Genomic DNA, 57,671 nt, shown 5'->3' on the forward strand with positions numbered 1-57,671 from the left:
CCGTCATCGAAGGGACAAGCAGGAGATCCAGGTCGAGCTTCGCCAGCAAGCTGCTAAGCGCCGGCATTTCCACATCCAGACAGATCAGGATCGCCATTTTCAGGCCATCGAGGTTGAAGGTCTTCAACTCGGCTCCCGGCACCAGATGCCAGATCTCCGGGTCCTGCTCAAACGGCGTGAGGCACAATTTGTCCTGCCGGATTTCACGTCCGTCGGCTGTCAGCAGCACGGCCGTGTTGGTGAAGCCTGCCGAGGTCTGGACAGGCATGGACCCCGCCAGCAGCGAAACGCCATACCTGGCTGGCAAGGGAGCAAGCATAGGCAGCAGTTGGGTGGCAACATCCGCCAGGAATGCCATCTCCCGGTCAGGTGGCAATCCTTCCGGTTTGAAAGCCAGGCAACATTCCACCAGATATTCAGGAAGCATCAGCAGCTTTGCGCCCTCGTCGGCCGCACGTTGCATTCCTTCTTCGATCTGCGAAGCGAAAGCGGAAACCGACGCCGGAGCCCGGCTCAGGTTGAAGGACCAAAGTGCAAGGGGATAGTTTTTCATGGCGCCTGACGTCTCATCAAATAGGACGCCAGACTTAAGAGCAGCCAGCAGAGCGTTTCAAGCCCTTGTCTGCTGTTCGTTTGCCTGAAAGTGGATCGTTCTGGAAAATTCGAAGAATTCAGTCGATAAACAATCCAAGGAATGCCACCAGGACGATCAGAAATCCGGTTCCGACAAGTGCCGCTTTCGGCTCCTGCGGCAGGGCGGTGAGTTTTGCTGAACGTCTGACTTCCCGAATCCCTTTCAGGGCCCGGTCGGTGCGCCTGTCTATTTCCGCGAAATAGGGCGAAAGCTCATTCTGAGCGCGCATGCCTGATCCTCACGATTCCTTCGTGGGTTCAAACTGTAGGCCCGGAGCCTTAGCGTTTGGTTAATTGACGTTTACCGGCGCTTCTCACAAGCGGGTTTTCTGCGGATCCGCCACATCCAGTATGCGCAACTGAACCTTGGGCGTGCCCTGCCAGGTGTCGATCGAAAGCGTGCCTGCCACATGCAGCGATCGTCCCCTGCCCTGCAGCAGCATCTGGCCGTGCGGTTTGTCGTCCGACTTGAAACAGATCGCCTTCAAGGCTGTCCCGTCACCAGACGTGATCGACGCCCTGACATGCCCCTTGCCAACCACATCGGCAAAGGAAATCCGATGCGCGGGAAAGGCAAACACGGGTTCGGCATGACCAGCACCATACGGACCGGCCTTTTCCAGAAGTTCCAGAAGATCGAGATTCGCCCCTGTTGCCGTAAGCGCTGCGTCGATCTTCAGTTCCCGGTTGGCGCTCGCCGCCTCGACGTCCTCCTTCAGGACGTCGTTGAAGAACGCTTCCAGATCCGCCGTCTTTTCCCGCAAGACCGTCAGCCCCGCCGCCATGGCGTGACCGCCGCCCTTTTCCAGCAGACCTTCGTCGACCGCCCGGCGAACGGCTTTGCCGAGATCGACCCCGGGGATCGAACGACCAGATCCGGTGCCCTTGCCGCTTTCGTCGAAGGCAATTGCGAAAGACGGCCTGCGGTGGGCTTCCTTCAGGCGGGACGCGATCAGGCCGACAATTCCCGGGTGCCAGTCATCGGATCCCGTCAGGAGTACCGCCGGATCGCGCGCCTGGATCGCCATGGCAGCCTCGGCGCCGGCCTGTTCCAGCATCACCGCTTCCATGGCCTGGCGTTCGGTGTTGAGCTGGTCCAGCCGTTCGGCGATCGCCCGGGCCTCGTGCGGATCTTCCGTCGTCAGCAACCGTGCACCCAACGCTGCATCACCGATCCGGCCGCCTGCGTTGATGCGCGGGCCTATCAGAAAGCCGAGATGATATGGAGCCGGTTTTCCACTTACTCGGGCGGTATCCGCCAGTGCTGTCAGGCCGTAGTTCCGGCGCTGGTGCATGACCGAAAGGCCTCGTGTCACATAGGCACGATTCAACCCCTGCAACGGCACCACATCGCAAACGGTGCCGAGTGCCACCAGATCGAGCAGAGCCATCAGATCCGGCTCCTGCGTGCCCTGGAACACGCCGCGCCGTCGCAATTCGCGATTCAACCCGACAAGAAACAGGAAAGTGACGCCGACAGCGGCCAGATGCCCCTGCCCGGACAGGTCGTCCTGCCGGTTCGGATTGACGAGTGCCTCCACGGCCGGAAGCGTTTCACCGACCTGGTGGTGATCGATGACCACGACATCGAGATCGAGCTTATGGGCTGTTTCAAAGGCTTCGAACGAGGTGCTGCCGCAGTCGAGGGTCACCAGCAGGTCCGCACCACCCTCGCGAAGGTGTTCTATCGCCGGCCCGTTTGGTCCGTAGCCTTCGATGATCCGGTCTGGAATATGGATGACGGGATCGAGGCCGAGCCACTGCAGATACTTGGCAAAGATCGCCGAGGACGTCGCACCGTCGACGTCATAGTCGCCGAAAATCGCGATCTTGCGACCGGCCTGCACCGCATCCGCAACCCTCGCCACGGCGGCGTCCATGTCGACCAGGCCGGACGGATCGGGCATCAGCAGCTTGAGCGAGGGTTCCAGGAATCCTGTCGCCTCTTCCGCCTGTACGCCGCGTGCGGCCATGACGCGTGCCAAGACGTCCGGCAGGCCGTGTACCTGCGAAATTGCCATGGCAGTTCGCAGGTCGGCCGCGCTCAGGCGCTCGCGCCAGGCGTTGTCATTTGCGGAACGGGCGACCCCAAGTACGAGCCGCCTGTCATCTTCCCCGGATTGTCCCAGCATTCAGCCGCGCTTAGTCCAGATGGAATTTCTCAAGATCCGTATGCTGGGCCTTGATGTAGCGCACCGTCCCTGTGGAGGACCGCATGACGACGGTGTGCGTGGTGATGTGATGGCGGCCGAAGCGGACGCCTTGAAGGAAGTTGCCGTCGGTTACGCCTGTTGCTGCAAACAGAACGTCGGGGCCAGCCATTTCTTCAAGCGTATATTTTTTCTTGATGTCCTCGATGCCCATGCGATGCGCACGCTCGACCTGTTCGTCGCGCGTGATCACCAGACGGGACTGCATCTGACCGCCGATACAGCGCAGCGCGGCAGCGGCAAGCACACCTTCCGGGGCTCCGCCGATACCAGCGTAGATATCGATGCCGGTTTCATCCGGATCGGTTGTGTGAATGACCCCGGCGACGTCGCCATCGCCGATCAGGCGGATGGACGCCCCGGTGGCACGGATTTCTTCGATCAGGCGGGCGTGCCGCGGACGGTCGAGTACGCAGGCCGTCACTTCATTGACCTTGACACCCTTTTCCTTGGCGACAGCGGCGATGTTGTCTGCAATGGGAGCATCCAGATCGATCAATCCGGCTTTGTACCCCGGACCGATGGCGATCTTGTCCATATAGCTGTCAGGCGCGTTCAGAAGATCGCCTGCCGGAGCCAAGGCGATAACCGCAAGGGAGTTCGGCAGGTTCTTTGCGCAGATGGTGGTGCCTTCCAGCGGGTCGAGAGCGATGTCCACCTTCGGTCCCTGCTTCGTCCCGACGTTTTCACCAATGTAGAGCATCGGTGCTTCGTCGCGTTCACCTTCACCGATAACGACAGTGCCGTCGATGGGCAGGCGGTTCAGTTCGCGCCGCATTGCGTCCACTGCTGCCTGGTCGGCTGCCATCTCGTCGCCATGACCGCGCAACCGGGCTGCCGATACAGCCGCTCTTTCACTGACGCGGGCCAACTCGAGCGTCAGAATACGGTCCAGGCCGCTAGACGGTTGTTTATCAGTATTGGACATCAACATCTCCAGTCTCTCCCCCCGCAAAACGCCTCGGCGGGCACTTGTACGTCAATTCAGTTTTTCAATGCGGATCATCTGGGGCTGTTCGGAAACTACCCCCTTGGACATGATCACGTCCAACGCCTCTTTGATCGCCACTTCAGTGGTTTCATACGTGATCAAAATGACAGGTTGAGGCATGTCCGCATCAAATTTTACAGGAGCGTCCTTATTTGCATGACGCTTCTGGACAATAGATTCCAGCGAGATACCGGCTTCACCCATGCATCGGGCGATTTCTGCGAAGGCTCCGGGCCGGTCGAAAACGGACAGGCGAATGTAATATCCACCTTCATGGAGCCGCATGCGGGCGCGCTGGTAGCTGTTCAGCTCCGCTGCAGGCATGCCAAGGACCGGCGTTTCGTCCCCGCGGGCGATGTCTGCAAGATCGGCCACGACGGACGACGCCGTGGCATTGCCGCCGGCACCTGGACCGACGAGCACGATTTCACCGACAAAATCTCCATCTACCGCAACAGCATTCAGAACACCGTCAATCCGCGCAATTGCCGAGGACTTCGGAACCATGGTGGGATGGACGCGCTGCTCGATACCCGTATCGGTGCGTTGTGCCACACCCAGAAGCTTGATGCGGAAACCAAGTTCGTCTGCGGCCTGGATATCGGCAGTCGTGATGGAAGTTATGCCCTCGACGTAAATATCGTCGCTCGAGATTTCCGTTCCGAATGCAAGACTGGTCAGGATGGCAAGCTTGTGCGCGGTGTCATTGCCTTCGATATCGAAGGTCGGATCCGCTTCAGCATATCCGAGCCGTTGCGCATCCGACAGGCAGTCCTGAAAGCTGATGCCCTCGGCTTCCATCCGGGTCAGGATGTAGTTGCAGGTGCCGTTCAGGATACCGTAGATCCGGCTGATGTCGTTGCTGGCCATGGATTCGCGCAGCGTCTTGACGATCGGAATGCCACCGGCAACAGCCGCCTCGTAGTTGAGGCAGGCATTGTTGGTTTCAGCCAACACTGCCAGCTCCACGCCATGGCGTGCCAGCAACGCCTTGTTGGCAGTAACGACGTGAATGCCTCGCCCCAGCGCGGCACGCACACTTTCCTCTGCCGGACCGTTGTCGCCGCCGATCAATTCGACGAAAATATCAACATCTGCCGTTCGGGCCATTTCAACCGGATCGGTAAACCAGTCAAATGCCGAGACATCTATGCCCCGGTCACGGGTCCTGTCGCGTGCGCAGACCGCCGTAACGGTCACCGCTCGCCCGGTCTTCGTTGCAATCTGCCCGCCGTGTTTTGAAAGGAGCTGCACCACGGCCGCCCCCACGGTGCCAAGGCCAGCGATGCCTACCTTCAATGCGTCTGCCATACAGAAATGAGTCCAGTTCTAATCAACCTTTGGTCCCGAGCGGGATGACGTTGTGCAGCTTTTGGTCGGCTGTTTCAAGGAAGCGGCGGATATTTCTGGCGGCCTGACGAAGTCTTTGTTCGTTTTCCACCAGTCCAATGCGAACGTATTCGTCGCCATGCTCACCGAAACCGATGCCCGGCGCGACAGCCACTTCCGCCCGCTCCAGCAGGAGTTTCGAGTATTCGAGGCTTCCTAGCGACCGGAACTTTTCCGGGATCGGTGCCCAGCAGAACATGCTGGCTTCCGGCGCCGGAATGTCCCATCCGGCCCGTCCGAAACTGTCGACCACAACATCACGTCGCTTCTTGTAGATCTCGCGCGTTTCCCGGATGCAGTCATCGGATCCGTTCAAGGCAGCGGTTGCGGCAACCTGAATAGGTGTGAAGGCGCCATAGTCGAGATAGGATTTCACCCGCGAAAGCGCGGCAATCAGCCGCTCGTTACCCACAGCAAAGCCCATGCGCCATCCCGGCATTGAGAAGGTCTTGGACAGAGACGTGAATTCGACGGTGACATCCATCGCACCGGGCACCTGCAGGACCGACGGCGGCGGGGTCGCGCCGAAATAGATCTCCGAATAAGCCAGGTCGGACAGAATGAAGATGTTGTGCTTGCGGGCAAAAGCGACGACGTCCTTGTAGAAGTCAAGGTCCGCACAGTAGGACGTCGGGTTCGCCGGATAGCACAGGATGATGGCAATCGGCTTCGGTACGGAATGGATCACCGCACGCTCCAGCGCGTCGAAGAACGCCGGCCCGGGTTCAGCGGGAATGTTGCGGATCGAAGCGCCGGCCATGAGGAAGCCGAAAGTGTGAATCGGATAGCTGGGATTCGGGCTCAGAATCACGTCTCCGGGTGCGGAGATCGCCTGGGCCATGTTGGCAAAGCCTTCCTTGGAGCCGAGCGTCGCTATGACCTGGGTATCGGGATCAAGTTTGACGCCGAACCGGCGGCCGTAATAAGCGGCCTGGGCCTTGCGCAGACCACTGATGCCCTTGGATGCGGAATAGCGGTGCGTGCGCGGGTCCTGCACGACTTCGGTCAGCTTGTCGACGATGTGCTTGGGTGTCGGCAGATCCGGATTGCCCATGCCAAGATCGATAATGTCCGCCCCCGCCGCGCGCGCCTTCGCCTTCAAGCGGTTCACTTGTTCGAACACATACGGCGGAAGCCGCTTGATCTTATGGAATTCCTCCATGACGCGAATCCTTAGCGAGTTGACAGTATCAGCTGCGCTCCAATCCCGGGCGCGGCGACGGCGCAGCGGGGCTCTTTTAGCAGTCCGGAAAAAAATGCGCACCCGTCTTTGCGTCGCTAGCCGACTAAATTTGTAGCGTTTTTTAGAACATGATTGCTCTGGCAGTCGTGAGAGAGTGTCGGCGCAGGTCAATCGGCACAAATGTCCTACAAATCGAAGAGAGCGGTTACCAATCTTGAATTGGTGCAGACCTGTTTGCAAACGCCGGCGTTCGCTGCAAATCCGGGCCGATTACCGGCATTCAGATGTACGAAGGAACGAGCACGGCTCGAGGATACAAATGATCAGGCGGCCTTTTTCCGAAGGACAGAGAACCCTGCTCTTTTTGCGTCCTTGATAAGACGGCCATTCGGCGCCAGGTCCATGGTGACGATCTGGGCGCGCCCCTGTTTCTTGGCCCGATGCAGGCCGCCTTCGGCAGCTTCCATGGCCCGTTCCAGAGGAGTTGCAACACTGGCGCTGACCAGTCCGACGCTTGCGGTCACTATCAGCCGGCCGCCGGACGCTTCCTGACATTCCAGCCCGAAGCGCCTGCAGATTCTCTGGGCGGACAGATGGGCCAGTTCCTTGCTGCCTTCAGGCAGGAAGACAGCAAACTCCGCACCACCAACGCGGCCCGGAATTGCATTCTCCGACAGCGTATCCTTCAAGATACGTGCAAAGAGTTGCAGCAATGCGTCGCCCATCGCATGGCTGAAGCGCTCGTTGACGGACTTGAACTGGTCCATGTCGAAAAGGATGACGCTGTACATGCCTTTTGGCGAGGAGTTCGATGCGATCCACTCCTCCGCATCATTGAGCAATGCCCGCCGGTTCGGCAATCCGGTGAGATCGTCCTGAAGTGCCTGCTCCCTGAAACCGTGCAGGGACCGCTCGATAACCATTGAGGCTGGCAGCACGATCGTCATGATGATCGAGAACAGAACGGTGATCAGATAGACGCTCATGAACCCTTCCGCGAAAGTCGACAGGAAGGACGGGAACAGGAGAATGTTCTGGTGGAAGGTGAACCACATGAAACCGGCTGTTTCGACAAGGGTCGTGATGCCCAGCATTCGGGCGGAATAGAGTTTCTCCCGGTTCTCGAAAAACGCCATCCAGACGACCCAGAGGCCGCTGAGGATGAGGACCGATTGCACATAATTCACCCGGGTAAGAAAATCGTCCTTGAACTCGGGAAACTGGTAAAAAACAATCCAGGCGAAGGCGATTGTGGCAAACAGCCAGACATGGCCTCTGCGCCCCAGAAATACGGCAAATCCGCTTCGCCTCAGACCCGTACCGAGAATGACGAGGAAATTCGCGGCCATGATGCTGAACAGGTCCGGAATCGAACCGCGCATCGCGAGGAGAACCGTGCCGCACGCCGCCAGGAACATTCCGGCGGACCACAGGGCCAGGCTTCGCGAACATGCAACACTTCGCCCTGGCCAGAACATGTAAAAAAGGAACAGGATGACGCTACCGGCGAACTCGGCAATCATTATGCAGGTAAACAGTGTCGGTGTATCGAGCGTCATGAAAAAGCAGGCCTTGCGATCATGGCTTGCAGATTAGATCTTCAGTCGTAAAGGAATGATTTAATCGGTATTATTATCAATGCATTATCTTCTTTAGCCATCTCAACTCAGCTCCGGTTGCGTTGAAACACGGCTCCTGCGTCACTGCGACGCAAGCGTTTCCAGATAGGCCTGTGTCTCCTTCCGCTCCTTTGGATTGATGAGGCCGGAAGACTCCCCGGGATTGGCAATTGCACCATAGCCTTTTGGTGCCGGAACGTTGCCATTGCCCTGTCCGGGATTGGTTTTCAGCGCGTCAAACAAGGGCGTTCCGGGTCCGACGGCGCAGGCCGACAGTCCCAAAGCCAGAAGCAGACATCCACCTAGTGCCGATATGGTGCGCATGCGGTTCAACCGTTCCTCCACCAGTTTGGTTCCCCGTCCATCCGATTGTCACAAATTTACTCTAGCCAGAAGGACTGACCGAGGATTGAAATCCAATCGACGGAAACGTTACCTTGTGTCATAAATAGCCGATAGTTCAAAATATCGGCGAAAAAATAACAAGATAACGCGATTGAACAACAAAGGCTCAAAGGCCTTCCCTGGGCCGAATGGGGCAAAATAAACCGGAGGGAACCCCTGCCTATGGCTGATGACCGCGAGCATCCCATGTTGCAGTATATCATCAACAACCCGGAGGCCTTTGCGCAGAATCTGGCAAAGACACTCGAGCAGGCAGGCAAGGCACTCGCGGCCTATATCGAGCCTCGGGAACAAGGCAAGATCACCCACGATTCGACCGATGAGCTGACCGGTGTCGTAAAGACCCTCGCTCAGGTAGGAGAATATTGGGCCTCCGACCCCCAGCGTGCCATCGAAGCCCAGTCGCGCTTGTGGAGTGGCTATATCGATCTTTGGAATTCGTCGCTGAAACGGATGATGGGCGAACCATCGACACCGGCGATCGAAACCCCGGCCCGCGACAAGCGCTTTGCCGATCCGGACTGGGAAAAGAACCAGTTCTTCGATTTCATCAAGCAGCTTTACCTGATCACCAGCAAATGGGCGGAGGACATGGTCCACGACGCCCAGGGACTGGACGAACACACACGCCACAAAGCCGAATTCTACGTCACCCAGATCGCCAACGCCGTATCGCCCTCCAATTTTGTGCTTACCAATCCGGAGCTGTTGCGCCTGACACTGGAAAGCAACGGCGAAAACCTGGTCAAGGGCATGCGGCATCTGGTCGAAGACCTGAAAACCGGCCAGGGCGAGCTGAAGATCCGTCAGACGGATCCGACGAAATTCAAGCTTGGTGAAAACCTCGGCACCACTCCCGGCAAGGTGATCTCCCAGAACGACGTCTGCCAGGTGATCCAGTATTCACCATCGACAGAGGAGGTCCTGAAACGTCCTCTGCTGATCGTTCCGCCGTGGATCAACAAGTTCTACATTCTCGATCTCAATCCGGAAAAATCCTTCATCAAGTGGGCGGTCGACCAGGGCCACACCGTATTCGTCATTTCCTGGGTCAACCCGGATGAACGCCAGGCTCAAAAGAGCTTCGAACACTATATGAAGGAAGGCATTCTCAACACGCTCGACGTGATCAAGCGGGCGACGCGCCAGGAAGAGGTCAATGCCATCGGCTATTGTGTCGGCGGCACTTTGCTGGCTGTGACGCTCGCCTATATGGCGAAGATCGGCGACGACCGCATCAAGACCGCGACTTTCTTCACCACACAGGTGGATTTCACCTTTGCCGGTGACCTGAAGGTGTTCGTCGATGAGGAACAGATCTCGGTGCTGGAAAAGCGGATGGCCGAACACGGCTATCTGGACGGCTCGAAGATGTCGTCGGCCTTCAACATGCTTCGTTCAAACGACCTGATCTGGTCCTATGTGGTAAATAACTACCTGAAGGGCCAGGACCCCTTCCCGTTCGACCTGCTCTACTGGAACTCCGATTCCACGCGCATGCCGGCGGCGAACCACTCGTTCTATCTGCGCAACTGCTACCTGGACAACAAACTGTCCAAGGGCGAAATGGAAATCGGCGGAGAACTGCTGGATCTTTCCAAGGTCACGATCCCGATCTTCAATCTCGCCACCCGCGAGGACCACATCGCGCCGCCGAAATCCGTTTTTCTCGGATCAGGCTGTTTCGGCGGTCCGGTGGACTATGTGCTTGCCGGATCCGGACATATTGCCGGTGTCGTCAATCCGCCGGCAAAGAAGAAGTACCAGTTCTGGACCGGTCCGGAAGCCAAGGGCACGCTGGAAAACTGGCTCAAGAATGCGGAAGAACATCCAGGTTCCTGGTGGCCTTATTGGGACCAATGGATCCGTTCGAACGATGACACCACGGTGAAAGCCAGAAAGCCCGGTGCGAACCGGGTCAAGGTCCTGGAAGACGCGCCCGGTTCTTATGTAATGACCAAGGTGTAAGCTGCACTCTCAAGCCAGCACCGCCGGGTGAACCGTGCACCCGGCGCTCTAGGCGACGTTTCCGTCCTTTTCTTTTCAGCCGAAATGCGCGTCCAGGGGTGTCAGCGTCATCGCCAGCAGCTTGCCGAATTTGCGGGCTGCCATCGGGCGCCCGAAATGATAGCCCTGGACAACTTCACACCGGCAGCTGGCCAGGAACGCCTGTTGTTTTGCCGTTTCCACGCCCTCGGCCACCACGCAAAGCCCGAGCTCCCGCCCAAGGGAAATGATCGCCTTGGCGATACAACGGTCGCTTTCGTCGAAGTCCAGATCGCTGATGAAGCTTCGGTCGATCTTGAGCCGTGTCAGCGGAAAACTTTTCAGTGCGACGAGACTTGAATACCCCGTGCCGAAATCGTCTATCGCAAGCTTCACACCGAGCTGGCGGAAACCATCCATCAATTCAACGGCCTGATCCGCATTCTGGATCAAGAGGCTCTCCGTCAGTTCCAGCTCCAGATAGGTCGCCGGCAGTCCGGTTTCCTCAAGCGCTTCACGAACGTCCGAAATCAGGCTGTCGTCCCGGAACTGGCGGGCGGAGACGTTGACGCCAACCGTGATCGGCATCAGGCCGCTGTCCTGCCACTCCTTGTTCTGCCGGCAGGCCTCGCGTGTCACCCATCTGCCGAGCGGCACGATCAAACCGCTTTCCTCCGCCAGGGTGATGAAATCACCCGGCATCATGCGTCCGAGCGCTGGATGCTGCCAGCGCACCAGAGCCTCCGCACCGACGATGCGTCCGCTGACCAGATTGTATTGCGGCTGATATTCGAGGAAGAACTCACCGTTCTCGATGCCCGTGCGCATTTCCTCCAGAAGCGTCAATTTGTTGACGGACCGTTCCGGACGGGTCTGCTCATAAACCTTGTAACTGTCGCGGCCGGCAGATTTTGCTTCGAACATTGCCTTGTCGGCATTCCTCAATAGCTGTGCCGGGTTGTCCGCATCCTGCGGGTAGCACGCTGCCCCGATGCTGCAGGTGACATGGAACGACAGGTCGTCGATCTGGATCGTCTTGGTGATTTCGTCGCGCAGCCTTGCCATGAACTCGCTCAAGGCGCCTTTCTGCGCCGTGTCGCGGTCGACAATCAGGACAAACTCGTCGCCGCCAAACCGGATGGCCTGGTGGGCACCCTCATGAACGGACATGATCCGTTCCGCAACGATCATAAGCACCTGGTCGCCGATGGCGTGGCCGAAACTGTCGTTGACGAACTTGAAATTGTCGAGATCGACAAAAACGACGGCAATGGGCACGCCGGTTTTGTCGCTTTCCGATACCTTTTCTTCCAGCTTGGTCTTGAATTCCTGCCGGTTCGGCAATCCGGTCAGGACATCGTGATTGGCCAGATAGCGGATTTTGCGCTCGGCGCGGTCACGCTCCACAGCAACGGATGCAAGCCGGGCTGCTTCGAGCGCCAGTTTCAACTCGTGGTCCGTCGGGCTGCGCATGGTCTTTGTGTAAAGCCCGAATGTGCCCAGGACCTTGCTGTCCTTGCCGAAAAACGGCACCGACCAGCAGGACCGCAGGTCGAATAGTGCAACGATGTCGCGGAAATCCTCCCACAGGCCGTCTTTCTGGATGTCTTCGACGATGACGCTCTCACGTCGGAACACCGCGGTACCGCATGATCCCATTTTAGGGCCGACGGGAATACCGTCCGTCTGGTCGACATATTCCTTTGGCAGATTGGGGGCGACGGTCGCCAGAAGATGCTCGCCCGTATCGTCTACCAGCATGATAGAGCCCATTACACCTTCGAGCTGGTTTTCAATGGTCTGCACCAGTGTTGTCAGGACATCCTCCAGAGGCTTGCCTGCAGCGATTTCCTGGAGAACCTTGTTCTGCCCCTGTTGCAACAGCAAGGCCAGTTTTCGTTCGGTGATATCCCGCGACATGCCGACGATACCGACGACTTCACCTTTGCTGTTTGTCACCGGATACTTGGAGGAGGAAAACCATTTCCGCTTGCCATTCGCCAGGATTGAAGGCTCCTCGAAATCGATACGCGGAATATTCGAGGCCATGATCTCCTGTTCGATGGCGTGAAACTTCGAGCCAGTCTCCTCTGGATGAAGTTCCAGATCGGTCTTTCCGATCAACTGCGACGCGTCATTGAGGCCGACATCAAGCGCAACCTGCAGATTTGCCATGACGAAGCGCGATCTTCGATCTTTCACATAGATATAATCGGAGACCTCGTTGAGAAGGGTCTGAAGCCAGTCGCCGCTCAGCCGCAGTTCATCGCTTCTGGCAAGCGTCGCGAGGTGATTAAGCCGATCCAGCTCGGAGGCCAGGGACGAGATTATTTCGCTGTTTTCAGCGTCCCTTACATCCTGGCTTGTTTGAAAGACCATGCCCCAGCCCAGTTGATTGGAATTATCACTCTCAAGTGTTTGACTATTTATGCTGATTTCAAACTAAAAAACAATGAACTGAACAGGACGCAGGCATTTTTACTCATTAGCAATTCGTTATTCATCCAGCCAACTGGCGAACAAGACCAAGTGCATTGAAAGCTCAGCGATTTCTCTACCCGTGATCGTGTCAATTACTTAGGTATAACGAACAGTGATTTAGGTAGTTTTTACGATCCTTGCTGTTGCCTGTGACAGATTGTTGTTTGCCAAGGCGCTGTCTCCCCGGGTAAGATTACCGGATATCCGAAAGGCTGGCTTCAGCATATGCAAACCTCGCAACGTCACCCGAGCCCCCTGGCCCGACCGGCACTGAAAAATGCCAATGGCCTGAGAGCGCCTGTTCTTCTACCAAAGGCCGCCACGGGCAAGCCGGCACCTGCCCTTGCAACTTTCATGAAGATACTTGCACCAGGCATGCTGACGGCCGCATTGTGGACGCAGATCTGGCTCGGTTTCTGGAGCGCGCTTCTGGTTGCAATCGCGGTTCTGGTCTTTGTGATTGCACTGCCAAAACTCATCGGTGAAACCGGCAAGAATTCCGGTTGGGCCAAACAGGTGAGCTTCGGAGAAAAGATCTGGCTGAACAGACTGTTCCTGCCTGTTCCAGCGTCCGACAGTGCCCGCCTGACGACGCTCTATCTCGTTTTCTGGATGGGATCTCTGATTGCCCTTCTGGGCGGTTTCCTGACGTCGCCGATTCTTTCGCTGACCGGCCTGATTGTCGCCTATGCGGCCCAGTTCGTCAGCTTCGGCAAGCTGGTTCAGCTCTACCGGACGATGAAGGAGAAGACTCCACTCTATCGTTTCTGGACCGCCGTTCCGCAAAACGACAATCTTCCGAAAAGCCTCGCACGCAGCAATCGCAACTGATACGCGGTTAGCCTCGTTTTCCGCCGCGTTCCTGTAGCGATTTGCGGCTCAATCGGCCGTGCTCAGCGCCAGGCTCACGATCGCAACCAGCCCAAGCGCGGCCAACGCCGAGAGGCGCTCTTTGTTTGCGATACCGTGACCGAAATCCAGGTCCTGACTTTCGAGTACCCAGTCCCTGCCGGTCAGGAATCTTTTCAGCCCGGCCAACAAGCCGGCTTTCTTGTCCGGAGCCTGATCCCGGTGTTTGCGGGTCAACGTCCCTGCCAGGTCACCATCTTTCAACAGAACCATCGCATCTGTATCGCCGCCAAGCATGGTCCGAACCGCCTGTTTGGCAATGCTGACCGGACTGACGAGTTCGAATGTTGCACCGCCTTCCGGCATTTCCAGTTTCCAGCCCTGCTTTAAAGATCCTCTGCCGCTGATGCGCCCGACGCTCGAACCGGCATCTGTCCTCAAGTCCCAGCTTCCAGCACCGGTTTTGGCCTGACAGTCGAGCGTCCAGAGGAGCTCTCTACCGATGTGAACGCGTGTGAGGCCTCTCATGTGAACCTTGTCCAGCTCGAACACCAAACCGGGAACGTCATCCAGGCTCTCGTCTCCCGCAAACACCTTGAACTGTCTGGCGACACCGGGCGGCAACTCCATGCTGCCCGGCGTTTTCACAAATCGGAGGCTGTGAAGCTTATCCACGATGCGGCTCACCTTTTATCGTCAGCCTGCCTGTTTCCGCTTTTCCGCGAGCAGGCCGATATAGGTCAGCGCGACGCTGGCCCCGGCAATCGACGTGATGTCGGCATGGTCGTAAGCCGGTGCGACCTCGACGACATCGCCGCCCACGAAATTCAGGTCTCCGAGCCCCCTAAGGGTCGAAAGCGCTTCGCGGGACGACAAGCCACCTGCCACGGGCGTTCCGGTGCCGGGAGCAAATGCCGGGTCCAGGCAATCGATGTCGAAAGTCATGTAGGCAGGGCCGGAACCAACCCGCGCCTTGATCCTGTCGATCATGCCGCCAATCCCAAGATGGTCCATCTCATATCCGTAAATGATGTCCAGACCGCATGTTTCAGGTGCGTGGGTCCGGATGCCGATCTGGATAGACCTTTCCGGATCAATCAGGCCTTCGCGCACGGCTCGTCCTGTAAAGGTGCCGTGGTCGATCCGGTCCCCCTCATCGTTCCAGGTGTCCTGATGGGCGTCGAACTGCACCAGGGCAAGTGGTCCGTGTTTGGCCACATGCGCCTTGAGCAACGGATAGGTCACGAAATGGTCGCCCCCGATGGAAAACAGGTGGGCGCCTGAATCCAGGATCCCGGTCGCCTGGGCCTGAATGTGCCCGGGAATGTCGGCATTGCGACCATAGTCGAAGACACAATCGCCATAGTCTACGCAGGCCAACACCTCGAACGGATCCATTTCGAACGGATATTGCGGATCACCGTCGAAAATGGCGGAGGCACGGCGCACACCCTGAGGGCCGAAGCGGGCGCCGGGACGGTTGGAAACGGACGCATCGAACGGGATGCCCCAAACCGCCAGGTCAATCCCCGTCAGGTCCCGGCTGTAGCGGCGGCGCATGAAGGACAGCGCACCTGCATACGTCGGTTCGTGCGAACCGCCCTTGACCGATTTCCCCAGAAATGCGTTGTCGGTTTCCCGCGGCAATTCTGCTGACATGACAATTTCCTTGAAGTCTGGTGTGGCAGGATCTTGATGTACCGCTCCGGATCAGGCGGCACGGACTGCCGGGTGTGTCATTTACCGGACACCCGAGGACGGTAATTCAGGTTTTACCAGCGATGGATCTTCCCGCCAATCCCGTGCAGCATGACCCGTTGCAGGGCCCTGCCACTGACCTCTTCCTCGGTGCACAGGTGCTGGCCCGGCGCTGGTTCTTGTCAACCAGGAGGATATGTCGAAAGATTGCGTTGCTTCCGCTTTCTCCGACCGAAGGATCACAGCCATGAGCGACAGCGGCCATCATGACCATGCCGGCGGCGAAGCCCATGGTCATTCCCACGATCACAGCCACGGCCATGACCACGATCACACGCCGGAAGTGACCGACAGGAATGCGCGCGCCGTCGCATGGGCTGGCCTGCTGATCGCCGCCTTCATGTTTGCAGAGTTGATCGGCGGCTGGCTAGCAGGGTCTCTGGCACTGATGGCGGATGCCGTGCACATGGTCACGGATGCGGCCTCGCTGGGGCTGGCCTGGTGGGCGTTTCAGCAATCCAAAAAGCCGGCGGATGCACGCCTCACGTATGGCCGCGACCGGTTGCCTGTGCTGATTGCCTTCGCCAATTCCATATTCCTGCTGGTGGTGACAGCCTGGATCTGCGTGGAGGCTGCCGGGCGTTTCATGGAACCGGAGACTGTTCTGGCCGGTCCGATGTTCATTATCGCCGTGATCGGCCTTCTGGTGAATATCGGTGCTTTTTTCATTCTTCAGCACGGTGGAGACGGATCGCTCAACATGCGATCAGCGATCCTGCATGTGCTCGGGGATCTGCTTGGCTCTGTCGCGGCAATAGCGGCTGCAATCGTCATATATTTCACCGGCTGGTATCCCATCGACCCGATCCTGTCGGTCTTTGTCGCACTGCTGATCGTTCGTTCCGCGATCGCCGTGATGCGCCAGTCCGCGCATATCCTGCTTGAGGGCGCCCCCACTGATATCGACAGGGAGACCTTGAAACGCGATCTGCTGAATGAAGTGCCGGGGTTGGTGGATGTCTATCACATCCATTTATGGTCCCTTGCCGAGGGCAAGGTGAACGCAACGATGCATGCCATCTTGAAGCCGGATGACAGTCCGGACACTGTCCTTCAGCAAATCCGCGAGCGATTGAAATCCCGGCACGGGATCGGCCACGTGACAATCGAGATTACCGAAAGCTCCTTGATTCGCGGCTAGAATCCGACGCCGCCGTTCCCCGTATCCCCGGGTCCCAGGTTGTTTACGCCAGATTATCTCTTGCCGGTTAGCATCGTCGCAGGATGATCGGCCACGACAGAAATGCGGCGCAGGATGCGGCACCACCGGCCTGGAACGCCCGAAGCGATAAATCCGCTCCGCCAGACGGCGTGGCGGCCATCTTCACGTTCTATGTGTGTGTTGCCATCCTCGGCACGCTGGCTGCCCTGGGCAGTGCGCTTTCGGTGCTTATCGGCTTCGGTCAGTAAACGGGATTTGCCGCGCGCAACGCTTTGTCCTCAGGATTTATCCCTGCCTTTCTCTGGAACCAGCCCGATCCGCCGCGCAATTACCGGCAGGACCGTTGTCGCCTAAAGCCACCAGGACTAAAACGGGAAACCAATCCGGCGATTGCCGGTCCACCTCCATGAGGATGTCCTGCCGTGGCAGACAAGACCCAGAAGATCCTGCGCGGCAGGCTGCTCTCCTTTTCCGCCGCTCCCAAAGGCCCGGACGACACGCACGCATACACCTACGTCGAAGACGGCGCACTGCTGCTTTGCGACGGCAAGATCGCAGCTCGCGGAAACTTTCAAGACCTGGCCTCGGCCGCGGGTGAAGGTACGGTGGTCATCGATCACCGACCACATCTGATCATGCCTGGTTTCATCGACACCCATATCCATTTTCCGCAGGCTCAGGTGATCGCATCCTGGGCCGACCAACTGCTGGACTGGCTGAACGACTATACGTTTCCAGCGGAAATGAAGTTCGCCGACAAAGCCCATGGGGACCGGATCGCAGCCGCCTTTTTCGACGCACTCGCCGCCCATGGCACCACCACGGCGTCGGCCTATTGCTCCAGCCATTCAGCCTCGGTTGACGCCTATTTCGAAGAAGCCGAACAGCGCGGCATGCTGATGCTGGGCGGCAAGACGATGATGGACCGGAACGCGCCTGCCGACCTTTGCGACACAGTCCAAAGTGCCTATGACGACAGCAAGGCACTACTGGAAAAATGGCACGGTCGCGGACGAGCGCATTACGTGATCACGCCGCGCTTCGCGATCACCTCGACACCGGCCCAACTGGAAGCAGCGGGTACGCTGTTAAAGGAATATCCGGACTGCCATTTGCAGACGCATATCAATGAGAACCACAACGAAATCGCCTACACGCTGGAACTCTATCCCGAGGCCGCAGACTATCTCGGTGTTTACGAAGGGTTTGGCCTGCTCGGCCGAAAGACCTTGCTCGGTCACTGCATTCACATGAACGAACGTGAGCTAGGCGTCATGCGGGAGACCGGGTCTGTAGCCGTGTTCTGCCCGACGTCGAACCTCTTTCTCGGAAGCGGGCTGTTCAACAAGGCCGGACTGGAGCAAGCCGGTGTTCGCACGGCCATTGCGACGGATGTCGGCGGCGGCACCAATTATTCCATGCTGCGCACCCTCGACGAAGGCTACAAGGTTCTGCAACTCCAGCGCCAGCGCCTGCATCCACTTGCCTGTTTCCACTGGATAACGCTCGGCAATGCCGAAGCGCTGTCCTTGCAGGACAGGATCGGCACCCTTGAGCCCGGCACGGATGCCGACCTGGTCGTGCTCGATGCGCGTGCGACCCAGCCGATGGCCTTGCGAATGGAAACGGCCAAAAGTCTTTCGGAAGAGCTTTTCGTGCTGCAAACGCTTGGTGATGACCGTGCCGTCGTGGAAACCTATGCGGCCGGAAAGGCTTTGAAGTCCTGACACTTTTTCCGGCACTTTTTCCGGGGCACGCCAACGTGCCCCGCAGTTCGACGGTTTCAGCCCGCCTGATTTGCCCGAAACGGACGGAACAGCAACAGGCTGAACCCGGTAACGGCAAAGAGGAACAATGCCAGAGCCGTGCCACGGTAGACGGCCGCAAAGCCGAGGTCCTGAATGGGCATGGTCAGCAGAAGCGGCGAGACGACCTGCCCCAGAAACATCGCCGTCGTCACGATACCGGAAACGCTGCCACGGCGTTGTTCCGGAGCCACCTGAAGGGCAAGCAACAGGAAGGACGGCTGGACCAGCGAATACCCCGCGCCGACCAGCGCAGCCCCCCCCAGGATGAGCGGCCAGACGGCATTGATCGAGAGAACGGCGAACCCGAAGCCCATCAGCGCAAAGCCGATACCGAAAGACGCGGACAGGCCGACAATGGTGCTGATCCGCTTGTAGGCGATTGCGACAAGGCCTCCGGTCAGTGTCAGCGCACCGAGACCCATCGCGGTTCCGGAAGCGCTGTCGATGCCGTTTTCATCAAGATAATACGGCAACTGACTGGGCATCAGGAAGAAGAGCATAACGGTAACCATGGTCAGCATGCCGACGGCCAGAGCGGGAACAAGCCACCCGGTTTTTGGTGGCGTAGCGACCGTTTCTGATGTGGCTGCCGCGCTTTCGCGACGCGTGTCTCGTTCCTGCCGGAGGATCGGCAGCAACAGCGGCACAAGCAGAACCGGCAACATGTAGACCAGGAAGGGCAATCGCGGAGACAGGCCAGCAAGCCATCCCGCAAACCCGATGAAAAGGAACCCGCTGAAATTGATCGCTGCCGTCTGCCAGCCCATGAAGGCACTTCGGCGTTGACCGGAAAACAGGTCACCAACCAACGCTACCTGGGCTGTCATCGTCATGGCGACGGCAACACCGAGCAAGAGACGGCTTACCAGGATCGACTGCAGATCCGGCAGATAGGCGCCCGCGCTGCCGGCAAAGGCAAACAGAAGGACACCGGCCAACAAGAGCGGGCCGCGGCCGAACCTGTCGGCAGCAAGGCCCGCAAACGGTGCGATCAGGACAACGGATAGCGAGGGGGCAGCGACCAGAAAGCGGGTCAGGTAGGCAGCGCCGGGTTCGTCCGGGAAACTTGCCTCCAGCGCCGGCAACGCCGGGCTGATGGTGGCGTTTGCCATTATTTTCAAAGTTGCCGTCATCAGCAGCGCGATTGCTGCCGTTTCCAGCCAGAGCGGTCGCCCTTTGGGTGAATCTTGAGCGGTCATGTTGGTTTGTCCTTGCCTTTTGAAAGCCAGGAGCACAGCCTACAAATTCAAGTCAGCTTGAGGTCAATAGATGAAATTCATGGATATTTCGGAAGTCTCGAAACAGACCGGCATCGCAGCGTCGGCCATTCGTCACTATGAAGAAAAGGGCTTGATCACGTCGGTTGGCCGCCGGGGTTTGAAGCGTCTGTTCGGGCCGGAGGTGCTTGACCAGCTTGCCCTGATCACGCTTGGCAAGACCGGCGGGTTTTCGCTGGAAGAGATCCGGGCGATGTTCGGCCCGGACGGACGCCCTGCCCTTTCCCGGCCAGGGCTTCACCAGAGAGCGGATGAACTCGACAGGCAGATCCACACATTGGAAGCCCTGCGCGACATGATCCGGCATGTCGCCGACTGTCCAGCGCCGTCACACATGGAATGTCCGAAGTTTCAGCAGTTGATCCGGATCAGCGGCAGGCGAAAGAGAGGTGAGCAATCCTCTCACAATTTAAAGCCAGCCAAATCGATTAACGGACACCGTTAGGCTTCTACCTTCTTGAAAAGAACAGGATGACCTGACGCGCCTGCCGCTGAAAGAGCCCCGGTTCCCTCGGCTTCTCGTGATGCTCTTCGACAGACCGGATGACACCGCGCACGATCAGGATGGCGGCGCCCCCGAACAAAACACCACCGGCAGCCTGACCGATCAGGACCCCGGGCGCTCCGTACAAAGCCCCGCCAACCCAGACGAAGGGAATGGTACCGACCGTGTGCCGTCCCCAGTTGAGCAGGGTCGAATAGAATGGACGGCCCAGATTGTTGAAACAGGCGTTGGCGACGAAAATCGCGCCATTAAAGAAGAAGGCCAGGGCCAAGGGACCGCAGAAAAGGAAGATCAGGGTAAGTGCAACACCTTCAGCCTCGAACAGATGAGCGATCGGTTCGCGGAGCATGTACAGAACCAGAGCGGCCAGACCGACCACGAGCGCCGTGAACAGAAGCGCTTCGCGCAAGGTGTCACGCACCCGGTCGAAACGTCCGGCCCCATAGTTCTGTCCCACGATCGGTCCCACCGCTCCTGACAGGGCAAAGATTGCGGCGAAGGCCAGGGGCGACATACGGGCGACCACGGCCATGCCCGCAACGGCCTCCTCACCGAATTCGGCCATGGAACGGGTTACCCAGGCTTGCCCGACAGGTGTCGCGAGCTGGGTCAGGATTGCGGGACAGGCAATAGCAGCGATTGGCGACATGTCCCTGAAAAGAGCCAGTGGCCGCGGCAGGCTCAAACCACCGTGAAAACGGAAGATCGGCATCAGCGCAAATATCGCTATGGCAACGCGAGATGCAGCACTGGCCATTGCGGCTCCGGTCAATTCCAGGTCAAGGCCGAAAATCAGGATCGGATCGAGAACCGCATTCACCAGCCCGCCGATGATGGTGGCCATCATTGCTCGGCGGGCATCGCCATGCGCCCTCAGGACGGCTCCACCCGCCATGCCAAGCAGCAGCAAGGGCAACGTCGGCACGATGATGGCCAGATAATGGACCGCGAGATCGTGGGTCCGGCCCGTCGCACCAATCAACGAGACGAGCGGACCAAGCAACAGCCAGACGGCCAGGGCGAAGACCGCGCTGAACAGAAACCCGGCCGTGAGGGCGTTGGATGCCTGTTGCCTTGCGTCATCCCTGTTCCCTGCGCCAAGGGCCTTGGCCACGAGCGCACCGGCAGCGATGGCAACACCAATGTTGAACGAGGTTGTGAAGAACAGGATCGCGCCAGCATAACCAACCGCGGCTGCCAGTTCCGCCTTGCCTAGCATTGAGATGAAGATCATGTCGACAAAATCGACGGCAAAGATCGCCATTAGGCCGATCGATGCGGTCAGGGACATCACTGTAACATGGCGAAACAGGCTGCCGGACAAAAACTTTGCCTGAGCTGCAGGCGTTTGCTCTTTCACATTCGAACTCAGCGGATTGCCCTCGTCATGCGCGGCCCCAATCATGGTCCAGCCCTAACAGGTTTTGATACCAACAAAAAACCCGCCGGATCGCTCCGGCGGGTTCTTCGAAATGGTAATTTCCAGGTCCGGCGATTAACGCTTGGAGAACTGGAACGACCGGCGTGCCTTGCGCTTACCGAACTTCTTACGTTCGACGACGCGGCTATCGCGGGTCAGGAAGCCGTTTTTCTTCAGAACCGCACGCAGTTCCGGCTCGTAGTGGGTCAGAGCCTTGGACAGGCCGTGACGCACTGCGCCAGCCTGACCGGACAGACCACCACCGGTAACCGTCGCGATAACGTCGTACTGGCCAGCACGGTCGGTCAGCATGATCGGCTGCTGAAGGATCATCTGAAGAACCGGGCGAGCGAAATACTCGGTGAAGTCCTTCTTGTTGATCACGATCTTGCCGGTGCCCGGCTTGATCCAGACGCGGGCAATAGCGTCTTTACGCTTGCCGGTTGCGTATGCACGGCCATTGGCGTCCAGCTTCTGGACATGGACCGGAGCTTCGGGGGCAGCGGTTTCGACCGCACCGCCCAGTTCTTCCAGGGATTGCAGCTCAGCCATCGTTAAGCCCTCTTGCCGTCATTCTTTGCGTTGAGGCCCTTGACGTCGACGAGTTCCGGCGACTGAGCTTCATGCGGGTGGGTCGGACCAGCGTAGACCTTGAGGTTCTTCAGCTGCTTGTTGGACAGAGGACCGCCCGGCATCATGCGCTGCACGGCTTTTTCCAGGACACGCTCCGGGAAACGACCTTCGAGGATCGCACGTGCGGTGCGCTCCTTGATGCCGCCCGGGTGGCCGGTGTGCCAGTAGTACTTCTTGTTGTCGTACTTGCGGCCGGTGAACACAACCTTGTCGGCATTGATGACGATGACGTTGTCACCGGTGTCAATGTGAGGCGTGAAGGTCGGCAGATGCTTGCCGCGCAGATGATTGGCAATGAATGCGGCAAGACGGCCGACAACCATGCCTTCTGCGTCGATCAAGATCCACTTTTTCTCGACCTCAGCCGGCTTGGCAGAGAAGGTCTTCATGAGATTGATCCGTACTGGTCGGTTAAAGAAAAGGCCCGCGCGGCTTGTATCAAGCCAGCGAACGGACCGAAATTTCGTTCGGGAGCGCTTATACGCTCGCTCAGAATAAGCGTCAAGCACCTAATTTTCTGCCGAGTGCTAAATTCCTGTTATTTTTCAATACGTTAAAAAAACGGTATTATAATACCGCAAAATTCAGCCCCTGTGACATGCTCAAAGCCGGCAAACAACGGTCGATACCCGGAAATTTCGCAATTGGTTTTACGTCAACTTAAACCCGGATGGCCATCATGCACATCAACGGAGCCAACCAGAGCCGATGTACATGACGTTTGCCAAATTCAGCGCAGCGCTGACGAAACCGCAGACTGCTGCGGCCTTCGCCGGTTTGATCCTGTTGGCGGGAATCGCCTCGGCCGTGCACCTAATGCTTGACTGGCAAGTCCACCGATCGATCGAGCGAAACGCCGAGATCAAGGCCAGAAACTGGTCGAAAAATTTTTTCCTTACCATTCCAAACGCGGAAAAGATGTTCAGCATGGGAACGAACGTCCCGGAGGATCTGTCTCGATTGGACGACTCCTTCGCGATGATCGACACCATTCACTTCGAGCTGTTCGATACCAGCGGTCAACGGACATACCTGTCGACCAACGGACAAATTGAGGTGGAAACGCCATTCAGTCAGACTGCGTTGGAGACTTTCGAGACCGGTGAACCACAGTTCTATTTCCTCCACGACGAAGCAGCGGAAGCTGCCGGTCAACCCGACGCCATCGTCGAGGCATACGTGCCAGCAGAAACACCTGACGGCCGAAGGGTGGGCACCATCGAGGTCTATGTCGATGTCAGCCCGCTCAAGGAAGCTCTTGAAGACACGTTTCAGCAATTAAGCTGGCTGCTGATCATGGGAACAACGGTGCTCCTTGCGATTCCGGCATCAGCCTATGTCTACCGGACGAACCAGCTCAGGAAAAAGGATCAACGGCTTCTGGATCTGACCCGATATGATCAGTTGACCGGTGTACTGAACCGGAACTCCATTGCAGACGTTCTGGCGCAGAAGTTCACTACGCCTGAAACCGCTTCCGGATTGGGCGTTCTTTTCGTCGACGTAGACTTCTTCAAACAGGTGAACGACCAATATGGACATGCCTGCGGCGACCGCCTCTTGAAACATATTGCCGATATTCTCCAGGCAAGCACTCGCAGCAGCGACGATATCGTCGGCCGGTTTGGCGGAGACGAATTTGTCATAATCGCAGCCGATATTTCACAGGAAGACTTCCGGAAACTTCAGGAACGGGTAATGGATGGCGCGAAGACACCCTGTGTTCACGAGGACAAGTTCTACGTTCCAAGTCTCAGCGTGGGCGCTTATCTGACCACTCCGCAAGACACGCAAAAATCCGCTCTCCACAGAGCCGATCTTGCGGTTTACGCCGCCAAGAGGCGCGGTCGAGGTCAGGTCGTCGAATATGTGCCCGATCTTGAAGGTCTGTTCGCTGAGGAAACTGCCCGAAAGTCAGCCTGATTCTAACGCTTCACGCGTCAGGTCACAGTCAACGCGGCGGGACTGAATATGTCGCAGTCGCATGAGCAACAAGCTCTTCCTGGCCTTCTCCCGCAATGGCACAGTCAACCACCGCAAGGCGCTTGCCGAGTTTCAGCAGGCGACACGTCGCAAGCAGATCCCCCGCCTCAGGTTTCCGCAGGAAATTAATGTTAAGGTTAGTAGTCACCGCAAGTGCAACCGGGCCGATATGCGCCAGGATCACGACATAGGCAGCAAGGTCGGCAAGAGCCATCATCGAGGGGCCGGAAACCGTTCCGCCCGGACGCAAATGCAATTCATTTGCCGACAGGCGAAGAACCGCTTCCCCGGGCGAGACGCTGTCGATCGCGTATACACGTCCACCGGCATGGATCTGCGGAAATTCCCTGTCCAGCATTTCCGTGATCTCAGCCTTTGTCATCACCGGCTTCATGCAACCTCCCCTACCACTTTATTTTTCAAACCATAAACTGATTTCATCTTACGCTTACGTCAATTCGTTTCTTGGGCAAAATCACATCCAGTCATACAAGTGCCTCACTTCGGTCCTCAGTCGGGCTGTCGTATTTCAACAAAAGGGTTTCATCCATTGACCAGTCTGATTGCAGCCCTGTCCAAGTTGTTTTTCCTTCCCAGATTTTGCTGTCTCCCCCCGCTGCTGGCGGTGGTGTCAGTCGCAATTTTCCCTCCTGCGGCATTGGCCGAGATCAAGCATTATCTCTACACCAGCACAGGCGAGTTCTCCCAGACGCAGGACCTCCTGCAGAACCCCGGGATTTCGGGGGTGCAGGTCCTTTACAACTGGCGAATGCTTGAACCGGAAGAAGGGCGATATGACTTCTCGGCAATCGAACGCGACCTCGCCGTTGCCGGAAAGTTCGACAAGGCGTTCTTTCTACAGCTTCAGGACCGGTTCTTCTGGGAGGGCGCCCGCTTCGTGCCGGACTATTTGCTGGACGACCCGATCTATGCTGGTGGCCTTGCCCGGCAGGTTGACGACAGCGAAGCTCAGACCCCGAAACCTGAAGGCTGGGTAACGGTTCAGTGGAACAAGGATGTCCGCAACCGGTTTCAAGCCCTTCTGACAACTCTTGCCAATCAGTTCGATGGACGCATCGAAGGCTTCAACCTGCCGGAAAGCTCAATGGATATCGACCGGCGCAAGGACGAGACGGGCTTTACCTGCGATGCCTATTTCAATGCCACCCTGGAAAACATGGCCTTTGCCCGCAAGGCCTTCCGAAAAACCCACGTCGTGCAATACGTCAATTTCTGGCCATGCGAATGGGACAACAGTGAAGGCTATATGGAGCGCAGCTTCGAAAAGGCGGCTGAACTTGGCATCGGTCTGGGCGGTCCGGATATTGTTCCATTCCGCAAGGCGCAGATGAAAAACTCCTATCCGTTCTTCCACGCCTTCCAGGACAAGCTGCCGGTGATCGCCATGGCAATCCAGGAACCAACGCTGGAATACATCAATCCGGAAACGGGCAAGACCTTCACCCGGTCAGAATTCATCGAATTTGCCACCGGCTATCTGGGGGTCGACATCATCTTCTGGAGCGCGTCGGCACCCTGGCTGCAGTAATGCGGCCTTACAGGATCTCCGGCGCCCCGCGACGCGGGAGACCGTGGACTGTGGCTATATCTCTGGTGCCTTTTGGCCGGACCCGGCTTCATGGAACGTCATCGACCCGCATCGTGAACCCATCGGAATGATACTCATCATTGTCGGACGTGGGCAAAACCCCAAAGGATCTCGGGAAAAACGAAAGGCGCCTGATGGCGCCTTTCAAATCCTGAGTTTGTGACTAGAGGGGGATCTCTAACCGCGTCGGCGGCCCCGGCGCTTTCCGGACCCGGCTCCATCATTTTCCGCGCGGGCAGCATCGGCTGCCCTGTTCGGCGGTGACACAAGCGGGCCGATTTCGGCAATCACCTCGTCGAGTGTTGGGCGGACACCTGCCTGGTGGGCATCCACAGCCGCGCGCATGGCTGCGAGATGGATCGGAGACGTACCGCAGCAGCCACCGACAATCCGCGCACCGGCATTCAGCGCCATGTGGGCGTATTTGGCCATCAGCTCCGGCGTTCCCGTGTAGACCACCTCATCTCCCTTGATCTGGGGGATACCGCAATTGGCTTTCGCCACAACAATCGCGTCCGGATAGGCTTCGGTGATGTCCATGATGGCTGCCAGAAGATCCGAAGCACCGACACCGCAATTGGAACCGATCGCGACAGGCGTGCAGGCGAACTGTGACTGAAGATCGCCAAGCCCCTTGGGAGACAGCCCCATCATGGTCTTGCCTGCCGTGTCGAAGCTGGCGGTTATAACCAGTGGCAACTCAAAACTTTGTGCAGCTTCCGCGGCCGCCTTCATCTCTTCAATAGCTGACATGGTTTCAACCCAAAGAACGTCAGCTCCACCTTCAACGAGCCCTTCCATCTGCTCCTTGAATGCTGCCACGCCGTCTTCGTAGCTGAGCGCCCCCAAGGGTTGGAAAAGTTCCCCGGTCGGCCCGACAGACCCTCCGACCAAGACTGTTCGCCCAGACGCTTCAACCACATCCCGCGCCAGTTTTACAGCCGCAATATTGAGTTCCTTGACGCGATCTTCCGCCTTGTGCAGCTTCAGCCGATGGCGATTGCAGCCGAAGGTGTTGGTCAGGATGATATCGGATCCGGCATCGACAAAGGACTTGTGCAGCGCCGTGATCTTTTCGGGTTCGTCAGTGTTCCACAGTTCCGGCGCATCACCGGAAACGAGCCCCATTTCAAACAGATTGGTTCCGGTTGCACCGTCGGCAAGCAACGCTCCCTTTTGGGCAAGAAGCTCTTCCAGCTTGGACATTCAGCAGTCTTTCGTCTTGTTGGTGTCGTCTTTGCCCAGTTCAGGGCCTGTTTCTGCAATAGCAGACCGCGCAAGGAAATCCATGTGCGGAAATTTTCTTGTCTCATGTCTGGCGCCATCCGCACGTGGAAGGCACGTGGTCACGCCGCCGAAATTGCACCGTCGGCCGATAAGTTGCCTTGCCAGAGACAGCGAGTGGCGCTGCGTGTCTAATTGTCCATGAAGGCCTACGCCCTGCCCGCTCTCCGGCCCGAATTGCGAAGCACCAGGACGACGTCTTCCCTCAGCCCATCACCAATTCCGAAATCACTTTTCACCGGGCGAAGTCAATGGACTTTCCCGCCAAAATGAAGCAACAAAGCGTCATGACGCTTTTACGGTATTGTGCGACGGTTCTGGAGCCGGGTTGTCAAGGCTCCTGAGAAAGACTACGCGAAACCAAAATCATCTTGGGAGCATAAGATGTCAGACGCCGCCCCATCTGGCCGTCGAGGAAGAAGCGCCCGCCGCGAGCGCCGGCAAGCCGGCCCCGCCAACATGGCCATTCCGTATATTTCGCGCAACATTCCGAACTTCGACATTTTGAGCGACGAAGGCGCGGAGCGGATCGAAGCCAATACCGACCGCATTCTGGCCGAAATCGGGCTGGAGTTCCGTGACGACCCGGAAGTTATCGCTATCTGGAAGGAAGCAGGTGCCGAAGTTGATGGCGAACGCGTCCGCTTTCCCAAGGGCATGCTGCAGGAGCTGGTAAAGACAGCGCCTTCGCAATTCACCCAGCACGCACGCAATCCTGCACGAAATGTCGAAATCGGCGGCAACAATCTGGTCTTCGCACCGGTCTATGGCCCCCCGTTCGTCACCGATCTCGACAAGGGTCGGCGGTATGGCACGATAGAAGACTTCCGCAACTTCGTTAAGCTCGCCTATATGTCTCCCTGGATGCACCATTCCGGCGGCACCGTTTGCGAACCTGTCGACCTTCCGGTCAACAAGCGGCATTTCGATATGGTTTATTCCCATATCAAATATTCGGACAAGCCTTTCATGGGGTCGGTCACCGCGCCGGAGCGCGCGGAAGATTCCGTAAAGATGGCCCAGATCACCTTCGGCGAGGATTTCGTCGATCAGAACTGCGTCATGATCCAGCTGATCAACGCCAATTCGCCTCTGGTTTTCGACGCGACGATGCTTGGCGCTCTGAAGGTCTATGCCCGGCACAATCAAGCCTGCATTGTCTCGCCGTTTATCCTGGCAGGCGCCATGAGCCCGGTGACCGTTGCCGGTACGCTGTCACAGGTCCTGGCCGAAGCCCTGGCCGGCTGCGCGCTGACGCAGCTGATTCGACCCGGTGCGCCAGTCGTCTTCGGGGCATTCGTCAGCTCGATTTCCATGCAATCCGGTGCACCAACGTTCGGCAGCCCGGAAGGCTCACTACTCCTCAACGGTGCGGCCAAACTCGCCCGCAGGCTCAACCTGCCGTTCCGTTCAGGCGGCTCGTTCACCGCCTCCAAGAGCCCGGATGCCCAATCCGCGCAGGAATCGGCCCAGACCATTCTGGCCACACTGCAATCCGGTGTGAATTTCTGCCTGCATGCAGCTGGCTGGCTGGAAGGCGGTCTGTGCTCGTCCTATGAAAAGTTCATCTTGGACGCCGACCAGCTCGGCATGATGCATGTTCTTGCCAAGGGCATCGAGATCTCCGAAGAGACCCTGGCGATGGACGCCCTTCAGGAAGTTGGTCCCGGCGGCCATTTCCTTGGCGCTGCGCACACGCAGCGCAACTTCGAAAGCGCTTTCTACAGATCATCGATCGCGGATAACAATTCCTACGAACAATGGCTGGCAGACGGGCAACTGGACGCTGCACAACGGGCAAATGTTCGCTGGAAAGAACAGCTGGCAGGCTACACGGGCCCAGAACTGGACCCCGGTATCGACGAGGCTTTGCTGGCCTTTATGACCGAACGCAAAGCCTCTTTCCCGGACAGCAACGTCTGATCCGCTGCACCGCACAAAGAACGCCCCGGCATTTCCCGGGGCGTTTTGTTTTTCATGTGATTTTCAAATTCTGTTCTTGCATCGCTTCCGGGCTTCTTAACAACGCTCAGAAGAAATACGTTTTTTTAGGTATCAAGCCTTTTCCAGCATTTCCGCATGGGATAAAGGTTGCCAAACCCTGCGTTTGCAAGGTAGCTGGAAACGCTGTTTGGCATGGGATAAGCTTACGCATGGCAGCACTGAGACTGGGTCGCGCCGGTCTGCGATTTATCTCGAGGGAGCATGCGGAAATGACTGTTTATAAATTGTAAGTTTTCTTATGAAACTCAATGACTTGACTGTTCCCAACTAATAAAAACAGGTTGTTCTGTGGCGTCGCTTACATCAAACATCGATATTCTTGGTTATTCTACCCGCCTTCCCGGCGCCAATGATTCTGCCGAATTCTGGACATTGCTGAAAAACGGCAAGTGTGCCGTTACGTCCGTATCCAAGGACCGCTGGCCTCTCGCCCGGTTCGGGCACCCTGTTCAAAGCACCTCTGGCAAGACCTACACCTGGGCCGCCGGACAGCTGGATGACGTATGGGGATTTGACCCATCTTTTTTTGGCATTTCTCCCCGTGAAGCCGTGCAGATGGACCCGCAGCAGCGCTTGCTGCTGCAGCTGGTCTGGGAAGCGCTGGAGCACGCCAATATCCGCCCCAGCGATCTGGCAGGCTCAAATACCGGCGTTTATGTGGGTGCGTCGTCTCTGGATTACCACCACCGCTTTCTGGTCGATCCGGCCATGGCTGACATGCAGTTCATGACCGGCAACACGCTGTCGATCGTTTCCAACCGGATTTCCTACATCTACGACCTCAGGGGCCCGAGCTTCACAGTCGACACTGCCTGTTCCTCATCCATTGTTGCGCTGCATGAAGCTGTTTCGGCCATCGAGTCCGGACAGATCGATACGGCAATTGTCTGTGGCGTCAGCCTTTTGCTCAGCCCGTTTGCCTTTGTCGGCTTTTCCCGCGCAACAATGCTGTCTCCGACCGGCCTCTGTCAGGCATTCGATGCCAATGGCGATGGTTATGTCCGCTCCGAAGGCGGCGCGGTAGTCGTTCTGCGTGCAGCCCGTGCAGGTATTCCGGAAGGCGCGAAGAGCCATGGTAAACTGCTGGCAACCGGCATCAACGCCGATGGCCGTACTGTTGGGCTGTCGCTGCCGTCTCCTTATGCACAGGCAGATCTGCTGCGTGAAATATACGAAGGGCTCGAGATCAATCCGACGGATCTCGCCTTTGTCGAGGCCCACGGCACGGGAACACGTGTTGGCGACCCCGCTGAAGCCGATGCGCTTGGCAAGGTTATTGGCCAGAAACGCGATGACGCGCTGCCGATCGGGTCTGTGAAGACCAACGTCGGTCACCTTGAGCCAGTCTCGGGTCTGGTTGGCCTTCTGAAATCCATAATGGCGCTGCGGGAAGACCTGCTGCCCCAGTCACTCCATTTCAGAAATCCGAACCCCGATATTCCGTTTGACGAGTTGAACCTCAAGGTCGCCGGCGAAGCAATTGCCCTTGAGCGCAATGGCAGCCGCAGACTTGCTGGCGTCAATTCCTTCGGCTTTGGCGGCACCAACGCGCACGCCGTCGTCGGAGATCCCGATCCTGTTGCCGCTAATGCCTCGACTTCTCCGGTAGAAGCTCCTCTGGTCATCAGCGCAAGGTCAAAGGAAGCGCTGCAGCAGCTTGCAGGGAAGTTCGCCAATCGCCTGGATGTCGAGGCTGATGAAACCGCAGGTAACGTGGTTGCCTCGAGCGCCCACGGCCGTGATCTCCTTTCCGAACGCCTGGTCGTTCTCGGCAAGACGAAAGCGGAAAAACTCGACGCGTTGCGTACCTTTGCAGAAACCGGTGATGAAAATACCGGTCTCGTATCGGGCAGCATTATCAAGGCAAACGCGAAAGTCGGATTTGTCTTTTCCGGAAACGGGTCTCAGTGGGCCGGCATGGGACAGGAAGCCTATCAAGCCGATCTCGCCTTCCGGACCGCATTCGACAAGGTCGACAAGATCTTCATGGGTCTGAGCGGGTGGTCTCTCGTCACCACGCTTTTTGCAGAAGATCTGGAAAGCGATCTCGAGCGCTCCGAAATCGCGCAGCCGCTTCTGTTCGCCATCCAGGTTGGCATTGTGGAAACTCTGCGCCAGCGTGGCATTACCGCAGCCGGTACCGCAGGCCATTCGGTTGGCGAAGTTGCGGCGGCATGGTGTGCTGGCGCCCTGGACCTCGAACAGGCGGTTCGCGTCATCCGTGCTCGCTCCAGCGAACAGGAAGTCGTCCGTGACCTCGGGTCGATGGCTGCCCTGCTGCAGCCGGCGGATCAGGCGATTGCCGCGATCAAGGAGAGCGGTCTGCCAAAGCTTGAGCTTGCCGCAGACAACAGCCCGCGCAGTGTCACCATTTCCGGCGACAGCGAAAGCCTCGACGCCTTTGCAAAATTTGCCCGCAAGAAAAAATGGGCCATGCGGCGCCTGAACCTGGCGTATCCGTTCCACAGCGCCCTGGTTGATCCGATCGAAAAGCCGCTTCTTGCTGCACTGGACGGACTTTCGCCCACACCGGCCTCGCTGCCGTTCTATTCGACGGTTACCCCGGAAGAACGCGACGTTCGCGTCGATGCCGAATACTGGTGGCACAATGTGCGCCAGCCCGTGCGGTTTGCTGCCGCCATGGAAAACATGGCAGCGGACGATTTTTCTGTCCTGATCGAGATTGGCCCCAAGCCTGTTCTTGGCACCTATGTGAACGACGTTCTCCGGGCCAAGGGCAAAAAGGCCAAGGTTCTGGAGTCTCTGAAGGAACCTTCCAAAAAGGCAGTCTCAGTAGAAGGCAATCCTCTCGACCGGATCGCTGCGTCCATCCTCGCACATGGCGGGCAGACCGATCTGCTGCGTTTCGTCGGAGCACGGCCCGACCATCTTGTTCCGCTGCCGTCCTATCCCTGGCAGAATTCAGAGTATCGCCCGGAAAACAGCCCCGAGCGTGTCGATTTCATGTTTGGTCAGACCTGGCCGCTGCTGGGGTATCGACTGCGACAGGATACCGCCGAGTGGTTCAACCATATCGACAGTGGCTCCCTGCCGTTCCTGCAGGATCACAAGGTCGAGGAGAGCATCGTCTTCCCGGCTGCAGGCTATATCGAGATGAGCCTGCGCGCCGCGCTCCGCTGGAGCCGGAGTGACCAGATCGAACTGCGTGATTTCGACATCCTCCGCCCGCTGGTGATCGAAGGCGATGAAGTGTGGGAAACACAGGTTCGCATTTCGCCCGACGATCATGTTGTCGAGATCCTGTCCCGTCCGCGCCTTTCCGACAACGACTGGTCACTGAACGCCCGTGGAACGTTCCTGACGCCGTCTACGACATCCAGAACACCCTGGCTGAAAACCGATGACGCCCTCGTTTCAGAACTTGATCACGAGACGCTCTACACGGTCACCAAGAGTTTTGGTCTCAACTACGGTCCGGCATTCCGCCGGGCTGACAAGGTCGTCAAGCATTCGAACACCAGCGCAACGGTTACGCTGTTGCCGCAGGACGAGAGTCTGGCCGAATACTCTTTCTCTCTCTGCCCGACCTTGGTGGATGCCGGTTTCCACGGCCTGTTTGCGCTGCTCGACGGTGTCGAGGACGTGCCACAAAACACCTCCTTCCTGCCGATCCGTCTTGGCACCTTGCGTCTTCTGACACCGGAATCTCTTCCAGCTTCCGTGCGCATCGAAGTCACCAAGGCATCTCCGCGTTCGATCGAAGCAAGCTTCGAGTTCCTCGATGCAGACGGCCTGACAATCGCCCGCTTGACCAAGACCCGGTTCAAGGCGGTGACGCTTGGGCAAGACACACGCCCTGACGACCTGGTCTATCGCCAGATAGCGACACTTCTGCCTGCCCAGGATCGAGTTTCGCCGCTTCAGGACACCTTTGAAGGTCTGCCTGCGCTGGCCGGCAATCTCGACCTTCTGGGCGCAGACGAACAGGAACTCGATGACAGTCGGGTTCTGATCGAGGCACTCGGTCGCACCATTGCGCATAAGGCCCTTTACGATCTCTTTGCAGAGCGGAAAGTTACGCTTGCCGCGCTTGCAGACGCCGGCGAACTGCACGAAACCGCAGTGCCCCTGGCCGCGAGCCTCTTTGGCTGGCTGGTGGAAAGCGGGCTATGCACGGAAAGCGACGATGGCTTTGAACTCTCGGATCCGTCCGGCAATCCCGGCGCGTCCGAACTTCTGCAGGCCCTGACGGATGGTGGCGGCGAACACATTGCCGAGGCCGCCTTGTTGGCACGTCTCTGGACAGGATTGCCCGACGTCCTGAAATTCGGCTTGCAGGAAGCTTCCGGCAAGGAATACTCCTCAAGCCTGTTCGACGCCTACCGCACGTCGTCTCCCGGCAAACGGGCCCTTTCGTCCGCATTGCAGTCTGGCGTACAAAGTCTGATTGCCGATTGGCCGAATGACCAGGCTCTGCGGATTCTTCTGGTTGGGGCCAACGGCGGCCTCGCGGCTGCAATCGACGCAGTACTCGATCCCACATACATGGCGTTGACGGTAACCGATGCCACGTCTTCCTCTGTCGGTCGCGGTGAACGCCTCTGGCAGGGCAGTTCGGCGACCGAATTCGTCGAACCGGGTGAAGCTTCCTTCACTTTCGACCAGCATTTCGACATCGTGTTGTTCGATACCTCGCTTGCCGAAGTCGATGCCGACACGCTTAAGCGTTTCACGAAATCTATTGTTCCTGGCGGGCTCGTACTGGGCGCAGAACCTCTGCCGCATCCCCTCACCGATCTCATCATGGGTGTCGGCTCCTCCTGGTGGGACGAAGGCTCGAGCGCCGAGTTCCCGATTTCCAAACAGCAGGCAGACTGGACCAGGGCGCTGGAAGCAGCCGGTCTGACAGACGTCCAGACAGTGCCGCTGAAAAGTTCGTTGATCGAAGCCGATCTTCTCTGCGCACGTGCTGGTGAACGCGCAGCCGACACCTCCGAGACCAACGAAGAAGAAACGTCCGAAGTTGAATCTGAGCAGAAAAAATACCTGCTTCTGACCGGTGCAGAGGGTCCGTCGCACCGTCTCGCAGAGGGCCTGAAGGCTTGCCTGACCCGCAAGGGGCACGCGGCAACCCTGCTGGTTCCAGGCGAAGTTACCGAACAGCTCGGCGACGACATCTGGAGCGTTGCACTTGGCGGTCAGGGCGATGCCCAGGCGACCGACGATGCGCTCAACGCACTCGTTGCTGCACACAATGGTCGTATCGTTCATCTGCTGGGTGCGTATGCACCGCCGGCCGATGCTCTCGCATCGGTCGACGCGCGCGCCTACAGCTTGATGACCCTGCTCAAAGCCCTTGGGCCCGATGGCGGCCAGTTCACGGTTCTTGCGCCAGCTGGCGCACAGGATATTGCCGGCGGCAAACCGGCCTCTCCCGAGCAAGCCGGTATCTGGGCGTTCGGTCGCGTTGTCATGAACGAATATCCGGACGCAAACCTGAAGTTGATCGATGTCTCGCCGGACCTGGAACCGGGGATTGCCGCCGCACGTGTGGCCGACGAGATCCTGGTTTCCAATTGCGAACGGGAAATCGTTCTCGACAGCAAGACGCGCGCTGGTCTTCGCCTCGTGAAAGGTGGTGTTCTGTCGAGCGCCACACTGCCGGAAGGTGCAAAGCCGGCCATGCGGCTGGATATTCTGCGCCAAGGCTCCCTGGACCAGCTTGCCTGGCATGCGGTTGAGCGCAAGCCGCTCGAGGGCAAGGACGTCGAAATTGCGGTCGAAGCCAGTGGCCTCAATTTCCGCGATGTGATGTGGGCACTCGGCCTGCTGCCGGAAGAAGCTCTCGAAGACGGGTTTGCCGGACCGACACTCGGCATGGAATGCTGTGGTCATGTTGTCGGATGTGGTCCTGACGTGACCCGCTTCCGGCCTGGCGACAAAGTCATTACCTTCGCACCAGCCTGCTTCGCGTCGCACGTCACAGTGGACGAAAGCGGCTGCGCGCCGATGCCGAGCACGGTTTCCGCGGAAGAAGCTGCAACGATTCCGGTGACCTTCCTCACGGCCTATTACGCCCTTGTGCATCTGGCAGCCCTTGGTGAAGGCGAGACGGTCCTGATCCATGGTGGCGCTGGCGGTGTGGGCCTGGCAGCTCTGCAGATCGCCAAGTGGCGCGGTGCCAAAATTATCGCTACCGCTGGATCTGAAGACAAACGGAACACGCTGAAACTGTTGGGTGCCGACGTTGTTCTGGATTCCCGCAGTCTGGCGTTCGTTGACGCTGTGATGGAAGAAACCGCCGGCGAAGGTGTCGATGTGGTTCTCAACTCGCTGTTTGGCGAAGCCATGGAACGCAGCATCGAGGTTCTGAAACCGTTCGGCCGCTTCCTGGAACTGGGCAAGCGCGACTATTACGGCAACACACGTATCGGACTGCGTCCGTTCCGTCAGAACCTGACCTATTTCGGCATCGACGCCGACCAGCTTCTGACACGTCAGCCCGCACTGGCCGTCGACCTGTTCGTCAAGCTTGTGGAGCTCTTCGAAGCCGGAACGTTGCGGCCCTTGCCGCATCGTCTGTTCGAAGCAGCAGATGCGGTTGATGCGTTCCGCCTGATGCAGCAAGCCGGTCATATCGGCAAGATCGTGATCCGCCCGCCTGCGGTTCCCGAAAACGTGCCGACCAAGCGTGAGATCTCGTTTGACGGCGACGCTGCGTACGTCGTTGCTGGCGGGTTCGGTGGTTTCGGTGCAGCATTGCTTCACCGCCTCGCCGATCACGGTGCCAAGTCACTTGCGGTTCTCAGCCGCCGGGGCGATTCCAGCGAAGAAGCACAGGAAGTCGTCGGACAGCTGACCAAGCGCGGCATTTCCGTTAAGGGTTATGCCTGCGACATCACCGATGAAAACGCGGTCAAGAAAGCTCTTGCGGAAATCCGTGCTGACGGACGCCCGATCAAAGGCGTGTTCCACACTGCGATGGTGCTGAATGACGTCCTGATTGCCAACATGGATCATGATGGTCTGACCAGGGTGCTGGCTCCCAAGGTACGTGGCGCGGAACTTCTGGACAGGCTGACGGCCGATGATCCGCTCGATCACTTCGTGCTGTACTCATCCGCGACGACACTTGTCGGCAATCCGGGCCAGGCAAACTATGTTGCCGCCAATGGCTATCTGGAAGGCCTTGCCCGCAAACGCCGAGCCGAAGGCCGGCCGGGACTTGCCGTGGCGTGGGGTGCGATTTCTGACGCGGGTTATCTTGCCCGCAACGAAGATGTGAACGAGATGTTGTCTCGCAAGCTCGGTCGGCATGCTTTGACCGCTAAGGAAGCGCTTGATGGCCTCATGGCGCTGATGGTGCAGCCTTCCCAGGGTGAAGTCGGCCTTGCGGCTCTCGGGTATGCCCGTATCGATTGGCAGGCAGCTCGCAAGGATCTTGCCCTTGTTGGTACGCCGCTTGTCGGACTGCTTGGCCTTGGTGATGAGGACGACGCCGGTGCAGACGGAGCGATTGATCTTGCAGCCATGCTGGAAGGTATGGATCAGGTCACGGCCGCTCAGACAGTCGCCAAGCTTCTGGCTGCCGAAATCGGCAAGATCCTGCGGATCGCACCTGAAGAGATTGATCCACACAAACCGCTTTCCGACATCGGCATGGATTCCCTGATGGCTCTGGAACTGCGCATGAGTGCAGAACGTCAGCTGGGGATTGACATTCCATTGATGTCTCTCGCGAATGGAGCGACATTGATCGACTTGTCTGGCCGTGTTGCGAACCGGGTTCTGGGCGATGAAAATGCGTCCGGCATTTCGGATGAAACACAGCAGCTTGCCAGCCTGCATATGGACGACCAGCGTCAGGAAACGGAAGATCTTTCCGACATCGCTACTGAAGTTGAGAACAAGAGCCGCGAACTTGGGTCCTTCCTGTAAGCGGCATCATAAAGGGAATGACAGGTATGGGCGCCGATGATCGCGCCAAGCTGATGGACAGCTTGAAAGCCAACCGCCGTTCCGCGCGCGGACGAGCCACGACTTCGTCGGCTCGCCCGCAAGCGGCTGCCCCGAAGCGCAAGGTCTACGATTTCAAGGAGCTTCCGCAGGTCAAGCAGTTGCAGATGCACCGGGCGGCGGCGGACATGATGGGAATCGAAAACCCGTTCTTCCGGCCACATGACGGACTTGCTGCCGGAACGAGCTTCATCAACGGCAGCAACTACGACAATTTCGCTTCATATAACTATCTTGGCCTGAATGGACATCCCAAGGTCAACGAAGCGGCAAAAGCCTATGTTGATCAATTCGGCACCAGCGTTTCGGCAAGCCGCATCGTTGCTGGGGAACGCCCCTTCCACGCAGAACTAGAAGCTGCGCTGGCCAGGATCCACGGTGTGGAATCCGCGATTGTCATGGTGTCGGGTCACGCCACCAATGTCACGACGATCGGCCATCTGATGCACAAGGGCGATCTGGTCCTGACCGACTCCTTCGTGCACAATTCCATAGCCGAAGGTGTCCGCCTGTCCGGCGCTACCCGCATGAACTTCCCGCACGACGATCTGGATGCTCTTGAAAAGATGCTGGCGGACCATCGGCACAAGTTCGACAAGGTGCTGATCGTGGTGGAAGGTCTCTATTCGATGGATGGAGATTTCCCGGACCTGAAACGCGTCGTGAAGCTGAAGCAGGCCTATGACGCGTGGCTGATGGTGGACGAAGCCCATTCCATCGGCGTTCTCGGCAAGACCGGCAAGGGAATTGCCGAGCATTTCGGGATCGATCCGACGGAAGTCGAAATCTGGATGGGAACTTTGTCCAAGACCTTCTCATCGTGTGGTGGCTACATCGCCGGTTCCAAGGTTCTTTGCGATTATCTCAAGGTCTCGGCGCCCGGCTTCGTATTCTCCGTCGGACTTTCCGCCGCGCTTGCAGGGGCTGCCATTGCTTCTGCCGAACTGCTTGAGCAGGAACCGGAGCGGGTCGGAAAACTGCAGCAAAACGGAGCTCTCTTTCTGAAGCTCGCCAAGGAAGCGGGGCTGAATACCGGCCCCAGTGCCGGCTATGCAGTCGTTCCCGTTATCGTGGGTGATTCTGCAAGTGCAGCAACACTTTCCAATCGTCTGCTCGCAAAGGGAATCAACGCCCTTCCGATCATTTTCCCGGCGGTGCCGGAAAAATCTGCTCGCATACGTTTCTTCATTACGAGCGAACACACGGAAGACCAGATCCGGCGCGCCGTGGAAACAACTGCTTCCGAACTGGACGCCATGCGCGCTGACGGTACAGCCGTCGACAGGTTGATCAAGGCTACGCGCTAAGCCAAACGGAACTCAGCTTCTTGGAAGAATTGCCCGGACACAACCTCGCTGTCGTGTCCGGCACGGACGAAGAGTTACTTGTCCGTACCCTCGCGGTAGCGCGGGTCCTGATCGATCGTTACGTCGAAACTTCCCATGAAGAGATCGCCGATCTTCGTCGGTAAAAGGTTCTGAAGCCGGATACCCCAGGCAAGCAAAAATGGAAACGCATAGAACGGCTGGCGTCGTTCTATGGCCCGGCGCATCAGCTTGGCGGCCTTGGACGCCGGCATCTCAAAAGGTTTCGCGCCATTGTGGCGGGCCGACATTGGTGACGTGATGAAGCCCGGACAGATGATCGTCACGGATATGCCGAAGGGCTTCAACCAACCGCGCAAGGAATGTCCGTAGCCTATGAGAGCCGCCTTGGTGGCGCTATAGCTCGGCATATCCGGCAAGGCACGCATGCCGGCAAGCGATGAAATGAGCACAAGTTGGCCTTTCCGGCGCTTCTGCATGTTATCGACCACACCTGTGATGGTGTTGACCACGCCGCGATAATTCACGTCAATCTGTCGATCACTGTCAGCATTCGTTTCGCGTGTCCGGTTCGGCCCAAGTCCTGCGGTCACGCCAGCATTTGCAATGACCAGATCAACAGGATGCCGCGCATCCAGATCGCTCAGGTAGTCATGCAGCGCATCGCGGTCTCGAATGTCGACAGCGCTGATTTCGCCGTCAGCACCAAGCGCCCGGATTTCTGCAAGCAGAGTTTCAAGCCGGGTCTGGTCACGGGCTATCAGGGCAAAATAGGTGCCAGTACCGGCGAATTCGCGGGCAAGAGCCTGTCCGATTCCGCCACTAGCGCCGGTCAGTACAATGACCTTTTGCGTATCGCTTGCCATTCTCGCCTCTCCCATCAGGGTTAGATTCCAAGTTTTCTGCCCAGCCAGGACGAGTGCCTTTTAATAGAGGTCACCAGAAGATGCCGCTTGTCAGTCCTCTGCTCCGCAAGTCTCGTCACCAGAAATTCGGGTGAACAGGGCAACAAGGTCACCGGATCTATTGTGCGGGCATATTTTACGAGTGCCAGATAGACCAACTCCGGCAAGGTGCGGCGCTTGCCCCTGCCCTCAATTTCCGTCAGATCCTCACAAAGCCCCCAGCCTGCATAAAAGGGCGCACCGTGAACGCAAACCTTCTTGCCTCGCAGCAGGGCCTCGAAACCTGACAGCGACGAAAATGTCTCCACGACATCAACCGCCTCGATCAAGTCTATGATGTTTGCGTCCTCGGCAATTTCGTCGACGTATTCCAATGCGGTTTCACGAGGCACGCGCCCCTTGCGCAATCCGGTTTCGACATCAGGATGCGGTTTGAAAATCAGGAATGCTTCGGGATGACGAGCCCGGGCAAGCCGCAACAGGTCAAGATTGACATTTGGCGTATTGGCGCAGTCGATGGTCTCTGATCTGGACTTTCTGATTGCCGCATCATCCGCAACCTGCCCTGGCACAAGTATCTTTTCCTTGTCGTCCGGATAGGCAAAGGTCCGGGACCTTCCGAAATTGTATTTCGAAACCCGGGCGCGAATTATGAGGTCGATCAGCGCTTCTCCCCGCGTCCGTTCGGCAGGCGAAAGTTCGTACTCCTTCAGCAGAACCTCAAGCCGGCTTGGCCGTGACGGATCATAGTAGATGCCGAGGTCGTCTACCGCGAGCATGGCACCTCTCGCAAGGCCTGCACCCAGTCCAACGGACCGCAAGAAGCCGTCTTCTATCCGAGACAACCCAATTCCGTTTTGCGCACATTGCTGCTCAAACGCACGGTCGGTCCGGCCAGCCCAGGAGAAAATCCGTCCGCCATCTCTCCATGCTGCCGAAATTGCCTCCTGTTGGGTCTCGTGAAACCTGACAGCACCGCCTTTACCGGAAAATGTGGCGTTGATGGATGGGTGGTTCCAATACTGCGCCCCGTAACAATGGCCAGGAACGGCATTGTCCTGCCACTGCTCCTGCATCAGCGAGTAGATTTCAATCGCCTCGCCAGGAGTGATAAGATCGTTCGTATAGGGCGAGAACCAGGCAGTCCTGCAAGACAACAGCCAGTTCAACAGACTTTCCACGGGGATCCGTTCGTCAGTAGCCCTCTTCATCAGTTCAGACCAGAACGGCATGCCGACTAAAGGCTTGTCTTCGCCCCCCAGAAGCTTTTCCAGACACAGGCCACCGGCTCCGGGCAAAGCATTTTCGCCTGCCGCCGAGCAGGACAGCGACCGGGTGCGCCAAATTTCGGTAAAATCACAAACCTCGGCGTTCTGTTGCCCTGTTTTTTTGAACTGCTGGACCAACGCTTCACAGGCAATGCTCGTAAGCGGTTGGTCGTTTTGCTCTGTGCCATACACTGGCAACAGAATGAGGCTGGAGGGCAAGCGCATGGCTCGCGCAGGTGTCGGTCCCTCCAAAACCAGCAGAAGCGTACCGGCGTTGGCGTCAATCCCACCTGGACGATTGGCATCATCCAACCGCTGAGCATGAAACGGCTTGTTTCTGACAGCCTCAACAAGACTGGTGTCCACTGCAGTCCGCAGTCGGTCTGCCAAAGGCCGCAGGACCGGATCGACAATTTTTATCGCCGTCCCTTTTCTCTTGAGCAGACTGATCATAACGGCACTCCGAGTGCACGCGCCCTGGCGAGTCTCGGCGGAGGATCAACATAAGCCCCAAAGGCATTCAAGTCCCTGTCGGCGACCTTTTCGGCAATGTTACGCGCTGCCACCGCAACACCGTTCTCATTGTGGATCGAGCCTCGAACCTGCGTCGAAGCCGCCAATGCCTGAATATAGGCGGAAAGTAAGTCACTGTCCGGCCGAGCAGGTTCTTGCCAGAAGGTTGAGAGATCCCCCTGGTGCGTCAGACCGTCAATATCGTAATGCGCAGGCACAAGCGTCTTCACCGGCACACCTGCCTGCAATGCTTCAAGTCCCGCCGTGGAGTTGAGCGTTACCACACCAAGCGCTTGTTCAAATGGCTTTGCGAGGCCGCCACCATCGAGAAAATGTACTCTTCCTTGCAAGCCAAAACTCTCTGCCAGTTGGTCTGAGACCCCCGGCCAGTCTTCGAAGCCGACATCAAGAGGATGGCTCTTCATCACAAGATGAACATCTTCCGGCGCGTCTTCGGCCAAGGAACGGAAAACGATTTCGAGAACCTGCGCAAAACTGTCGTATGGCGAATGTCTGCGCAGCTGAAAATCTCCTTCCAGCTGCAATGGCAAAACATAATAGCGCGCGGCCTTCGCCTGCATATCTGCGAGTGCACGTTCAGCCGCAAGGTTCCTCTGCTTTTCCTGAAAAAGCCTGACTGCTCCTCGCAGATATTCCTTGATTGGAGAATAGATCGTGTGGCGCTGATAGGAGGGATACAGGGGCTTCAGGAGCACGTTGGTCAGGTTGTAAAGCACATCCGGCGCTGTCTGGAGCCAAAAGCTGGAGGGAAAACGCGGATCGAGATCCACCTGACCAGCGGTTTCGGCGATGTGCCGTATCGCGGCCGGATCGGAGGGAAAGTGACTGAGGGTCGATAATCCGTTCCGCTCCAGCGTCATCCAGCCTGGTCGCAATGCACCAAGTTCTGTTACTGCGACGTAGATGCCTTGCTGGAGCGCTTTTTCAATCGCAATGCGGTGGTAAAGACGCTGATCTCCATGAAGGATGAGGTCGGTTATTCCGTGTTCGCTCAGAAAACCTTCTATGTAGGCCGGCCACTCGGACGGACGCCCCCTGAAACTGGTGCATCCCTTTCCATGCCAATGCAGCCAGTCGCCAGCGCAAAAGTTAATCCTGCGCACGTCGAACCCAAGGGCTTTGAGGTGGTCACCCGTTTGTCTGTAAAGCGGAGAAAGCGGTCCTTGCAAAAAGAGGACCCGTCTTGCGGTGTCTGAGCGCGCTGCCGTTACCGGACGGTGCTCAGCCGCGCCAGACATGTGTCCACCTTTCGGTTTTACCACGCCGTTTCAACTGCTCGGCAAACGTTGTGGCAATCCCTCTCGCCTGCGCTTTTCGCAATCGTGGCGGCGTCTTGCAGAAGGCTTGCGGCAAATTCACGGTATCCGCAATCATCCGTTCCGCCATGAGGTCAGCTGCGGCTTCGCGGCCTTCCTTGGTGTAAAAACACCCTTTGACCTGAATGGATGCTGCCAGCAACCGTTCTAGCGCATCCAGCAGCTCCTGATCCGGCATTGTCGGGTTTCGCCAGAAGTCATCAAGAGGGTTCTGACAGGTCAGGCCCGCAATATCATAAAGCGCGATCCCGAGAACCTTCGTGGGGCAGTTTGCCCTGAGGGCATGCAGTCCGGTGGTACTGTTGATCGTAAGAGATCCTGCTGCGTGTTCCAACAGCCTGTTGAGGTTGCCGCCGTCCACAAGAACCACGCGTTTCTTCACCCGGTATTTCTTGGAAAGCGTCCGAAGGATACGGCCCCAAGGCTCCATGCCACTGTCCAGCGGATGCACTTTGAAGACGAGGCGCGCCGCGGCCGGCGCATGCTGAGCAAACGACCTGATCACCTCCTCTGCTGCATCCGCAATATGGTCGTATTGGGAATTGTAGCGCAGCTGATAGTCGCTCTGGAGCTGAAGTGGAAAGACGTAGTACGGCAAGCCTGTCGCGATGATGTCGTCTATGACGTGATGGGCGTGCCTGTTTCGGCTTTTTGCGAGTGAGAACCGCGGAATATTGCTCAGGTAATCTATCAGCGGATGATAAAGCTTGTCGCGGACATACCTGGGATAGGACAACGCGAAAATCACGTTGGCCATATTGTAGGTCACCTCATTCACCGCTTCGTTGATGAAAGGGTATTTGTAGAGCGGTTGGCGATCGATATCCGGAAGGCTGCTGCCCACCTGCATGATAAGGTCCGGATCGTCCGGGAACCTTGAATGCGCGGACATCCCGCAATGTTCGAGAGTTATCCAGTCCGGTCGCAGATAACCGTTTTCAAACGCAAGGCAGGTGATTCCGAGTTCAGCCCCCACTTCCGCGGCCGCCACGTGATAAGGCACGCGATCCGCGTAGTAGACGATGTGGGTGATCTTCTGGTCCTGGCAGTAGGTCTTTAGCCAGTCGGGCCACTTCCGCAAGGAGCCACGGTAGGACGTACACCTGCGATCGTGCCAGCCGAGCCAGTCGCCAGCACACAGATTGACCCGGCGCGTCGATGCACCTGCCTTTTCAAGGCTGTCGGCAATGGTTCGTGCAAAAACACCAGGCGGCCCTTGCAGAAACAGCACCACCATTGAACTGACTGAAACCATGCGATCTGCCAACCTACCGGCTTTAACGGCCCACACTGTTTTGTTGAGCCGTTAAATCTTCGTACGGCAACTGTTACTCCGTGAGGTTACTTACCACAGAATAGTTGCTGATGAGCGGCGCGATGATTTGCAGGAACTTGCCAAGCTCAGCAGTCGGATGGTTCGAAACGAACAGGATATCCTTGTCCCTCATCTCGAACTTCTGCGACATGAAGAAACCCTTGGGATCGCGAAGGCTCAGCTTGTAGACAAGCGGCACACTCTGCGTCCCTGTCAGTTTGTCGGCTAGAAGCGGTTTAAGCTTTCTCACAAGCGCTGCGTCTTCGAAGCGGAACAAAAACACGCCATTGGCATCCGCACGGTCATCCCGCAGACCACCAACCGTTGCCAGTGCTTCGGCCATTGTGACTGTCTTGGTCTTGAACGGAACGAGCTGATTGGCCTTGAGCGCCCCGAATGCAGAGAAGGTACGCGGGCGGTGCGACAGCAGTATGTTGTCGTTCGGCGCAACAAGAACGTTGTTTTCCGGATAATCGATCAGGTCTTCAAGACGCGTCGTGCCCGCACGATTGCCACGTTTCAGAGTGACCACGGTTTCGTAGGTAGCGTCGCGAGCGCCGCCTGCCTGCGCTACGAGATCCAGCAGACGCGTGTTTCGCAGTGGCAGCGGATAAACGCCAGGCTTGGCGACATCACCAACGACAACAGCCGTGGAGCTCAGCTTGTCTCTCAAAGAGATAAGAACCTGCGGCTCAACGGCCTTCCCGACAAGTTTCTGCTGCACCGACTGGCGCAAGCCCTCGATGCTCAGGCCTGCTGCCCGGATACGGCCGGCATAGGGTACAAAGATATAGCCGCTTTCGTCCACGACGGACGGAATGTTGCTCGACCCGCCTCCGGCACTGCTGAACAGGCCGTCCGGGGAAGCTTCCCAGATCGTGACGTTTAGAGTATCGCCAACGCCAAGAAGCGTTGAAGACCCGCCACTCCCTACACCATGAAACTGATTGGCAAATGCAAGCGGACGATAATTCTTGATCGTGTCAATGTTGGAAGGGTCGACGACAACAACGGTGTAATCACCAGCCTGAGCGCTGTTCTCGACATCCTGCGACGAAATATTTATCGCAGCCGGGCCCTCGCCCGGCAGGGCGGAGCACCCAAACAGAACTCCGGCAGCCGCCAATACTGACAAAAAACGCATTAGTACCCAATCCACCCAATTTGCTGCCAAGTCTGGTAACACCCTCTTGCAGGGATGTCCAAGACGCATCGCAGCTTTCCCCGGGAGAAACATCCCAGCTGTGACTTTGCTGTAACACTACACCGGCTTTTCCTAGTGAATTGATAAATTTCCAATTTATCGTCTTCTGTTCGGCATGTGAGCGTCGATAATCAAACTCACTGTCCGAGCTTCCAACGTCTCTCTTCGGGGTATCCAATGACCGCCAGCAACCGGCAAGACGACATTAAAAACATTAAAAAACTCTCGTCAGAATTAACAATCTGGCTGAGAGACTCAGCGCTGCCGCTTTGGTCAACCTCTGGCATAGACCAGAAAACCAATACCAGCCTCGACGTAATCGACCTTACGACACTGGCCGGCCTTCCCGTCACGCGCCGCGCCAGAGTCGTAAGCAGGCAGATCTATTCATTCCTTGAAGGAAAAAAACTCGGATGGACCGGCCCGGCTGAAGATGTGGCGACTGCGCTTTATGGCTGGTACACGGACACCTTCCTGACCCGGGAGGGTCATTATGCGTCCTGTGTCGACATGTACAATCAGGTCACTGATCCGAGTTTCGACCTCTACAATCAGTCCTTCTCCCTGTTCGGTTTCGCAAAGATCGCGGCAGACCTGCCGGGATGCAAAGTCAGCGCCACCGAAAAAGCAGAGAATTTGCTGAACCATCTGATGACAACCTATCGCCATCCGGAAGCAGGCTTCCAGGAAAGCTCACCTGCACGGGTACCGCTCTGCTCCAATCCGCATATGCACATGTTCGAGGCCTGCCTCGCCTGGGAAAGCAATTCAGAAGATCCGATCTGGGCAGATCTGGCTGATGAAATTGCGGAGCTTGCCCTGACACGCTTCATCGATCCGGTGTCCGGTGGTCTTCGGGAATTCTTCAACAGCGACTGGACCCCGTATGATGGTGACAAGGGCCGCGTGATGGAGCCCGGCCACCAGTTTGAATGGGCATGGCTGCTGACCAGATGGGGGCATTCCCGCAACGATGCAGGCGCATTGATCGCAGCGCGCCGTCTATACGACATTGCCTGGACCTACGGCATTGATGAAAGCCGCGGCGTTGCCTTCATGTCATTGAATGACGATTTTTCCGTCCGTGACCCGATGGCCCGTCTTTGGGGACAGACGGAGTGGATCAAGGCAGCCATCGCACTTGCGAAAGTTTCAACCGGTACGGAACAGGACGCCTACCTTGCGGACATTCCGGAAGCCGTGCGCGCTTTGCAGATCTATTTTGCCGACGTTCCTGCCGGATTGTGGCGGGACAAACTGGCTCCAGACGGCACCTTTGTGGACGAACCTGCACCGGCAAGTTCGCTCTATCATATCGTTTGCGCCATCTCGGAACTGCACGATTTCGCGGAGTCGCTTTGACCTGCCAGTCGGTCCTAAAAAGCTGACATGGCGAAACCAGAGCAGGAAAAGACGCATTCGGCCTTTTTCATTCCGAAACAGCGCTCTATAGCTTGTCGCCGGTTTAAGAAGACATGCGACCAATGAGGAGGCCGAATGCCCAAGGCTCAGATCATCGATGGCAAGGCCATCGCGGAAAGTGTCAGGCAAGAAATCACCGACAGGGCAGCCAAGCTGCTGCAAGCAAGTGGCAAACGCCCCGGTCTGGCGGTTGTCCTCGTGGGGGAAGACCCTGCCAGCCAGGTCTATGTCCGCAACAAGGACAGGGCAGCAGAAGCCTGCGGCTTTCATTCGGTCAAACACACGCTGGCAGCTGACACCAGTGAGAGCGAAGTTCTGGCACTGGTCGACCAGCTCAACAACGATCCCGATATTCACGGGATATTGGTTCAGCTGCCCCTGCCCGGACATATCGACGAGAGCAAGGTTCTGCGACTGATCCGTCCTGAAAAGGACGTCGACGGTTTCCACCCGGTCAATGTCGGGCTGCTTACCGCTGGCGAGCGCGACAGTGCACTGGTGCCTTGTACTCCTGCCGGCAGCCTGGTCTTGTTGAAGCGCACGCTCGGCGACACGCTCTCCGGCCTCAATGCAGTTGTGGTCGGCCGCTCCAACATCGTCGGCAAACCGATGGCCAGCCTTCTGCTCCAGGAGAGCTGCACCGTCACGATCGCCCACAGTCGTACGCGGGACCTGCCAGATGTCGTACGCTCGGCCGATATTGTCGTTGCAGCGGTTGGTCGGCCGGAAATGATCAGGGGCGACTGGATCAAGCCAGGGGCGACCGTCATAGACGTCGGCATCAACCGGATCCCGGCCCCCGAACTGGGTGAAGGCAAAGCTCGCCTGGTGGGCGATGTCAATTTCTCCGAAGCCGCTGAAGTTGCCGGTGCCATCACGCCGGTTCCCGGCGGTGTCGGCCCGATGACAATTGCCATGCTGATGGTCAACACCTTGACAGCAGCGCGACGTCTGCTTGGCCTTCCGGACGAAGAAGCGCTTTTTTGAGTATTCATTGCTGGTTTGAACGCGCTGACAAGAATACTTCCGCGCATTCATCCGGCACCGCCACTAAAGTGTTGTACCACCTTCTCACTTGAACTCGCTCCGGTGCCATGGTCTATCGTGTTTGTATTCGCTTAACCATGGCCCTTTAAGGTACGTAACGTAGGGGCTGCAAAAGCAGTTGGTTGAATTGAAACGTCAAACTGACGTCATTCAGCCAGCCAATTCAACAGGCGGCAGTGAGTGAAGGGTCTACCGTCTAACAAGTCCGGCACGTTTGCCGGCAAGCGTTTCAACGCCTTGTCTTCATTGGCAGCTCGGTTGGCTGGCGGTGTTTCTTTTGCTGCCTTGCGTCCGGCAGGCGCGGCGTTGGTTTGCACCCTTCTTCTGGCTGGCTCTATCCCCGCCAACTCGTTTGAAATTTTTGGTTGGAAGTTTTTCGAATCAGCGGAAGACGAGGCCAATGCGGTCCCTGATCCCCTGCCCTACGAGGCTGATCTGACGATTTCCGATGGCGGAGATGACCTGACCAAGGAAATGAAGGAGGCCTCGCTGCTGGTGCAGCAGCAGGAAAAACCTCCCTCTGGTGAAGCCGGACTGCTCGCGCGAGCTCTTTCCGATCGCGAACGGCTGGTTGCCCAACTCTACGCCGATGGCCGGTACGGCGGCACTGTCGATATCACTCTTGCGGGCATTCCGCTGGAAACCGCCCTAGAGCAAAGCGATCTGCCGGATGCCCGCCCTGTAAAGGTTGCCATTCTGGTCAATCCGGGTCCGGTCTTCAAATTCAGCAACATCGATGTGTCTTCCCAGGACGGTGACCTGTCGACCGACCCGTCCTTCTGGGGCCTCGCCAAGGGCGATGTTGCGGCTTCCGGCAAGATCCTGACGGCGGAAAAGCGGATGATCGCGGTCTTGCGCGATCGCGGTTACCCCAAAGCACGGATTGCCGAACGCAGGATTACCGCTGACCACAGCACAAACACCCTCGCCGTGACGCTGATTGCCGATGCTGGGCACCAGGCACGTTTTGGTCCCGTATCTGTCAAAGGCACCGAAGTCACCGATCCGGACTTCGTCGTTCAACAGGCGATGCTTCCAGTTGGCGGAGTCTATTCGCCAGAAGATCTCGCCCGCGCCCGCAAACAACTGAACGAACTCGGTATCTTCTCCTCCATCCGGTTGGTTGAGGGAGAAATCGAAGGTCCGGACGGCACCATGCCGGTGACAATCGAAGTGAGCGAGCGCAAGCGACACGTGATTGGCGCCGGTGCTTCCTGGTCCAGCACCGAGGGTTTCGGCGTCGAATCCTATTGGCGCAGACGAAACCTTTTCGGGCGCGGCGAACTGCTTTCCATTGAAGGTTCTGTCGGCAGGATCGGCAATGAAAGCGTCCTCGATATGGAGTATTCCGCGAGGATAGCTTTCGAAAAGCCCGGCGTTTTCGGCCCGCTGACCAGTTTTTCGACCAGTCTGCAGGCACGCCAGGAACACCCAGACGCCTACAAGAGCCGTTCGCTCACCTATGACGCCTATCTGAACCGGGAATTTTCCGAGCAGTTGAAGGGCCGAGCAGGCGCGGAAGTCTTTTACGCCAAGGAGGAAGACGCCTTCGGTGATGGCGATTATCTGCTGGTCGGACTTCCGGCGGATCTGACATTTGACAATCGCGACGACAAGCTCAATCCCTCCAAGGGCATCTACGCAGCGCTGTTTGCAGAACCCGCCTATGACACCTTGAACAGCAACGCGATGGGGTTCATCAAAGGCACGGTTTCCAGCTACTACGCGCTCGATAAATCCAAGCGCTTCATTCTTGCCGGCCGCGTCTCCACCGGTTCTATCCTGGCACCATCAGTCGAATCGGTTCCCGCGAGCCGGCGCTTCATTGCTGGCGGTGGCGGCTCCATCAGGGGCTATGCCTATCGCAACGTCGGCCCGCGCAAGGATGGGGAAGTTACCGGGGGGCGCTCGATAATCGAACTTTCCGGTGAAGTCCGCGTCATGGTGACTGAAACCATTGGAATCGTTGGTTTTGTTGACGCCGGAAATGCGTATGAAGACAGCATTCCCGATTTTTCCGAAAGCCTTAAGGTGGGCGTCGGCGCAGGTCTGCGCTACTTTACTCCCATAGGCCCGCTTCGAGTCGATGCCGCGGTGCCGCTGGATCCGGGACAGGATGATCCGGATTTTGCCCTTTATGTCGGTTTGAGCCAGGCGTTCTAACGCAAATGCGTTTTCTAAAACTTTCCTTGCGGATCTTCGGATTCCTGATCGCTGTCGCGATTGCTGTTCCTGTTCTTGCCCTCTGCGCCCTGCAAGTGCCGGCGGGCCGCACTTTCGTGTCCAGCGTTGTCAGCACGCTTGCCTCTTCCGAAAACCAGACCATCACGATCGAAGGGCTCTATGTGAGCTTCGGATTGAAAGCCGAAGTCGCCAAGGTCACGCTCGCAGACCGGGACGGCACCTGGTTGAACGCCGAGAACATTGCAGCCGACTGGCATCCGATGCGCCTTCTTGGCGGTAATCTCGATATCTCTTCGCTCAGCGCATCCCGGATCGATCTGGAGAGAACTCCTGCTCCGCCACCGGCAGACGACGCAGAGGCTGCAGAGGAAAGCAGCGGTTCCGGCGGTTTCTCGCTGCCCTTCAACGTCACCCTCGATCGTCTGAGCCTTGATGAAATCAATCTTGGCGCGTCGCTTCTGGGGGTGCCGGTTGCACTGACTGCTGCTGGGTCCGGCTCCTTTGCACTTGATCCTGCTCTTGTGTCTGCCGATCTAGACGTGCACCGGATCGACGGTGTCGAAGCCGGTCTTGTGGCCAAGGCCCAGTTTGAGCCTGCCGCCGAAACGCTTGCCTTTGATATTGCCGTGTCCGAACCGCGTGGAGGCCTGGCAGCCCGCTTGCTGGAGGTATCCGACCTGCCTGCGCTGGACCTGTCACTCAAGGGAGAAGGTCCTCTGACCGACTGGGCAGCGAAGCTGAGCCTTGCCCTGGACGGAAGAACCACAGTAACCGGTTCGGCGCAGATCCAGGAAAGTGCTTCCGAACGGCATCTGGCATTCGATCTGGATGGTGATCTGGCTCCTCTGGCCCCTCCCGCGGCACAAGCCTTTCTGCTCGGAACGACCAACGCCAAGGGAGCCGCCAGGTTCTCAACAGAGTTCGCGCCCCTTGCGGCAAACCTGACATTGAAAACCCAAACCGTTTCCCTTGATGCGAAGGCGGATCTCGAAAACGATGCCGTGAATGCAACCGCTGACCTTTCTGTCAGTGCCGGAGACAATGCGCTGATTGCGCTCGACTTGGGCGAGAGACGAATAGCATTCGGCCCATTGAGCGGATCGGTCCGTGTTTCCGGAAAGCGCTCGGCGGTCGACTGGCAAACCAAGGTCGATCTCAAGTCGCTGCAGACGACGGAAGCCAGGACCGACGTTGTGATGCTGACCGCTTTCGGCAATGGCGCGGATCTGTCCGAGGACGAATTGACCTCGCCCTTTTCACTGTCGCTCGCCATCGACACTCTGGAAGGCCTCATACCACAGACGGAGCCTTTGACTGGCTCACTTGAATTGAAATCCAGAGGCACCTTGAACGGCGTCACCCAGTCGGCTGACATCAAGGATCTCACCCTGTCGACTGCAGTCGCTTCGTTCGCTCTCTCTGACACAACGCTTTCAGCCACCAATGTCACCGGTTCGGGAAGGCTCTCGCTTGCCGATCTTTCCCGTCTTTCCGGTCTTGCCGGACGCGAACTCGCTGGTGCTTTAAGTGGAACGTTTTCCCTTGAACTTGACCCCTCTCAGCTGGATGGGTCGGTCACAAGTGCCCTTGTAACCAGGGATATCGGGACGGCAATTCCACAGGCTGACGCCCTGCTCGAAGGTGAAACACGCATCGACGTGTCTGTCGATCTTCAGGGTACGGACGATGTTTCCGTCACCAGTCTTGCAGTTTCGAACAAGGCGTTGGATGCGAAAGGGAATGCCCGTTACCGGCAGAACGAACTCAGTTCCAGCCTGACCACCAGCCTTGCCGATCTCGCCAAGGTCGATCCGCAACTTGCAGGATCGCTTGAACTCGAAGCAAGCACGGAAGGTCCGATCGACGCGCTTGAAGTGCAAGCGGTTGCCTCTTCTAAGCAGATCATGCTTGCAGGCACACCCTTGGATGACTTGAAGCTTTCTGCCCAGGCAACGGCCAACCCCGACGCGCCGACAGCCAAGGTTACCAGCAGTGCCAGCCTGAATGGCCAACCCATCGCTGTCGATGTAGAACTTACCAGCAAGGATGGCGGCGCGAGCGTCAGCCCGCTTTCCGTCAAACTGGCCGGCAACACCGTGACCGGTGAACTTTCTCTGGCAGACCTCGACAAGCCTGTTGAAACGCTCAAAGGCACGTTGAACATTGATGCTCCGGATCTTGCCTCGCTCTCCCCGCTTCTCCTGACGGAAATCGCCGGGCGTATTCAAGGCACCGTGACAGCCAATCCGGAAACGCGGCAACTCGCACTTGATGTTTCCGGAAGCGATATCAGCCTGCCCGCTGTCAGTCTCGGCAGCGTAAGGCTCAAGGCCAATCTCACCGCCCCATATGCTCCGGAAACTGTCACTGCGGATATCGTACTGTCCGACATCCTGACAGACGCAACCCCGGTTCATGCTGTGAGCCTTCAGGCCAAACCTCAAAATGGCGGCACCGCAATCACGGCGGACGTCAAGCTGGACAAGAACGGCAAGGATGGCGTGACGCTTGCGGCGCAGGTGAACGAACCGGAAGCCGGCTCCTACGTCGTTGCCCTCTCAGAGCTTGCCATGCGCTACCAGGGAATTGCCAGCCAGTTGAAGCAGCCGACGACCATTTCCTATGCCGGCGGCGAAGCGACGATCGAGCCGCTGGAGCTTCAGCTCGGCAACGGCTCGCTGGCAGTGTCCGGCAAGGCAGGCCAGACGCTCGACCTGAACGCAGAGCTGAAATCCATACCACTCAATCTGGCCAATGCGTTTGTCCCGTCCCTTGGGCTCGGCGGCGCACTCTCAGGCAAAGTGTCCGCAGCTGGCAGTTCCTCTGCTCCCGAGGCGACCTGGTCGATCTCCGGAACGGGTCTGACGGCAAACGAGTTGCGCAAGAATGGTCTGGCTGCGCTCGGCCTGTCGACCTCGGGAACATTGAAGGACAACCGGATCGACCAGACGACCAAGGTCAGCGATCCGAACGGACTGAACCTCACGGCTACGGGTACGGTCGGACTTCAGAAGCCCAATGCAATTGCTCTTACCCTTAATGGCAACGTGCCGACTGCAGCTCTCAGACGCCCCATGATCGAGGCAGGCTTGCGCGGTGAAGGTACAATCGCCCTGAGCGGCAACGTCGGCGGTTCGGCGGCAGCCCCCACTTACCAGATCACCGCTACGCCCAACAGTTTGAAGATCACCAGCCTGTCGACAGGCATCACTGTCCAGAACATTCGAGGCACGGCTTCTGTCAGCCAGAACCAAGCGTCGTTGAACGGCATAGCCGGTGACCTTGCGACGGGCGGTTCCATGTCGGCGTCGGGAACTGTTGGCATGAAGGACGGTTTTCCGGCGGATCTTAGCCTGAAACTGGACAATGGGCGCTATGTCGATCCTGGCCTGGTGACTGCGGAAGTGGATGCGGATCTCAAGGTTTCCGGTCCGCTTGCTTCCACCAGCGCATCTGCTCTCATCAGCGGCAAGGTCTCAATCAACAAGGCAGATGTCTCAATTCCCGAGTATCTGCCCGGTGCGATACCTCCCGTTGATGTTCGGCATATCAATGCTTCCAAGGCGATCCGGCAACAGGTTGCAGACCTCGGCGGAGAAGCGACACAGGCCCAGACCCAGCAAAAGACCTTTCCGCCACGTCTGGATATCGTCTTGTCCGCCCCCGGACGGATCTTCATTCGTGGCCGAGGTCTCGATGCTGAACTTCAGGGTGATCTCAAGATCATCGGCACTACGGCCTCGCCTCAGGCCATCGGCGCCTTTGGCCTTAAACGCGGACAACTGGATATCCTTACTCGGCGGCTGATCTTCTCACGCGGTAACGCCACGTTCGAAGGTTCGTTGACGCCCGTTCTCGATTTCGCAGCAACCACTGTCGTCAGCGACACCACCATCACCGTAACCGTGAGCGGCCAGGCAGACGATCCCCAGATCGCCTTCTCCTCGTCGCCAGAACTGCCGCAAGACGAAGTTCTTGCGCTGCTGCTGTTTGGCAAGAGTGTCGGCAACCTGTCGCCCACTCAGGTGGCACGCCTTGCAGCGGCCATTGCCACACTTACCGGCGGCAGCGACAACGGCCCGCTCGCCTCGATCCGCAAGTCACTTGGCCTCGACGCCATTGACATCAACACCGACGGTGAAAACGGTCCTTCGGTCGCGGTTGGCAAATACATCAATGACAACATCTATGTCGGCGTGGAACAGGGCACGGGATCCGGGTCCAGCCGCGTCAAGGTCGACATTGATCTAGACCGCGGTCTGAAGGTGCGTGGCGAAGTCGGTGCAGACGGTTCTTCGAAGGCCGGCATCTTTTTCGAACGCGAATACTGAGTTCTCTTACCGTTCCCCGCAAATCTGACAGGGGCGCTGCGTGAAGCCGCCACGGGGAACCTCTATTGCGACAAATTGCCCGCAAGCGGTTGCGGTGCACTCGTGTCTCGTGCGAGTGTGCCCGCCATGACCAAACAATTTATAAGAAACACTCCGTCCCATCCGGAGGAAACCGTTTTTTCGGTGACGGAGACTGCCGGGAATGACGGGGGTGCAATCATGTCGATGAACAGTAGTGACTACACTCTGGGTGAACGGATCTGCAAGGCACGCGATGCCTCCAGTTTTTCGACGGCTCAGCTTGCTCGTCGCCTGGGCGTCAAGACATCCACTCTGCAAAGCTGGGAAAGCGACCGCTCCGAGCCTCGTTCCAACAAGCTTGTGCTGCTCGCCGGCATCCTGAATGTCAGCCCGACCTGGCTGCTTGTGGGCCGGGGCACGCCGCCGGTATCAGAAAGCGCCCCGACGTCGGATCTCGACAGCATGCGCGTTGCCCTGGACAGGGTGCAACGACAGGCGCAGGCTCTCGCCGATGAAATCGCCGCACTTCAGGACCGCCTCGAGGGCTGACTTCTTCCCCATTGAGCGAACAATAATCTTTTGCGCCGTCAGCCTCATTTGAGGCGACGGTTTGCAATTACGTGTCTTCGTGACCGCAAAGTCTTTGGAAGAACCGATACCGAAGCTTTTCAAGACAAGCCTGAAGGCCCTCCGGGACGTCCTCGATCTTCCGAAGCTATGTGTTTTGCCCGCAGCCTGCCTGTCTTCTATTTTCCGAAACCTGAACACATAGCAGGGAAAAGCGCTTGCCAGACCTCGCGCCTGGCCCCTATCTCTAGGTCAACGGTCTCCCGGCCGGAATCGAAGGAACGTCCGAAAGCTGACCTAACAGGTCTTTCGGACTTTGCTTACCGCGTTTGTCCGAAGGCAGTTCCCACCAGAAGATCTCTCAGGCCGCAAGTGTCTGCCCCAACCACGGTTCAGGAAACTACCCATGTCATTGAATGCTTCACTCTTGAAGGAAAAAGTGTTTATCGGCGGAGCGTGGTCCGACGCGGACAGCGGCCAGACAGTTGCCGTTACCAACCCGGCGACCGGAGCGACAATCGGTACCGTGCCCTTCTGCGGCCGTCCTGAAACGGCAAGAGCAATTGCAGCAGCCGAAGCTGCCCTTCCCGCCTGGAAGGCCCTGACGGCCGAAGCCCGTGCAACGCACATGCACGCCCTGTGCGATGCCATCATGGCCGACCTCGATGACCTTGCCGTTCTCCTAACCACGGAAATGGGCAAACCGCTTGCCGAGGCCAAAGGAGAAATCACGCTTGGTGTGAAATACATCCGTTTCTTTGCAGAAGAAGGCAAACGCGTCTATGGCGACACCATTCCCTCGCCCTGGGCGGATCGCCGCATTCTCGTAACCAAGGAACCGGTTGGCGTCGTTGGTTCGATTACGCCGTGGAATTTCCCGAATTCGATGATCGCCCGCAAACTTGGGGCGGCGCTTGCCTCGGGCTGCACCATGGTGATGAAGCCTGCCGAATTTACCCCTTACTCGGCTCTGGTCTACGGCGTGATGGCCGAAAAGGCCGGGCTTCCCAAAGGTGTCGTCAACATCGTTACGGGGGATGCTCCGGCGATCGGCGAGGAAATGTGCGAGAACCCTGCACTGCGGAAACTGACCTTCACCGGCTCGACCCGCGTCGGCAAGTTGCTGGCAGGCAATGCCGGCCGGAACATGAAGAAAATCTCCATGGAGCTGGGGGGCAACGCGCCCTTTATCGTTTTCGATGACGCTGATCTCGACCGGGCTGTCGAGGGAGCGATTGCCAGCAAGTTCCGCAATTCCGGGCAGACCTGTGTCTGCGCCAACAGGGTCTACGTCCAGGCCGGTGTCTATGATGCCTTTGCCCAGAAGCTCAAGGACGCGATGGATGCGCAGTTGAAGGTCGGCAACGGTCTTGATGCCGGGGTCACGCAGGGCCCCTTGATCAACGAAGCGGCCGTCGACAAAGTTGCCAATCACGTGCAGGACGCCCTGTCGAAAGGCGGCGAGCTGGTTACGGGCGGACGGCGTCCGAATGGCCCGGGTACATTTTTCGAGCCGACCCTGATCACCAACGCAACTTCACAGATGAAAGTGGCTCGTGAAGAAACCTTCGGCCCGCTTGCGGTTCTGTTCAAGTTCGAGACAGAAGAAGAAGCGATTCACCTGGCCAACGACACCGAATTCGGTCTCGCGTGTTATTTCTACACCAAGGATCTTGGCCGCACCTTCCGTGTCATGGAACAGCTCCAGTACGGCCTGGTCGGGGTCAACGAAGGTGTCATCACCACGGAAGTCGCGCCGTTTGGCGGTGTCAAGGACAGCGGTATGGGCAACGAAGGCTCAAAGTACGGCCTGGATGACTATCTCAATGTAAAATACAGCTGCATCGGCGGCCTCGGCATCTGATCTATGGTGTCCCGGCTCAGCGCCGGGACATCTCACGCCGCGTTCAGGAGCAGAGACTGAAGATTGGCGGAACTCATCGGGCGACCGAAGAGATAGCCCTGACCGTGAAGGCAGCCCAGTTCGCGAAGCCTGTCTGCCTGTTCTGGCGTTTCAATGCCTTCAACGATGAGAGACATTCCGTAGCCCTTCGCCAGATGCAGCACGGCCTCAATCACCGCGACATCCTGTTTGCTGGCGACCGACTGCCGGACGAACGACTTGTCGAGCTTGATTTTTGAGAATGGGTATTTCGGCAGATAGCCGAGCGACGAATAGCCGGTTCCGAAATCATCAAGCGAGAAGTTGCAGCCAAGCGCCCGCATTTCTTCCATCGCAAATTTCAGGTCAAGAGTTTCGTCGATGAAGAGTGACTCAGTGATCTCCAGATCCAGCCGCTCAGACGGGAACCCCGTTCTTTGAAGCGCCTCGCCGACGGTCGCAACAAGATTGCCGCGACTGAACTGAATTGCGGACACGTTGATCGACAGCCTGATATGGCTTGACCAGGTCAACGCCTCTTTCATGCCCCTGTTCAGGGCCCAGGCGCCCAACTCCACGATATATCCGTTTTCCTCGGCTATCGGGACGAATTCGGCGGGAGAGATCGGGCCGAGCTCCCGGTGGTCCCATCTCAGCAAGGCTTCGACGCCGAAGATCGACCGGTCGGCAAGGCTGATCAGTGGCTGATAGACCATGTGCAGCTCGTCGCGGACGATTGCCTTGAAGAGTTCGGTCTCCAACTGGCGCCGGCGTTGTAGCGCGGCATCCATTTCCGGATGGAAACGCAAGACAGGCGACCGGTTGTCACGCCGCACCTTGGCCAGTGCGTTGCCGGACTTCTTCAGAAGACGATCGGGTGTCATCTCGCCGCTGGAAACGATGTAGCCAAACTTGAGCTGAACCGAGATCCTGGCTCCTTCAATCTTGTAGTCCTCTCCGATCACCTCCTGAAGAGATTCGATCAAGGCCAGATCCTGGTCCGGCTCGCAGCGAAAAACGCCGGCAAAAACGTCTGCAGTGATAGCTGCCCAAGTCGCGCGTGCGGACAGATGGCTTCTCAAGCGCATCGCGATCGCTTCACGAATCTGGTCGCCGTAGGAAAAGCCGAGCGAAGCAACGATCTGATCGAGATTGGCGATTGCAAACTGCACCAGGCATACGTC

41 protein-coding genes (2 of these 41 only partly in view) are annotated in these 57,671 nt (G+C 57.8%); 17 read left to right on the forward strand and 24 right to left on the reverse strand.

Annotated features, from left to right (window positions below; genetic code table 11):
• The 8 genes from ACYQ54_RS22520 to ACYQ54_RS22555 form a co-directional block, all read right to left on the reverse strand.
• Window positions 1-553, reverse strand: partial view of a nitrilase-related carbon-nitrogen hydrolase gene (locus tag ACYQ54_RS22520; protein ID WP_460086476.1) — the 5' portion only. 338 nt of this gene lie to the left of the window's left edge; 553 of the gene's 891 nt are visible here — the first part of the coding sequence; the start codon lies at window positions 551-553; its stop codon lies off the left edge, out of view.
• Between the two features lie 118 nt (window positions 554-671).
• Entirely contained in the window at window positions 672-863 is a 192-nt protein-coding gene (locus tag ACYQ54_RS22525; protein ID WP_460086478.1) for a hypothetical protein, read from the reverse strand.
• Window positions 864-947: 84 nt separating this feature from the next.
• Window positions 948-2,765 (reverse strand): single-stranded-DNA-specific exonuclease RecJ, encoded by a 1,818-nt coding sequence (recJ, locus tag ACYQ54_RS22530; RefSeq protein WP_460086480.1) that lies wholly within the window; start codon window positions 2,763-2,765, stop codon window positions 948-950.
• Between the two features lie 10 nt (window positions 2,766-2,775).
• Window positions 2,776-3,771: a class II fructose-bisphosphatase gene (gene glpX / locus ACYQ54_RS22535; RefSeq protein ID WP_460086481.1), complete on the reverse strand. Its 996-nt coding sequence runs from the start codon at window positions 3,769-3,771 to the stop codon at window positions 2,776-2,778.
• 51 nt (window positions 3,772-3,822) lie between these two features.
• Complete coding sequence (locus ACYQ54_RS22540; RefSeq protein ID WP_460086483.1) at window positions 3,823-5,145, reverse strand: homoserine dehydrogenase; 1,323 nt, start codon at window positions 5,143-5,145, stop codon at window positions 3,823-3,825.
• Window positions 5,146-5,167: 22 nt separating this feature from the next.
• Entirely contained in the window at window positions 5,168-6,385 is a 1,218-nt protein-coding gene (locus ACYQ54_RS22545) for an LL-diaminopimelate aminotransferase (protein ID WP_460086484.1), read from the reverse strand.
• 344 nt (window positions 6,386-6,729) lie between these two features.
• Window positions 6,730-7,965, reverse strand: coding sequence for a GGDEF domain-containing protein (locus ACYQ54_RS22550; RefSeq protein WP_460086485.1), 1,236 nt, complete (start codon window positions 7,963-7,965; stop codon window positions 6,730-6,732).
• Between the two features lie 141 nt (window positions 7,966-8,106).
• Window positions 8,107-8,349, reverse strand: coding sequence for a hypothetical protein (locus ACYQ54_RS22555; RefSeq protein ID WP_460086488.1), 243 nt, complete (start codon window positions 8,347-8,349; stop codon window positions 8,107-8,109).
• A gap of 243 nt (window positions 8,350-8,592) precedes the next feature.
• On the opposite strand from ACYQ54_RS22555, the gene ACYQ54_RS22560 reads away from it, so the two are divergent.
• Complete coding sequence (locus ACYQ54_RS22560) at window positions 8,593-10,398, forward strand: PHA/PHB synthase family protein (protein WP_460086490.1); 1,806 nt, start codon at window positions 8,593-8,595, stop codon at window positions 10,396-10,398.
• Window positions 10,399-10,473: 75 nt separating this feature from the next.
• On the opposite strand, the gene ACYQ54_RS22565 is transcribed toward ACYQ54_RS22560, so the two are convergent.
• Window positions 10,474-12,795 carry a sensor domain-containing protein gene (locus tag ACYQ54_RS22565; protein ID WP_460086492.1) on the reverse strand — a complete coding sequence of 774 codons (2,322 nt, stop codon included), beginning with the start codon at window positions 12,793-12,795 and terminating at the stop codon, window positions 10,474-10,476.
• Window positions 12,796-13,251: 456 nt separating this feature from the next.
• Between ACYQ54_RS22565 and ACYQ54_RS22570 the strand changes: the two genes are divergently transcribed.
• Window positions 13,252-13,728, forward strand: coding sequence for a DUF6653 family protein (locus tag ACYQ54_RS22570; RefSeq protein ID WP_460086494.1), 477 nt, complete (start codon window positions 13,252-13,254; stop codon window positions 13,726-13,728).
• Between the two features lie 48 nt (window positions 13,729-13,776).
• Here ACYQ54_RS22570 and ACYQ54_RS22575 read toward each other — a convergent pair whose 3' ends face one another.
• Together ACYQ54_RS22575 and speB are read right to left on the reverse strand one after the other, a co-directional pair.
• The gene (locus tag ACYQ54_RS22575) at window positions 13,777-14,421 is read right to left on the reverse strand and encodes a hypothetical protein (protein ID WP_460086495.1); all 645 of its coding nucleotides are present in this window, start codon (window positions 14,419-14,421) and stop codon (window positions 13,777-13,779) included.
• A 21-nt stretch (window positions 14,422-14,442) separates the two neighbouring features.
• Window positions 14,443-15,405 (reverse strand): agmatinase, encoded by a 963-nt coding sequence (speB, locus tag ACYQ54_RS22580; protein ID WP_460086497.1) that lies wholly within the window; start codon window positions 15,403-15,405, stop codon window positions 14,443-14,445.
• A gap of 286 nt (window positions 15,406-15,691) precedes the next feature.
• Here speB and ACYQ54_RS22585 point away from each other — a divergent pair, with 286 nt between their 5' ends.
• The 3 genes from ACYQ54_RS22585 (at window position 15,692) to guaD (ending at window position 18,393) form a co-directional block, all read left to right on the forward strand.
• Window positions 15,692-16,645, forward strand: coding sequence for a cation diffusion facilitator family transporter (locus ACYQ54_RS22585; RefSeq protein ID WP_460086498.1), 954 nt, complete (start codon window positions 15,692-15,694; stop codon window positions 16,643-16,645).
• Between the two features lie 83 nt (window positions 16,646-16,728).
• Window positions 16,729-16,914 (forward strand): hypothetical protein, encoded by a 186-nt coding sequence (locus ACYQ54_RS22590; protein ID WP_460086500.1) that lies wholly within the window; start codon window positions 16,729-16,731, stop codon window positions 16,912-16,914.
• 174 nt (window positions 16,915-17,088) lie between these two features.
• Window positions 17,089-18,393, forward strand: coding sequence for a guanine deaminase (guaD, locus tag ACYQ54_RS22595; protein WP_460086501.1), 1,305 nt, complete (start codon window positions 17,089-17,091; stop codon window positions 18,391-18,393).
• 56 nt (window positions 18,394-18,449) lie between these two features.
• Here guaD and ACYQ54_RS22600 read toward each other — a convergent pair whose 3' ends face one another.
• Complete coding sequence (locus tag ACYQ54_RS22600; RefSeq protein WP_460086503.1) at window positions 18,450-19,673, reverse strand: MFS transporter; 1,224 nt, start codon at window positions 19,671-19,673, stop codon at window positions 18,450-18,452.
• Window positions 19,674-19,743: 70 nt separating this feature from the next.
• Between ACYQ54_RS22600 and ACYQ54_RS22605 the strand changes: the two genes are divergently transcribed.
• The gene (locus ACYQ54_RS22605) at window positions 19,744-20,196 is read left to right on the forward strand and encodes a helix-turn-helix domain-containing protein (protein WP_460086504.1); all 453 of its coding nucleotides are present in this window, start codon (window positions 19,744-19,746) and stop codon (window positions 20,194-20,196) included.
• 4 nt (window positions 20,197-20,200) lie between these two features.
• Here the strand turns inward: ACYQ54_RS22605 and ACYQ54_RS22610 are convergent, their stop codons facing one another.
• The 4 genes from ACYQ54_RS22610 to ACYQ54_RS22625 form a co-directional block, all read right to left on the reverse strand.
• Window positions 20,201-21,661, reverse strand: a complete 1,461-nt coding sequence (locus ACYQ54_RS22610) for an MATE family efflux transporter (protein WP_460086506.1) — start codon at window positions 21,659-21,661, stop codon at window positions 20,201-20,203.
• A gap of 90 nt (window positions 21,662-21,751) precedes the next feature.
• Complete coding sequence (gene rpsI / locus ACYQ54_RS22615; RefSeq protein ID WP_460086507.1) at window positions 21,752-22,228, reverse strand: 30S ribosomal protein S9; 477 nt, start codon at window positions 22,226-22,228, stop codon at window positions 21,752-21,754.
• 2 nt (window positions 22,229-22,230) lie between these two features.
• Window positions 22,231-22,698, reverse strand: a complete 468-nt coding sequence (gene rplM, locus ACYQ54_RS22620; RefSeq protein ID WP_006935155.1) for a 50S ribosomal protein L13 — start codon at window positions 22,696-22,698, stop codon at window positions 22,231-22,233.
• Window positions 22,699-22,995: 297 nt separating this feature from the next.
• Complete coding sequence (locus ACYQ54_RS22625; RefSeq protein ID WP_460086509.1) at window positions 22,996-23,238, reverse strand: hypothetical protein; 243 nt, start codon at window positions 23,236-23,238, stop codon at window positions 22,996-22,998.
• Here ACYQ54_RS22625 and ACYQ54_RS22630 point away from each other — a divergent pair.
• Entirely contained in the window at window positions 23,237-24,232 is a 996-nt protein-coding gene (locus tag ACYQ54_RS22630) for a GGDEF domain-containing protein (RefSeq protein WP_460086512.1), read from the forward strand. The genes ACYQ54_RS22625 and ACYQ54_RS22630 overlap by 2 nt on opposite strands.
• Window positions 24,233-24,260: 28 nt before the next feature.
• On the opposite strand, the gene ACYQ54_RS22635 is transcribed toward ACYQ54_RS22630, so the two are convergent.
• The gene (locus tag ACYQ54_RS22635; protein WP_460086513.1) at window positions 24,261-24,686 is read right to left on the reverse strand and encodes a PaaI family thioesterase; all 426 of its coding nucleotides are present in this window, start codon (window positions 24,684-24,686) and stop codon (window positions 24,261-24,263) included.
• Window positions 24,687-24,920: 234 nt separating this feature from the next.
• Here ACYQ54_RS22635 and ACYQ54_RS22640 point away from each other — a divergent pair, with 234 nt between their 5' ends.
• Entirely contained in the window at window positions 24,921-25,841 is a 921-nt protein-coding gene (locus ACYQ54_RS22640; RefSeq protein ID WP_460086514.1) for a hypothetical protein, read from the forward strand.
• 237 nt (window positions 25,842-26,078) lie between these two features.
• Here the strand turns inward: ACYQ54_RS22640 and bmt are convergent, their stop codons facing one another.
• Window positions 26,079-27,107, reverse strand: coding sequence for a betaine--homocysteine S-methyltransferase (bmt, locus tag ACYQ54_RS22645; protein WP_460086516.1), 1,029 nt, complete (start codon window positions 27,105-27,107; stop codon window positions 26,079-26,081).
• Window positions 27,108-27,569: 462 nt separating this feature from the next.
• On the opposite strand from bmt, the gene ACYQ54_RS22650 reads away from it, so the two are divergent.
• The 3 genes from ACYQ54_RS22650 to ACYQ54_RS22660 all read left to right on the forward strand — a co-directional run bounded on the left by ACYQ54_RS22650 (window position 27,570) and on the right by ACYQ54_RS22660 (window position 38,473).
• Entirely contained in the window at window positions 27,570-29,108 is a 1,539-nt protein-coding gene (locus tag ACYQ54_RS22650; protein ID WP_460086518.1) for a trimethylamine methyltransferase family protein, read from the forward strand.
• A 369-nt stretch (window positions 29,109-29,477) separates the two neighbouring features.
• Complete coding sequence (locus ACYQ54_RS22655) at window positions 29,478-37,088, forward strand: SDR family NAD(P)-dependent oxidoreductase (RefSeq protein ID WP_460086520.1); 7,611 nt, start codon at window positions 29,478-29,480, stop codon at window positions 37,086-37,088.
• Between the two features lie 26 nt (window positions 37,089-37,114).
• Entirely contained in the window at window positions 37,115-38,473 is a 1,359-nt protein-coding gene (locus ACYQ54_RS22660) for an aminotransferase class I/II-fold pyridoxal phosphate-dependent enzyme (protein WP_460086522.1), read from the forward strand.
• Between the two features lie 74 nt (window positions 38,474-38,547).
• Here ACYQ54_RS22660 and ACYQ54_RS22665 read toward each other — a convergent pair whose 3' ends face one another.
• From ACYQ54_RS22665 to ACYQ54_RS22685, 5 genes are all read right to left on the reverse strand, one after another.
• Window positions 38,548-39,357 carry an SDR family NAD(P)-dependent oxidoreductase gene (locus ACYQ54_RS22665; protein WP_460086524.1) on the reverse strand — a complete coding sequence of 270 codons (810 nt, stop codon included), beginning with the start codon at window positions 39,355-39,357 and terminating at the stop codon, window positions 38,548-38,550.
• 20 nt (window positions 39,358-39,377) lie between these two features.
• Window positions 39,378-40,694: a capsular polysaccharide export protein, LipB/KpsS family gene (locus ACYQ54_RS22670; RefSeq protein ID WP_460086527.1), complete on the reverse strand. Its 1,317-nt coding sequence runs from the start codon at window positions 40,692-40,694 to the stop codon at window positions 39,378-39,380.
• Between the two features lie 419 nt (window positions 40,695-41,113).
• Entirely contained in the window at window positions 41,114-42,436 is a 1,323-nt protein-coding gene (locus tag ACYQ54_RS22675; protein WP_460086528.1) for a capsule biosynthesis protein, read from the reverse strand.
• Entirely contained in the window at window positions 42,420-43,769 is a 1,350-nt protein-coding gene (locus ACYQ54_RS22680; protein WP_460086531.1) for a capsule biosynthesis protein, read from the reverse strand. Before ACYQ54_RS22680 ends, ACYQ54_RS22675 begins: the two co-directional genes overlap by 17 nt.
• Before the next feature lie 73 nt (window positions 43,770-43,842).
• On the reverse strand, window positions 43,843-44,973 hold the full coding sequence (locus ACYQ54_RS22685) for an SLBB domain-containing protein (protein ID WP_460086533.1): 1,131 nt from the start codon (window positions 44,971-44,973) through the stop codon (window positions 43,843-43,845).
• Between the two features lie 237 nt (window positions 44,974-45,210).
• Between ACYQ54_RS22685 and ACYQ54_RS22690 the strand changes: the two genes are divergently transcribed.
• The 6 genes from ACYQ54_RS22690 to ACYQ54_RS22715 all read left to right on the forward strand — a co-directional run bounded on the left by ACYQ54_RS22690 (window position 45,211) and on the right by ACYQ54_RS22715 (window position 56,469).
• Entirely contained in the window at window positions 45,211-46,395 is a 1,185-nt protein-coding gene (locus ACYQ54_RS22690) for an AGE family epimerase/isomerase (protein WP_460086536.1), read from the forward strand.
• A 135-nt stretch (window positions 46,396-46,530) separates the two neighbouring features.
• A complete protein-coding gene (gene folD, locus ACYQ54_RS22695) occupies window positions 46,531-47,442 on the forward strand; it encodes a bifunctional methylenetetrahydrofolate dehydrogenase/methenyltetrahydrofolate cyclohydrolase FolD (RefSeq protein ID WP_460086537.1) in 912 nt (303 codons plus the stop codon).
• 240 nt (window positions 47,443-47,682) lie between these two features.
• Window positions 47,683-49,665, forward strand: a complete 1,983-nt coding sequence (locus tag ACYQ54_RS22700) for an autotransporter assembly complex protein TamA (RefSeq protein ID WP_460086540.1) — start codon at window positions 47,683-47,685, stop codon at window positions 49,663-49,665.
• A 5-nt stretch (window positions 49,666-49,670) separates the two neighbouring features.
• Window positions 49,671-54,017, forward strand: coding sequence for a translocation/assembly module TamB domain-containing protein (locus tag ACYQ54_RS22705; RefSeq protein WP_460086541.1), 4,347 nt, complete (start codon window positions 49,671-49,673; stop codon window positions 54,015-54,017).
• A gap of 219 nt (window positions 54,018-54,236) precedes the next feature.
• Window positions 54,237-54,587 carry a helix-turn-helix domain-containing protein gene (locus ACYQ54_RS22710; RefSeq protein ID WP_460086544.1) on the forward strand — a complete coding sequence of 117 codons (351 nt, stop codon included), beginning with the start codon at window positions 54,237-54,239 and terminating at the stop codon, window positions 54,585-54,587.
• 424 nt (window positions 54,588-55,011) lie between these two features.
• Window positions 55,012-56,469, forward strand: a complete 1,458-nt coding sequence (locus tag ACYQ54_RS22715) for an NAD-dependent succinate-semialdehyde dehydrogenase (RefSeq protein WP_460086546.1) — start codon at window positions 55,012-55,014, stop codon at window positions 56,467-56,469.
• Window positions 56,470-56,501: 32 nt separating this feature from the next.
• Here the strand turns inward: ACYQ54_RS22715 and ACYQ54_RS22720 are convergent, their stop codons facing one another.
• On the reverse strand, window positions 56,502-57,671 hold the end of the coding sequence (locus ACYQ54_RS22720; RefSeq protein ID WP_460086548.1) for an EAL domain-containing protein. Its footprint extends 1,596 nt past the window's final position; the window shows 1,170 of its 2,766 coding nt (coding positions 1,597-2,766); its start codon lies beyond the right edge, outside the window; its stop codon occupies window positions 56,502-56,504.

This window comes from Roseibium sp. LAB1 (assembly GCF_054658235.1).

Excerpts from the sequence above, each read along its gene's own strand:
- ACYQ54_RS22525 (WP_460086478.1), bottom strand. The coding sequence starts at position 863 with ATGCGCGCTCAGAATGAGCTTTCGCCCTATTTCGCGGAAATAGACAGG.
- recJ (WP_460086480.1), bottom strand. The coding sequence starts at position 2,765 with ATGCTGGGACAATCCGGGGAAGATGACAGGCGGCTCGTACTTGGGGTC.
- glpX (WP_460086481.1), bottom strand. The coding sequence starts at position 3,771 with ATGTCCAATACTGATAAACAACCGTCTAGCGGCCTGGACCGTATTCTG.
- ACYQ54_RS22540 (WP_460086483.1), bottom strand. The coding sequence starts at position 5,145 with ATGGCAGACGCATTGAAGGTAGGCATCGCTGGCCTTGGCACCGTGGGG.
- ACYQ54_RS22545 (WP_460086484.1), bottom strand. The coding sequence starts at position 6,385 with ATGGAGGAATTCCATAAGATCAAGCGGCTTCCGCCGTATGTGTTCGAA.
- ACYQ54_RS22550 (WP_460086485.1), bottom strand. The coding sequence starts at position 7,965 with ATGACGCTCGATACACCGACACTGTTTACCTGCATAATGATTGCCGAG.
- ACYQ54_RS22555 (WP_460086488.1), bottom strand. The coding sequence starts at position 8,349 with ATGCGCACCATATCGGCACTAGGTGGATGTCTGCTTCTGGCTTTGGGA.
- ACYQ54_RS22560 (WP_460086490.1), top strand. The coding sequence starts at position 8,593 with ATGGCTGATGACCGCGAGCATCCCATGTTGCAGTATATCATCAACAAC.
- ACYQ54_RS22565 (WP_460086492.1), bottom strand. The coding sequence starts at position 12,795 with ATGGTCTTTCAAACAAGCCAGGATGTAAGGGACGCTGAAAACAGCGAA.
- ACYQ54_RS22570 (WP_460086494.1), top strand. The coding sequence starts at position 13,252 with ATGAAGATACTTGCACCAGGCATGCTGACGGCCGCATTGTGGACGCAG.
- speB (WP_460086497.1), bottom strand. The coding sequence starts at position 15,405 with ATGTCAGCAGAATTGCCGCGGGAAACCGACAACGCATTTCTGGGGAAA.
- ACYQ54_RS22585 (WP_460086498.1), top strand. The coding sequence starts at position 15,692 with ATGAGCGACAGCGGCCATCATGACCATGCCGGCGGCGAAGCCCATGGT.
- ACYQ54_RS22590 (WP_460086500.1), top strand. The coding sequence starts at position 16,729 with ATGATCGGCCACGACAGAAATGCGGCGCAGGATGCGGCACCACCGGCC.
- ACYQ54_RS22600 (WP_460086503.1), bottom strand. The coding sequence starts at position 19,673 with ATGACCGCTCAAGATTCACCCAAAGGGCGACCGCTCTGGCTGGAAACG.
- ACYQ54_RS22605 (WP_460086504.1), top strand. The coding sequence starts at position 19,744 with ATGAAATTCATGGATATTTCGGAAGTCTCGAAACAGACCGGCATCGCA.
- ACYQ54_RS22610 (WP_460086506.1), bottom strand. The coding sequence starts at position 21,661 with ATGATTGGGGCCGCGCATGACGAGGGCAATCCGCTGAGTTCGAATGTG.
- rpsI (WP_460086507.1), bottom strand. The coding sequence starts at position 22,228 with ATGGCTGAGCTGCAATCCCTGGAAGAACTGGGCGGTGCGGTCGAAACC.
- rplM (WP_006935155.1), bottom strand. The coding sequence starts at position 22,698 with ATGAAGACCTTCTCTGCCAAGCCGGCTGAGGTCGAGAAAAAGTGGATC.
- ACYQ54_RS22630 (WP_460086512.1), top strand. The coding sequence starts at position 23,237 with ATGGGAACGAACGTCCCGGAGGATCTGTCTCGATTGGACGACTCCTTC.
- ACYQ54_RS22625 (WP_460086509.1), bottom strand. The coding sequence starts at position 23,238 with ATGCTGAACATCTTTTCCGCGTTTGGAATGGTAAGGAAAAAATTTTTC.
- ACYQ54_RS22635 (WP_460086513.1), bottom strand. The coding sequence starts at position 24,686 with ATGAAGCCGGTGATGACAAAGGCTGAGATCACGGAAATGCTGGACAGG.
- bmt (WP_460086516.1), bottom strand. The coding sequence starts at position 27,107 with ATGTCCAAGCTGGAAGAGCTTCTTGCCCAAAAGGGAGCGTTGCTTGCC.
- ACYQ54_RS22650 (WP_460086518.1), top strand. The coding sequence starts at position 27,570 with ATGTCAGACGCCGCCCCATCTGGCCGTCGAGGAAGAAGCGCCCGCCGC.
- ACYQ54_RS22660 (WP_460086522.1), top strand. The coding sequence starts at position 37,115 with ATGGGCGCCGATGATCGCGCCAAGCTGATGGACAGCTTGAAAGCCAAC.
- ACYQ54_RS22665 (WP_460086524.1), bottom strand. The coding sequence starts at position 39,357 with ATGGCAAGCGATACGCAAAAGGTCATTGTACTGACCGGCGCTAGTGGC.
- ACYQ54_RS22675 (WP_460086528.1), bottom strand. The coding sequence starts at position 42,436 with ATGTCTGGCGCGGCTGAGCACCGTCCGGTAACGGCAGCGCGCTCAGAC.
- ACYQ54_RS22680 (WP_460086531.1), bottom strand. The coding sequence starts at position 43,769 with ATGGTTTCAGTCAGTTCAATGGTGGTGCTGTTTCTGCAAGGGCCGCCT.
- ACYQ54_RS22685 (WP_460086533.1), bottom strand. The coding sequence starts at position 44,973 with ATGCGTTTTTTGTCAGTATTGGCGGCTGCCGGAGTTCTGTTTGGGTGC.
- ACYQ54_RS22690 (WP_460086536.1), top strand. The coding sequence starts at position 45,211 with ATGACCGCCAGCAACCGGCAAGACGACATTAAAAACATTAAAAAACTC.
- folD (WP_460086537.1), top strand. The coding sequence starts at position 46,531 with ATGCCCAAGGCTCAGATCATCGATGGCAAGGCCATCGCGGAAAGTGTC.
- ACYQ54_RS22705 (WP_460086541.1), top strand. The coding sequence starts at position 49,671 with ATGCGTTTTCTAAAACTTTCCTTGCGGATCTTCGGATTCCTGATCGCT.
- ACYQ54_RS22710 (WP_460086544.1), top strand. The coding sequence starts at position 54,237 with ATGTCGATGAACAGTAGTGACTACACTCTGGGTGAACGGATCTGCAAG.
- ACYQ54_RS22715 (WP_460086546.1), top strand. The coding sequence starts at position 55,012 with ATGTCATTGAATGCTTCACTCTTGAAGGAAAAAGTGTTTATCGGCGGA.